This window comes from Streptococcus caledonicus (assembly GCF_042656225.1).
Taxonomy (GTDB): domain Bacteria; phylum Bacillota; class Bacilli; order Lactobacillales; family Streptococcaceae; genus Streptococcus; species Streptococcus caledonicus.
Genome location: NZ_JBHSOJ010000016.1, coordinates 332,366 through 376,065, shown reverse-complemented (window position 1 = coordinate 376,065; position 43,700 = coordinate 332,366). Strand labels below are relative to the sequence as shown.

The 43,700-nt window shown below is 39.5% G+C and carries 41 protein-coding genes and 2 pseudogenes; 33 read left to right on the top strand and 10 right to left on the bottom strand.

Features of this window, described 5'->3' with window-relative positions; all coding sequences use genetic code 11:
• Positions 1 to 299: helix-turn-helix domain-containing protein (locus ACFPQ3_RS05730; protein WP_156806594.1), on the bottom strand; the 299-nt coding region annotated here is incomplete at its 3' end.
• 218 nt (positions 300 to 517) lie between these two features.
• Here ACFPQ3_RS05730 and nmlR point away from each other — a divergent pair.
• The 4 genes from nmlR to ACFPQ3_RS05710 all read left to right on the top strand — a co-directional run bounded on the left by nmlR (position 518) and on the right by ACFPQ3_RS05710 (position 4,004).
• Entirely contained in the window at positions 518 to 898 is a 381-nt protein-coding gene (gene nmlR, locus ACFPQ3_RS05725) for a stress response transcriptional regulator NmlR (RefSeq protein ID WP_156806593.1), read from the top strand.
• 11 nt (positions 899 to 909) lie between these two features.
• Positions 910 to 1,902 (top strand): aldo/keto reductase, encoded by a 993-nt coding sequence (locus ACFPQ3_RS05720; RefSeq protein WP_156806592.1) that lies wholly within the window; start codon positions 910 to 912, stop codon positions 1,900 to 1,902.
• Between the two features lie 67 nt (positions 1,903 to 1,969).
• The gene (locus ACFPQ3_RS05715; RefSeq protein WP_156806591.1) at positions 1,970 to 3,016 is read left to right on the top strand and encodes a zinc-binding dehydrogenase; all 1,047 of its coding nucleotides are present in this window, start codon (positions 1,970 to 1,972) and stop codon (positions 3,014 to 3,016) included.
• 298 nt (positions 3,017 to 3,314) lie between these two features.
• Positions 3,315 to 4,004: a histidine phosphatase family protein gene (locus tag ACFPQ3_RS05710; protein ID WP_156806590.1), complete on the top strand. Its 690-nt coding sequence runs from the start codon at positions 3,315 to 3,317 to the stop codon at positions 4,002 to 4,004.
• Positions 4,005 to 4,301: 297 nt separating this feature from the next.
• On the opposite strand, the gene ACFPQ3_RS05705 is transcribed toward ACFPQ3_RS05710, so the two are convergent.
• Entirely contained in the window at positions 4,302 to 4,529 is a 228-nt protein-coding gene (locus ACFPQ3_RS05705) for a hypothetical protein (protein WP_198039914.1), read from the bottom strand.
• On the opposite strand from ACFPQ3_RS05705, the gene ACFPQ3_RS05700 reads away from it, so the two are divergent.
• The 9 genes from ACFPQ3_RS05700 (at position 4,514) to ACFPQ3_RS05660 (ending at position 14,350) form a co-directional block, all read left to right on the top strand.
• The gene (locus tag ACFPQ3_RS05700) at positions 4,514 to 4,750 is read left to right on the top strand and encodes a hypothetical protein (RefSeq protein ID WP_156806589.1); all 237 of its coding nucleotides are present in this window, start codon (positions 4,514 to 4,516) and stop codon (positions 4,748 to 4,750) included. The two genes, ACFPQ3_RS05705 and ACFPQ3_RS05700, sit on opposite strands and share 16 nt — an antisense overlap.
• Positions 4,751 to 4,959: 209 nt before the next feature.
• Positions 4,960 to 5,994 (top strand): heat-inducible transcriptional repressor HrcA, encoded by a 1,035-nt coding sequence (hrcA, locus tag ACFPQ3_RS05695; protein ID WP_156806588.1) that lies wholly within the window; start codon positions 4,960 to 4,962, stop codon positions 5,992 to 5,994.
• A gap of 37 nt (positions 5,995 to 6,031) precedes the next feature.
• Positions 6,032 to 6,559, top strand: coding sequence for a nucleotide exchange factor GrpE (gene grpE / locus ACFPQ3_RS05690; RefSeq protein ID WP_156806587.1), 528 nt, complete (start codon positions 6,032 to 6,034; stop codon positions 6,557 to 6,559).
• A gap of 516 nt (positions 6,560 to 7,075) precedes the next feature.
• Positions 7,076 to 8,899 (top strand): molecular chaperone DnaK, encoded by a 1,824-nt coding sequence (gene dnaK, locus ACFPQ3_RS05685; RefSeq protein WP_156806586.1) that lies wholly within the window; start codon positions 7,076 to 7,078, stop codon positions 8,897 to 8,899.
• Between the two features lie 73 nt (positions 8,900 to 8,972).
• Positions 8,973 to 9,362 (top strand): VOC family protein, encoded by a 390-nt coding sequence (locus ACFPQ3_RS05680; RefSeq protein WP_156806585.1) that lies wholly within the window; start codon positions 8,973 to 8,975, stop codon positions 9,360 to 9,362.
• Between the two features lie 371 nt (positions 9,363 to 9,733).
• Positions 9,734 to 10,870 carry a molecular chaperone DnaJ gene (gene dnaJ, locus ACFPQ3_RS05675; RefSeq protein ID WP_156806584.1) on the top strand — a complete coding sequence of 379 codons (1,137 nt, stop codon included), beginning with the start codon at positions 9,734 to 9,736 and terminating at the stop codon, positions 10,868 to 10,870.
• A 186-nt stretch (positions 10,871 to 11,056) separates the two neighbouring features.
• On the top strand, positions 11,057 to 12,502 hold the full coding sequence (locus ACFPQ3_RS05670) for an amidase (RefSeq protein ID WP_156806583.1): 1,446 nt from the start codon (positions 11,057 to 11,059) through the stop codon (positions 12,500 to 12,502).
• Between the two features lie 99 nt (positions 12,503 to 12,601).
• Positions 12,602 to 13,462, top strand: a complete 861-nt coding sequence (locus ACFPQ3_RS05665) for a transporter substrate-binding domain-containing protein (RefSeq protein WP_156806582.1) — start codon at positions 12,602 to 12,604, stop codon at positions 13,460 to 13,462.
• Positions 13,463 to 13,678: 216 nt separating this feature from the next.
• Positions 13,679 to 14,350, top strand: coding sequence for an amino acid ABC transporter permease (locus tag ACFPQ3_RS05660; protein WP_156806581.1), 672 nt, complete (start codon positions 13,679 to 13,681; stop codon positions 14,348 to 14,350).
• A gap of 182 nt (positions 14,351 to 14,532) precedes the next feature.
• Here the strand turns inward: ACFPQ3_RS05660 and ACFPQ3_RS05655 are convergent, their stop codons facing one another.
• Positions 14,533 to 14,736, bottom strand: coding sequence for a hypothetical protein (locus tag ACFPQ3_RS05655; RefSeq protein ID WP_156806580.1), 204 nt, complete (start codon positions 14,734 to 14,736; stop codon positions 14,533 to 14,535).
• Positions 14,737 to 15,405: 669 nt separating this feature from the next.
• A complete protein-coding gene (gene pdxR / locus ACFPQ3_RS05650; RefSeq protein WP_156806579.1) occupies positions 15,406 to 16,806 on the bottom strand; it encodes a MocR-like pyridoxine biosynthesis transcription factor PdxR in 1,401 nt (466 codons plus the stop codon).
• Positions 16,807 to 16,973: 167 nt separating this feature from the next.
• Here pdxR and truA point away from each other — a divergent pair, with 167 nt between their 5' ends.
• The 8 genes from truA to ACFPQ3_RS05610 all read left to right on the top strand — a co-directional run bounded on the left by truA (position 16,974) and on the right by ACFPQ3_RS05610 (position 24,822).
• The gene (gene truA / locus ACFPQ3_RS05645) at positions 16,974 to 17,723 is read left to right on the top strand and encodes a tRNA pseudouridine(38-40) synthase TruA (RefSeq protein WP_156806578.1); all 750 of its coding nucleotides are present in this window, start codon (positions 16,974 to 16,976) and stop codon (positions 17,721 to 17,723) included.
• Positions 17,713 to 18,477, top strand: a complete 765-nt coding sequence (locus ACFPQ3_RS05640) for a bifunctional hydroxymethylpyrimidine kinase/phosphomethylpyrimidine kinase (protein ID WP_156806577.1) — start codon at positions 17,713 to 17,715, stop codon at positions 18,475 to 18,477. Before truA ends, ACFPQ3_RS05640 begins: the two co-directional genes overlap by 11 nt.
• Positions 18,464 to 18,934, top strand: coding sequence for an ECF transporter S component (locus tag ACFPQ3_RS05635; protein ID WP_156806576.1), 471 nt, complete (start codon positions 18,464 to 18,466; stop codon positions 18,932 to 18,934). The genes ACFPQ3_RS05640 and ACFPQ3_RS05635 overlap by 14 nt, the downstream gene beginning before the upstream one ends.
• Positions 18,935 to 19,243: 309 nt before the next feature.
• Entirely contained in the window at positions 19,244 to 20,017 is a 774-nt protein-coding gene (locus tag ACFPQ3_RS05630; protein WP_156806575.1) for a MurR/RpiR family transcriptional regulator, read from the top strand.
• Positions 20,001 to 20,711, top strand: coding sequence for a MurR/RpiR family transcriptional regulator (locus ACFPQ3_RS05625; RefSeq protein WP_156806574.1), 711 nt, complete (start codon positions 20,001 to 20,003; stop codon positions 20,709 to 20,711). Before ACFPQ3_RS05630 ends, ACFPQ3_RS05625 begins: the two co-directional genes overlap by 17 nt.
• 127 nt (positions 20,712 to 20,838) lie before the next feature.
• Entirely contained in the window at positions 20,839 to 22,515 is a 1,677-nt protein-coding gene (locus tag ACFPQ3_RS05620; protein WP_156806573.1) for a glycoside hydrolase family 13 protein, read from the top strand.
• Positions 22,502 to 23,911 carry a PTS transporter subunit EIIC gene (locus ACFPQ3_RS05615; RefSeq protein ID WP_156806572.1) on the top strand — a complete coding sequence of 470 codons (1,410 nt, stop codon included), beginning with the start codon at positions 22,502 to 22,504 and terminating at the stop codon, positions 23,909 to 23,911. Before ACFPQ3_RS05620 ends, ACFPQ3_RS05615 begins: the two co-directional genes overlap by 14 nt.
• Before the next feature lie 347 nt (positions 23,912 to 24,258).
• Positions 24,259 to 24,822: a TIGR01440 family protein gene (locus ACFPQ3_RS05610; protein WP_156806571.1), complete on the top strand. Its 564-nt coding sequence runs from the start codon at positions 24,259 to 24,261 to the stop codon at positions 24,820 to 24,822.
• Positions 24,823 to 24,831: 9 nt separating this feature from the next.
• Here ACFPQ3_RS05610 and ACFPQ3_RS05605 read toward each other — a convergent pair whose 3' ends face one another.
• The gene (locus ACFPQ3_RS05605) at positions 24,832 to 25,665 is read right to left on the bottom strand and encodes a mechanosensitive ion channel family protein (protein WP_156806570.1); all 834 of its coding nucleotides are present in this window, start codon (positions 25,663 to 25,665) and stop codon (positions 24,832 to 24,834) included.
• 95 nt (positions 25,666 to 25,760) lie between these two features.
• On the opposite strand from ACFPQ3_RS05605, the gene tig reads away from it, so the two are divergent.
• The 4 genes from tig (at position 25,761) to ACFPQ3_RS05585 (ending at position 31,423) form a co-directional block, all read left to right on the top strand.
• On the top strand, positions 25,761 to 27,044 hold the full coding sequence (tig, locus tag ACFPQ3_RS05600) for a trigger factor (protein ID WP_156806569.1): 1,284 nt from the start codon (positions 25,761 to 25,763) through the stop codon (positions 27,042 to 27,044).
• A 332-nt stretch (positions 27,045 to 27,376) separates the two neighbouring features.
• Positions 27,377 to 28,186 (top strand): J domain-containing protein, encoded by an 810-nt coding sequence (locus ACFPQ3_RS05595; RefSeq protein ID WP_156806568.1) that lies wholly within the window; start codon positions 27,377 to 27,379, stop codon positions 28,184 to 28,186.
• Positions 28,183 to 29,865, top strand: coding sequence for a molecular chaperone HscC (locus tag ACFPQ3_RS05590; RefSeq protein WP_156806567.1), 1,683 nt, complete (start codon positions 28,183 to 28,185; stop codon positions 29,863 to 29,865). Before ACFPQ3_RS05595 ends, ACFPQ3_RS05590 begins: the two co-directional genes overlap by 4 nt.
• Positions 29,855 to 31,423, top strand: coding sequence for a hypothetical protein (locus tag ACFPQ3_RS05585; RefSeq protein WP_156806566.1), 1,569 nt, complete (start codon positions 29,855 to 29,857; stop codon positions 31,421 to 31,423). The genes ACFPQ3_RS05590 and ACFPQ3_RS05585 overlap by 11 nt, the downstream gene beginning before the upstream one ends.
• A gap of 226 nt (positions 31,424 to 31,649) precedes the next feature.
• Here ACFPQ3_RS05585 and ACFPQ3_RS05580 read toward each other — a convergent pair.
• Positions 31,650 to 32,399 (bottom strand): annotated as a pseudogene (locus ACFPQ3_RS05580) (class I SAM-dependent methyltransferase).
• A 74-nt stretch (positions 32,400 to 32,473) separates the two neighbouring features.
• Here ACFPQ3_RS05580 and ACFPQ3_RS05575 point away from each other — a divergent pair.
• The gene (locus ACFPQ3_RS05575) at positions 32,474 to 32,869 is read left to right on the top strand and encodes a single-stranded DNA-binding protein (RefSeq protein ID WP_156806565.1); all 396 of its coding nucleotides are present in this window, start codon (positions 32,474 to 32,476) and stop codon (positions 32,867 to 32,869) included.
• 76 nt (positions 32,870 to 32,945) lie between these two features.
• Here the strand turns inward: ACFPQ3_RS05575 and pflB are convergent, their stop codons facing one another.
• The gene (gene pflB / locus ACFPQ3_RS05570; protein WP_156806564.1) at positions 32,946 to 35,273 is read right to left on the bottom strand and encodes a formate C-acetyltransferase; all 2,328 of its coding nucleotides are present in this window, start codon (positions 35,271 to 35,273) and stop codon (positions 32,946 to 32,948) included.
• A 230-nt stretch (positions 35,274 to 35,503) separates the two neighbouring features.
• On the opposite strand from pflB, the gene dinB reads away from it, so the two are divergent.
• The gene (gene dinB / locus ACFPQ3_RS05565) at positions 35,504 to 36,598 is read left to right on the top strand and encodes a DNA polymerase IV (RefSeq protein WP_156806563.1); all 1,095 of its coding nucleotides are present in this window, start codon (positions 35,504 to 35,506) and stop codon (positions 36,596 to 36,598) included.
• An 82-nt stretch (positions 36,599 to 36,680) separates the two neighbouring features.
• On the opposite strand, the gene ACFPQ3_RS05560 is transcribed toward dinB, so the two are convergent.
• Positions 36,681 to 37,163, bottom strand: a complete 483-nt coding sequence (locus ACFPQ3_RS05560; protein WP_156806562.1) for a hypothetical protein — start codon at positions 37,161 to 37,163, stop codon at positions 36,681 to 36,683.
• Between the two features lie 68 nt (positions 37,164 to 37,231).
• The gene (gene yaaA, locus ACFPQ3_RS05555) at positions 37,232 to 37,945 is read right to left on the bottom strand and encodes a peroxide stress protein YaaA (RefSeq protein WP_156806561.1); all 714 of its coding nucleotides are present in this window, start codon (positions 37,943 to 37,945) and stop codon (positions 37,232 to 37,234) included.
• A gap of 319 nt (positions 37,946 to 38,264) precedes the next feature.
• Here yaaA and ACFPQ3_RS05550 point away from each other — a divergent pair, with 319 nt between their 5' ends.
• From ACFPQ3_RS05550 to nusB, 6 genes are all read left to right on the top strand, one after another.
• Entirely contained in the window at positions 38,265 to 38,444 is a 180-nt protein-coding gene (locus tag ACFPQ3_RS05550; RefSeq protein WP_156806560.1) for a hypothetical protein, read from the top strand.
• An 84-nt stretch (positions 38,445 to 38,528) separates the two neighbouring features.
• Positions 38,529 to 39,602: a M24 family metallopeptidase gene (locus tag ACFPQ3_RS05545; RefSeq protein ID WP_156806559.1), complete on the top strand. Its 1,074-nt coding sequence runs from the start codon at positions 38,529 to 38,531 to the stop codon at positions 39,600 to 39,602.
• A 10-nt stretch (positions 39,603 to 39,612) separates the two neighbouring features.
• Complete coding sequence (locus ACFPQ3_RS05540; protein WP_156806558.1) at positions 39,613 to 40,068, top strand: deoxycytidylate deaminase; 456 nt, start codon at positions 39,613 to 39,615, stop codon at positions 40,066 to 40,068.
• 137 nt (positions 40,069 to 40,205) lie between these two features.
• Positions 40,206 to 40,763, top strand: coding sequence for an elongation factor P (gene efp / locus ACFPQ3_RS05535; RefSeq protein WP_156806557.1), 558 nt, complete (start codon positions 40,206 to 40,208; stop codon positions 40,761 to 40,763).
• 124 nt (positions 40,764 to 40,887) lie between these two features.
• Positions 40,888 to 41,277, top strand: coding sequence for an Asp23/Gls24 family envelope stress response protein (locus ACFPQ3_RS05530; RefSeq protein WP_156806556.1), 390 nt, complete (start codon positions 40,888 to 40,890; stop codon positions 41,275 to 41,277).
• Positions 41,270 to 41,695: a transcription antitermination factor NusB gene (nusB, locus tag ACFPQ3_RS05525; protein ID WP_156806555.1), complete on the top strand. Its 426-nt coding sequence runs from the start codon at positions 41,270 to 41,272 to the stop codon at positions 41,693 to 41,695. The genes ACFPQ3_RS05530 and nusB overlap by 8 nt, the downstream gene beginning before the upstream one ends.
• A gap of 133 nt (positions 41,696 to 41,828) precedes the next feature.
• Here nusB and ACFPQ3_RS05520 read toward each other — a convergent pair.
• Positions 41,829 to 43,287 (bottom strand): annotated as a pseudogene (locus tag ACFPQ3_RS05520) (IS1182 family transposase).
• Between the last annotated feature and the right edge of the window lie 413 nt (positions 43,288 to 43,700).

The window sequence follows — 43,700 nt, the reverse complement described above, 5'->3', positions numbered from 1 at the left end:
GTTTCGAGAACACTTCTAGAGGATATTTGATACCTGTCACAAATAGTATACGTTGACCCTGTTCCATTAAGATAATCTTGTACGGCTTGTTCTTTGATTTTTTTTGAGTACCTCGTCCAAGTTTTACTTTCTCTTAGTCCTGCTATACCTAGATGTTTGTATTTACGAACCCAAGTTCTAATGGCGGTATCACTGACGCCATATTCCCTTATTAAACTTGAAATGGATTTCCCTTTTTCTAGATACAAGTTAACAATCTCTAGTTTTTCTTCTACTGATTTTGGACTTCTTTTTGACATGTGAAAACTCCCCTTTTAGTTTCTAGTGAATTTTTGTTTTTTCACTGTCCACTATAAGGGGAGTATATCATTTGTCCTTACTGAAAATGAGACAGGGACCTCAATAATATCTTAAGGAAGAAAATAAGGCGAGACATTTTTAAGTTCGCCTTTAATTTTTACTTGACTTGGAGTGCACTTCAAGGTTTATAATAAAGGAAAGGTGAAAGGAGGCGGTCATGAATATCAAAAAAGTTAGTGAATTGACAGGAATTTCCGCAGATACCATTCGTTACTACGAGAGGATTGGTTTGATTCCTCCTGTAACGAGAAATGCGTCAGGGATCCGTGATTTTACAGATCGTGAAATTCAATTGTTGGAATTTGTCCGCTGTTATCGTAATGCTGGTGTAGGAGTGGAACCTCTGATTGAGTACATTCAATTATTAAATCAAGGGGACCATACCATACCAGCTCGTATTGCACTATTATCTGAGCAATTAGATGATATTGACCAACGCTTATCGGAGTTAACACAAGCTCGTGATCGTTTGCAGTACAAGATTGAGAATTATAAACAGAATATCCTACCTCACGAGCAAGAGTTATTTGAAGAATAGGGGACCATATGATGGAATACACAAAACTTGGAAATACTGGATTAGAAGTGTCAAAAATTTGCCTTGGTTGTATGAGCTTCGGAGATGCAAGCATGGGCTTTCATTCGGGTTGGCTCTTAGATGAAGAAAAAAGTAGAAGCATTATTAAAAAAGCCTTGGATTTGGGAATCAATTTCTTTGATACAGCAAATACCTATGCAGCTGGTACCAGTGAAGAAATTTTAGGACGAGCTCTTAAGGATTTTGCCAAGCGTGAAGATGTGGTTATTGCTACCAAGTGTTTTTTCAGCGACCTGCCAAATGGTGAACAAAAACCAAATCAATATGGTCTGTCTCGCAAGGCCATTCTCCATCAGGTAGAACGTAGTTTAAAACGTTTGGGAACAGATTACATTGACATTCTCTATATCCACCGTTGGGATTACAGCACACCGATTGAAGAAACCATGTCAGCCCTTAATGACTTGGTAAGAAGTGGTAAAGTGCGTTATTTGGGAGCTTCTGCTATGTATGCTTGGCAATTCCAAAAAGCGCAATATGTGGCAGAAAAAAATGGTTGGACGCCATTTTCTGTCATGCAAAATCACTACAATATGCTCTACCGTGAGGACGAACGTGAAATGATTCCTTTCTGTCAAGATTATGGAGTAGGGTTGGCTCCGTATAGTCCATTAGCTGCTGGAAGAATTGTCAGAGACTGGACGGCCGATACAGCTCGTAGTGCGACAGATACCACGGCAAAAGCCAAATATGACAGCACTGAGGAGCAGGACCGCTTAATCGTAGCACGAGTGGCAGAATTATCAGAAAAATATGGTGTTTCTCGCTCACAAATCGCCCTAGCTTGGCTCTGGACTAAGGGAATGCACTCACCGATTTTAGGAGTGACAAAAGAAGCTTATCTGGACGACTTTATGGGTGCCTTTGATGTCACTTTGACTACAGATGATGTTGCTTACCTAGATGAATTGTATGTTCCTCACCGCATTATGGGGGCTTTGTGATTTTGTTGTTGGACCAATGATAAGATGAGATGGTATAATGTTTAAATGATTTTAGAAAAGGGGAAGAATGAAAACTGCTATTTTTGAAAAAGCTGGTTCTATGATTATTGAAGATGTTGAAAAACCAATGATTCAAGCCAGTGATGATGTGATTTTAAAAATCGTTCGTGCCTGTGTCTGTGGTTCAGATCTTTGGTCTTATTCACACGGAGATGCGCGTGAGAATCACACCAATAATTCAGGTCACGAAGCGCTAGCCATTGTCGAAGAAGTTGGACCAGACATTACGACGGTAAAACCCGGGGATTTTGTGATTGCTCCTTTCACGCATGGTTGTGGTCACTGTGATGCTTGCCGTGCTGGTTTTGATGGGACTTGTGATAATCACCCAGCCCCAACCAACTGGGGTGGTGGTTTCCAAGCTGAGTATCTACGTTTCCACTACGGAAACTGGGCTCTTATCAAGGTTCCTGGGCAACCATCTGATTACTCTGAAGGCATGTTGAAATCACTGTTAACCCTTGCTGACGTCATGCCGACAGGTTACCATGCTGCGCGCGTGGCACATGTTGAAAAAGGTGATAAAGTGGTCGTTATCGGAGATGGTGCCGTAGGTCAGTGTGCTGTTATTGCGGCAAAAATGCGCGGAGCTTCTCAGATTATCATGATGAGTCGCCATGAAGACCGTCAACAATTGGCGCTTGAGTTAGGAGCTACCGCTGTCGTAGCCGAACGTGGTGCAGAAGGGATTGCTAAGGTACGTGAAATCTTAGGCGGTGGTGCTGACGCAGCTTTAGAATGTGTTGGAACAGAAGCCTCTATCGAACAAGCCCTAGGTGTGCTTCATAATGGTGGCCGTGTGGGATACGTTGGAGTTCCTCACTACAATAATCGTGCAATCGGATCAACCTTTGCACAAAATATTTCCTTTGGTGGTGGTTCAGCCTCAGTGACAACTTATGTCAAAGGTGTGCTTCTTAAAGCTGTTTTAGATGGAGACATCAATCCAGGTAAAGTCTTTACAAACACTTATGACCTTGCTGATGTTAATCAAGCCTACCAAGATATGGCAGACCGCAAAGCCATTAAATCAATGCTAGTGATAGCAGAGTAACAATTATTTCTTACGGTATAGATAAACCAAGTTCAATTTCCCACGGGACTTGGTCTTTTTCTTATATGGCGAGGATCAGTCCCAGTTTATGGTCAAAAATGCCTATATGCATTTGATTTATTTTTCCATTATGTCCAAGATATGGTAAACTAGAGTAGTACTATAGAAGGAAGGGTGTTCAGTTTAGATACTGAACAGAATAGTGTTTTAGAATGATGAGGGACCTTGGCGCCTAGTTCACGATTATCCTTGATTTCTAAAAATCAGTTAAGATTTCACTATTCTAATGGATAGAAGGATGGCAACACGATTATTTATTGCACGACATGGGAAGACCATGTTTAATACGGTTGGAAGAGCACAAGGGTGGTCTGATACTCCTTTAACTGAAGAAGGTGAAAGAGGTATCCGTGAACTTGGGCGTGGTCTGCGTGAGGCGGAGATTGAGTTTCAATCAGCTTATACGAGCGACTTAGGGCGTACAATCCTTACCCTAGATATTATCTTGGAGGAGATGAAGCGGCCACGCCTTCCTCACACAAGAGATAAACGCATTCGTGAGTGGTGTTTTGGTAGCATGGATGGTGGTTATGATGTTGATTTATTCCATGGCATCTTGCCCCGTATCTTTAATCGTTCTCATAAGGAATTGAGCTACAAGGAAATGGCTAATGGTATCTATGAAGCTGATACTGCTGGTTGGGCAGAGACTTGGGAGCAACTTAGTGGGCGTATTATCAATGGTTTTACCAGCATTGCTCAACAAATAGAAGCAGGTGGTGGTGGCGATGTTCTCATTGTTAGCCACGGCATGACCATTGGAACGTTTTTGTCATTGATTGATCCAAATTATGAAAAAACGACATATATTGCTAATGGTAGCGTTACCCAAGTGACTTTTGATGATGGTAAGTTTACCGTTGATACAATCGGAGATTTGTCTTATCGTGAAAAAGGGGCAGAGTTGATTGCCCAAGAAACACACTAGATTTGAAGATATATATAACAAAACCGCTAGGCGTAATGAACGTCTAGCGGTTTTGTTTAATAAGAAATCTTAGAATAGTTCTTTACCTGTTTTGTTAAGTCTATAAGTGAATGCTCTGATAGAGTTTGAATAATAGTTGGTATCAATAAACTTTGCGCTTTCAAGGAATTGAAAAAGATTTTTAGCCAAAAGGGATGGCCTCAGGCTTATTCCAGCGAAATTGATCATAGATGTGTTCTACCTCTAGAAACATAAGAGCTGTTGATAAGTAACCTCTTTCAAATGTTTGTAAATCCTTTACTTTTTAATAATTTCATCAGCCTTGGCATAATAACCAAGCTCAGAAAAATATTTAGCAGTTATAGTTAAGTTGTTTAAAATACGAATATGAGTGTCTGCATTGGTACTTTGTTCATACATAAAGCGCGGTTGCTTAGGCATATGTTTCACCGATTCAAGTGGGCAATGGTTGATGATACGGCCATAAATCTCAAGTTCAGTATTAGTAAATGTTTCAACTACCATTTGAAGTATCACCGTTTTCTAAAAATACAGAATTACCATTATTGACCTTAAAGACAGGAGAGTTTAATCTTTATGGAGACCCCGCTTATATTTTTATTCCAGCAGGAAATCCAGCGTACTCAGATAATGGAACGTCTGACGCTGCTAGAGATAGAATCATAGAAGCTTCTACTGTGGCTCAATCAGCAGCTATTTCACCAGATGTATTCTTTCATAGATGATGTGTAGCGGTGGAAAATGGAACAAATCTTTATATTGTTAGGTCTAGAAATCCTTAACCAAGAAGTTACTAGGTCCTCAGACCGATTTTTAGCACTCTTGTAAAAAGAGTGCTAATTTTGTTGACAAGAGGATAAAAAAGAGTATAATAGAATCATAAGCTAGCACTCGGATATATAGAGTGCTAAGATAAAGGAAGGTGACGGCTCTTATGATAACGGAACGTCAGAATGACATTTTGAATTTGATTGTTCAGATGTTCACCCAAACGCATGAACCAGTTGGTTCAAAGGCTTTACAGGAATTGATTTCTTCAAGCTCTGCTACCATTCGAAATGATATGGCAAAGCTTGAAAAGTTAGGTTTTCTTGAAAAAGCGCACACGTCAAGCGGTCGTTTACCAAGTCGAGCAGGTTTTCAATATTTTGTGACCCATTCGCTGAACCTTGATAGTATTGATGAACAGGACGTTTATCAAGTGATTAAGACTTTTGATTTTGAGGCTTTCAAACTGGATGACATTCTAGGTGTGGCGAGTAAGCTGTTGTCTGATATGACAGGTTACACAGCCATCGTTCAGGATGTGGAGCCAACGCGTCAGAAGCTGACGGGGTTTGATATCGTTCAATTGTCCAGCCATGATGCCCTAGCGGTGTTGACCTTAGATGAATCAAAACCAGTAACGGTACAGTTTGCGATTCCTAAGAACTTCTTGATTAACGATTTGGTAATCCTTAAGGCTCTTATAGATGAGCGCTTTGTGGGAAAAGCGGTGCTGGATATTCATTATAAATTGAGGACTGAGATTCCTCAAGTGGTTCAAAAGTATTTTAAGACTACTGATAATGTCTTGTCGTTATTTGATTACATCTTTAGCCATCTTTTCCAAGAGACTGTCTTTATTGAAGGAAAAATAGCTGCGCTAGCTTATTCTAATCTATCAACGTATCAGTTTTTGGATAACGAACAAAGGGTCGCTCTTGAATTACGCTCTGCTATTGCTCAAGACAAAACAACGACAGTTCAAGTGGCAGAAAGTCAAGAACCTGCTCTGTCAGAGTTGACGGTGATTAGCCACCAGTTTCTTATCCCTTATCGAGGAATGGCGCTGATGAGCTTAATTGGTCCTGTTGAGATGGATTACCGCAGAAATGTTAGTCTGATCAATATTATCAGTCGTGTAATGGTCGCAAAATTGACAGACTATTACCGCTATCTCAATAGTAATCACTATGAAGTGCATTGAACATGAAGAGATTTATTAAGAAAGAAGGAGGCACAAGGTGTCAGAAGAAGTGAAAAATGAAGAACTAAAGGAAGAGGCAGTTGAGGCGACTGAAGAAGTTGTCGAAGAAATGCCTGAGGTTCCTGAAAAATCTGAACTTGAGTTAGCCAATGAGCGAGCTGATGAGTTTGAAAATAAGTTCTTGCGCGCACATGCTGAAATGCAAAATATTCAGCGCCGCGCTAACGAAGAACGCCAAACCTTACAACGTTATCGCTCACAAGATTTAGCTAAAAAAATCTTGCCAAGTTTAGATAACCTAGAGCGTGCGTTAGCTGTTGAAGGCTTGACAGACGATGTGAAAAAAGGTCTTGAGATGACGCGTGATAGCTTGATTCAAGCCCTTAAAGAAGAAGGGGTTGAGGAAGTCACTATTGAAACCTTTGACCCCAACTTCCACATGGCAGTCCAAACTCTACCAGCAGATGATGACCACCCAGCAGATACTATCGCAGAAGTCTTCCAAAAAGGCTACAAATTGCATGAGCGCTTGCTGAGACCTGCTATGGTAGTGGTGTATAACTAATCAATAATGATGAGCATTAAAACGCCTCATCATTATACGGCAATCATGGGGCACTTATTAGGCTCTCGCTAGCAAAATGGTATCAATTTTGCTATCTCATGTCGTAATCAACCAGTGATGGTAGCTAATCAATAAAATGAATCATGTCCGAAATGACGATAAACTATGAAAATAAGGAATAAGATTGCTATTTCAGGCGTGTCAGCAATGAAGCGAACGAAGTAAGCAACACGATATTTTTTGCCATGGTGCTAGTCAGATAACAAGGATTGTTATCTGGCAAGGAAATTTTGAAACCTTGGGTTCAAGATTTAGGCATGGAACTCCGTAGGAGGTCGCTGCCGTCCCCATCACCTAAGAAAAATGTCAAAAAAAAATAAAATAGTTTATAAATTTGAAAGGAATTGAACCCGAACGGAAAGCTCGGAATTTAGATAAATCACCTTGTGTGCAAGCCCACATCGTTGATTTCCTAAAATTCTTGTCGCTTTCTCGGCGTTCTTGGTATCTTATATTATGTCTAAAATTATCGGTATTGACTTAGGTACAACAAACTCAGCAGTTGCGGTTCTTGAAGGAACTGAATCAAAAATCATCGCAAACCCAGAAGGTAACCGTACAACACCTTCAGTAGTATCATTCAAAAATGGTGAAATCATCGTTGGTGATGCTGCTAAACGCCAAGCAGTAACAAACCCAGATACAGTAATCTCAATCAAATCAAAAATGGGAACGTCTGAAAAAGTTTCTGCTAATGGGAAAGAATACACACCACAAGAAATCTCAGCAATGATTCTTCAATACCTTAAAGGTTATGCTGAAGACTACCTTGGTGAAAAAGTGACTAAGGCCGTTATCACTGTTCCTGCTTACTTCAACGATGCGCAACGTCAAGCAACTAAAGATGCTGGTAAAATTGCAGGTCTTGAAGTAGAACGTATTGTCAACGAACCAACTGCGGCAGCTCTTGCTTACGGTATGGACAAAACTGATAAAGACGAAAAAATCTTGGTATTTGACCTTGGTGGTGGTACATTTGACGTTTCAATCCTTGAATTAGGTGACGGTGTTTTCGATGTATTGGCAACTGCGGGTGATAACAAACTTGGTGGTGATGACTTCGACCAAAAAATTATTGATTTCTTAGTAGAAGAATTCAAGAAAGAAAATGGCATTGACTTGTCAGCAGACAAGATGGCACTTCAACGTTTGAAAGATGCGGCTGAAAAAGCGAAAAAAGACCTTTCAGGTGTGACTCAAACACAAATCAGCTTGCCATTCATCACTGCTGGCGCTGCTGGTCCTCTTCACTTGGAAATGAGCTTGTCTCGTGCAAAATTTGATGACCTTACCCGTGATCTTGTAGAACGTACAAAAGTTCCTGTTCGTCAAGCTCTTTCAGATGCAGGTTTGAGCTTGTCAGAAATCGACGAAGTTATCCTTGTTGGTGGTTCAACTCGTATCCCAGCTGTTGTCGAAGCTGTTAAAGCTGAAACTGGTAAAGAACCAAATAAATCAGTTAACCCTGACGAAGTTGTTGCTATGGGTGCTGCTATTCAAGGTGGTGTGATTACTGGTGATGTTAAAGACGTTGTTCTTCTTGACGTAACACCATTGTCACTTGGTATCGAAACTATGGGTGGTGTCTTTACAAAACTTATCGACCGTAACACAACAATCCCAACTTCTAAATCACAAGTCTTCTCAACTGCAGCAGACAATCAACCAGCTGTTGATATTCACGTTCTACAAGGTGAGCGACCAATGGCAGCAGACAACAAGACTCTTGGACGTTTCCAATTGACAGACATCCCTGCAGCGCCTCGTGGTATCCCGCAAATCGAAGTAACCTTCGATATTGATAAGAATGGTATCGTATCTGTTAAGGCAAAAGATCTTGGCACACAAAAAGAACAACATATCGTTATCAAATCTAACGACGGTCTTTCTGAGGAAGAAATCGAACGCATGATGAAAGATGCGGAAGCTAACGCAGAAGCAGATGCAAAACGCAAAGAAGAAGTTGATCTTCGTAACGAAGTTGACCAAGCTATCTTTGCAACTGAGAAAACGATTAAAGAAACTGAAGGCAAAGGCCTCGACGCAGAACGTGATGCCGCTCAAGCAGCTCTTGACGAATTGAAAGTAGCGCAAGAAGCTAACAATCTTGATGACATGAAAGCGAAACTTGAAGCGCTTAACGAAAAAGCACAAGCTCTTGCAGTGAAAATGTATGAACAAGCTGCCGCAGCACAACAAGCAGCAGGTGGCGAAGAAGGTGCTCAATCAACTGACAACGCAGGTGATGATGTCGTTGATGGAGAGTTTACAGAAAAATAACTCTCATAACTGAAAATAAAAAATTGAAAACTCAGAGGTTGAATCCCAGCCTCTGTTTTTAGGTAAAAGAGACATGTTACATCATGTTGAAATCTACGTTGATGACCTGGTTAAGTCTCGTCAATTTTACGATTTGTTGTTACCGAAATTAGGATACGTTCTTTATCAAGAGTGGCGTGAGGGATTTTCTTATAAGGATGACCAACATTACCTCGTTTTTGTTCAAGTTGAAGACAAATTTGCTAGTTTTTCCTACCATCGAAAGCAAGTTGGTCTAAATCACATGGCTTTTTCTGGTGGGGCTCCACAGGATATTGAACGATTGAGAATGACCTTAGCTGATAAGGGAGTCACATTTTTGTATGAGGATGCCTACCCTTACGCTGGTGGAGAAAATTATTTTGCCTTATTTTTAGAAGACCCTAATCAGATAAAAATTGAAATCGTGGCTAATCAAGAATGATATCTACTTCTAGCGGATGGCAGTAATCGTAAAAAGTTTCCTAATAGCATAACGTGCTAGGGAAAAGATACAATCTCTTAGGTGTTTCGTCACCTGCGTCGATTTTCCTAAATTTCTGTGAGTCGTTTAATGGCTTAATATCATGATGAAAGGAATTGAACCCGCCCTAAAAGCTGTGTGAAAAAGATAAATCGTCTAGAAAATCAGGATTTTCTGTTTTCTCATAGTAAATCAATAGAAAGGAATACAAGTTCGTTTATTCGAACACAGGCTAAAAACCTAGTGAAAAGATAAACTTCCTGGTGTGTTTGACACACTACGTCAGTTTCCTATTTTCATACGGTTTTCTTAACGCCTTTGTATCATAAATTATGAACAATACAGAGTATTACGATCGTCTGGGCGTTTCTAAAAACGCTTCGCAAGACGAAATTAAAAAAGCTTATCGTAAGATGTCAAAGAAATACCATCCAGACATCAATAAGGAGGCTGGCGCTGAGCAAAAGTACAAGGATGTACAGGAAGCTTATGAAACATTGAGTGATGAACAAAAACGTGCGGCTTATGACCAATATGGTCCTGCTGGGGCTAATGGAGGCTTCGGTAGCGGTGGTTTTGAAGGTTTCGGAGGTGCTGGTGGTTTCGGTGGTTTTGAAGATATCTTCTCTTCATTCTTTGGAGGGGGCGGAGGGATGCGCAATCCTAATGCCCCTCGTCAAGGTGATGACCTTCAATACCGTATTGATTTAACGTTTGAAGAAGCTATTTTTGGAACGGAAAAAGAAGTGAGCTATCAACGTGAATCAGAGTGTAACACCTGTGGTGGTAATGGCTGCAAACCAGGAACAAGTCCTGTAACTTGTAGTCGTTGTCATGGTCAAGGAGTGATCAATGTGGATACGCAAACACCACTTGGTATGATGCGTCGTCAAGTGACTTGTGATGTCTGCCATGGTCGTGGAAAAGAAATCAAAGATCCGTGCCAAATTTGTCATGGTTCTGGTCATGAAAAACGCGCTCACAAGGTTTCTGTTAAGATTCCAGCAGGTGTTGAAACAGGGCAACAAATTCGTTTGTCAGGCCAAGGTGAGGCTGGTTTCAATGGTGGTCCTTACGGAGATCTCTTTGTTATGATTAGTGTTCGTAAGAGTGACAAATTTGAGCGTGAAGGCACAACGATTTACTACGAGTTGAATATTAATTTTGTTCAAGCAGCGCTAGGAGATACCGTTGAAGTTCCAACGGTTCATGGTAATGTGGAAATGACTATCCCAGCGGGTACTCAGACAGGTAAAACTTTCCGTCTTCGTGGTAAGGGAGCTCCGCAATTACGTGGAAATGGTCAAGGTGACCAACACGTTACGGTTAATATTGTTACCCCAACAAAATTAAACGATGCCCAAAAAGAGGCTCTTAAAGCTTTTGCGGCAGCAAGTGGCATGGATGATGTTCATCCTAAGAAAAAAGGCTTCTTTGACAAGGTAAAAGACGCTTTTGAAGAATTGTAAGACTAGAAGGAATCTGAAACAATAGTTCCTTGACTACAAAAAACAGTTAAGGATAGAAAACTTAAGCTTACGCTATTATAAAGGCAGTTGGCATTACGCTAGCTGCTTTTAGTCTATTAAAACCGCTTTACTTGCTGATTTTAGGCATTCATGGTAGGCTACAAGGGTATAGAAAAGGAGATGCTTATGTGGAAAGATGCAACTGCAATGGCTCAAGCCATAAAAGATAGGACAGTTTCTGTTAAAGAGGTTGTTGAAACTAGTATTGAGACGATTCGGACCCTTAATCCCAAACTCAACGCCGTCGTGTCAGAACAGTTTGAAGAAGCGTTAGCAAAGGCTGAACGTCTTTTGGTGATAGATGCTCCCTTTGCAGGTGTACCTATCTTACTTAAGGATTTAGGGCAAAACCAAGTGGGGCAACTAGCAACATCAGGTTCAAAATTATTTGCAAATTATCGTTCTTATCAGACCGATAACTACACTAAAAGAATGGAAGAGCTAGGTTTTATCGTCCTAGGTCGAACAAACACCCCTGAATTTGGCTTTAAAAACATTTCAGATAGCCAGTTACATGGTTCGGTGAGTCTTCCTAAAGACCTTACTCGTAATGCGGGTGGATCGTCAGGAGGTGCAGCCGCCGCGGTTGCTTCTGGTATGGTACCAATTGCGGGAGCATCTGATGGCGGTGGTTCCATTCGTATTCCAGCAAGTTTTAATGGGCTTATTGGACTTAAACCAAGCCGAGGGCGTTTGCCAGTTGGCCCGTCTTCTTATCGAGGCTGGCAAGGAGCCTCTAGTCATTTTGCCCTCACTAAGTCTGTCCGTGATACCAGAGCTCTTCTCTATGGTATGCAGGTCTGTCAGCTAGAGAGTCCTTTTCCTTTGCCGACCTTATCTGCTGAGGCACTTTTTGGAAACATAGCAGAGCCTCTAACCATTGCTTACCGTCTTGACTCACCAATCGGTAGTCCAGTTTCTAAGGAAGCTCAGGAAGCGGTGCTTCAAACTGTTGAGGCCTTAAAAGCATTAGGGCATCAACTTGTCGCTATCGACCAAGATCCACTTGATGGCATCGAAGTTATGAAATCTTATTACGTCATGAACAGTGTTGAAACAGCTCAAATGTTTGATGAGATTGAGCATCATTTGAATCGCAAAATGACTTTGGATGATATGGAATTGATGACTTGGGCCATTTACCAAAGCGGTCAAATGATTCCGGCTAAAAGGTATTCGAAAGTGCTGCAAGACTGGGATCGTTATAGTGCGGTGATGGCTGAGTTCCACCAACGTTATGACCTTTTGTTGACACCAACAGTAGCTCATATAGCCCCGAAACACGGTCAATTCGATCTTTCAGAAGGTTTGAAGCAGGATTTAAGGCAGATGAGTGACTTTTCTCTCTCAGATCAGCAAGATTTGATTTGGAAAATGTTTGAGCATAGTCTGGCTTGGACACCTTTTACGCAATTGGCTAATTTGACAGGACAGCCTTCCATCAGTTTACCAACTTATGAAACAGCAGAAGGATATCCAATTGGCGTACAATTCACAGCAGCTAAAGGACGAGAAGATCTTTTGCTAGCTTTAGCAGAACAGATTGAGTCCAATCATTTTCTGAAAATGTAAACACCTCATTTTCAGGTTCAATTAGTTGTCTAGCCAAAGTGATTGTGATAAAGTTAGGAAGTTGGTCGCCGAAGATCAGCTATGAATAGGAGAAAACACATGTTTAAAAAGTTATTGACGTCAGCCGCCCTGCTTTCTGCCTTAGTATTGACAGCTTGTTCAACAAGTGGTGAAAAAGCAAGTCAAACACAATGGGAGCAAATCAAAGAAGATGGTGTTTTAAAAGTAGCAACCCCAGGAACGCTTTTTCCAACATCATATCGTGATGATAATGGGAATCTTGTTGGTTATGAAGTTGACATGATGAATGAAATTGGGAAACGTTTGGATCTCAAAATTGAATACCAAGAAATTGGTGTTGCGGAAGCTTTGACATCAGTTGATTCAGGGAAGGTGGACATCTCGGTCAATAACCTTAATCCGACAGCAGAACGTCGTGAAAAATACAATCTTTCTGAAGCTTACAAATACTCAGTGAGTGGGATGATTGTCCGTGAAGATGGCTCATCAAACATTACTGCTGAAGACCTTTCAGATTGGAAAGGGAAAAGAGCAGGTGGTGGTGCTGGAACGACGTTCATGAAAATTGCTGAAAAACAAGGTGCAGATCCAGTTATTTATGATAACGTAACCAACGATGTGTATCTTCGTGATGTGTCAACAGGTCGTACAGATTTTATTCCAAATGATTATTACACTCAAGTCATCGCAGTAAAAGTGATTACGGAAAAATTCCCAGATATCAAAGTTAAAATGGGAAATGTGAAGTACAATCCTAATGAATCTGTTATCGTAATGAGTAAAAAAGACGACAGTCTTAAAAAAGAACTTGACAAGGTTATCAAAGAAATGAAAGAAGATGGCACGCTTAAATCAATCTCTGAGACTCACTATGCTGGTCAAGATTTAACAAAACCAGCAGAAGGAGCCGATAAACTACCTGTTGTTGATATTGACTAATATTGTCTATCATTTAACTAATTAATGTTAAAACTTATTACCAAGGGGTCGATCATCTAAGATTGGTCGCAATATTAGCATGAGGGGGTTTGAGTGCCTAGTTAAAACATTTCTTCTTACTGAGTAGGTGGGAATTTCGTAAAAGACGAAAGATAATGATAGTTTTTTAGAGGCCAGGGAAATGTATCCCAACCTCTTTGAATAGAAAGGGTTACAATGTTTATCAATTGGCAAGCTATTTTTGATCCTAAATTAGCTCTTGAAGCGATTCCTAAGATTTTAGAAGGCCTTCCTTTTACGCTAGCCTTGTCCTTGATTGGTTTTGGTCTAGGGACGATATGTGGCTTTTTCGTAGCATTGATGCGTATGTCGGATCTCGCCCCTTTACGTTGGTTGGCTGCACTTCATGTGTCGCTGATGCGCGGCATTCCCCTCATGGTACTGCTTTTCTTTATCTATTTCGGTCTACCGTTTATGGGGATTCAATTGGACGCTATCACTTCTACCATCATTGCCTTTACATCAATGTCGAGTGCTTATATTTCAGAAATTATCCGATCATCTTTGAAAGCTGTTGATAATGGCCAGTGGGAGGCGGCGAGGTCCCTTGGTTTGAAAACGCCAGTTATTTACAGAAAAATCATCATTCCCCAGGCCTTTCGTATCGCCTTACCACCGCTTAGTAATGTCTTGTTAGATATGGTGAAAAGTACTTCGTTAGCAGCTATGATTACGGTTGATGAGATGTTCAATATGGCTAAGCATGTTGGTGGAGCTAAATCGGATTACATGACAGTTTATATTTGTGTCGCCTTGCTTTACTGGATTATTTGTACCCTTTATGCTTTTGGACAAGGGATTTGGGAAAAGAGACTGCAGACTTATTAACTGTTGAAATAAACTTTCTAAGCGAGTGGTATTTGACTCTGAACACATTTCGTTTAGAAGTGAGAAGTTTTTCATGGCACAAATAAAAACAGCTTTTCAATTATCGAAAAGTTGTTTTTATCATGTCTCAAATCCTTGCCTTAGTCATTTGGTTGAGAAAATGAGAACTGTTTTTATGCTATTTAGCGACTAGAACTTCTAGATATCAGTAAAGCTCCATTAGGATAAATGTCTTTGAAGACTTGATAGTATTCTGTTTTGGTTAGAATAAAGTTCAAGTTTAAATCATTCTTCAAATTATCATTGATTTTCTGATAAAAAGCGACTTTATCTAGTTTATTACCAGAAGGTTTAGAAAGGTCATATTCATTTTTTAATACACCCATAAACCATTGTGAACTTCAGCTAAAATTTTTACCATTGTCAATATATCTAAAGCTAAGGTCTTGCAGGGGGAATAGAGTTTTGTTTTGCTTCATTAACGGAGTGAGAAGAGATCGTACAGTATTTCCTTTGCTTCAGTAATAAGCTAGAGCTCTTCCAACGAAGCATGTCAAGGCAGTTTTCTAGTAATACGATTGCCTTTTTAGTGAAATGGTTCTGGTACGCTTTTGTGCTTATGATAGTGTTTTTCTTAGAGGAAGGGCAAAAACTATTGAAAATTGGACAAAATAAAATAGCTTAGAATCAATGTTTTTGACGATGTTACTCTAAGCTATTTACTATTTTTAGACTTTTGCCGAGTCTCATAACGAATAGTGTCTATTGCGTAAATACTACTCTAGCAACTTTGGTGTAATCTTTACCTTATCTTTATGTCGTTAATATTCGTTAAGAAACTTTTGAGAATATCGTGTTAATCAAGTTGTATTTGAGGTGAAAAAGAAGGCTAATTGTACGATCATTTGACAGAAGAGTGTGAGCTGCCTTATAAGCTGGGAGTAAATTTAGTGGAAGGCTCACTGTGGATGGTGTCACCATTATTTTGAAAGGTTTATTAAATCTTTTGAGTGCTTGAATGATTTGATTTTGGGAATACAAGACAACATGATTGGTTACAAAACTTTTTCCAAAATAGTCACTAACCGCCCAAACTCTTCCGAAGTCATATTGGCGTACTGAATAACGAAGTGATTTTCAGGAACAGAGGTTTTGTTGTGAGCAAATTCACTCAATGGGCTCAAGAGAATACCATAGTGATGACAGTTGTCAATTAGCACATTTTCGTCTAGTTCTGTTGCTATAGCCAAAATAAAGTGTAAACCCGAGTGGTCCTCTTTGATGACAATCTTGTCTTTAAGAGGACTTTTTTTGATGGTTTGGTGACAACAATCAAGTTTTTTCTGATATTTCAAGCGCATGCGATTTAGGTGTCTTTCAAAATAACCTTGTGAGATAAAGCGTGCCAAGGTATACTGTTCCAAATTGGAGACGGTTGGGGAGTAAAATCCTAGTTTATCGTGAAAGTCTGTTAATAATTTTGGCGGTAAAATCATGTAGGCAATGCGGAGTGTAGTCAATAGGCTTCGGCTAAAGGTGTTCATGTAGATAACCTTGTTAGATTGGTCAATTTCTTTGAGGCTGGGAATGGGGCGGTGCTTAAATCGAAACTCACTGTCATAGTCATCTTCGATGATGTAACGATTGTCAGCTTGGCTAGCCCACCCCAATAATTGATACCGTTTATTCACAGGTAAAACCTGACCTGTGGGAAACTGATGAGAAGGTGAGAGGTGTAAAATATCAGCTCTGCTATGTTCCAAATCTGCCAGATCGATGCCACTGGGAATAATGGGGAGATGAGAGAGGGGAATCTGATGGGAATTGTAAACTTTAGCAATACGGCTGTATGATGGGTCTTCAACGGCGATGTGATGCTTAGAGCCAAAAAGTTGACTGATGAGGGAGTATAGGTATTCGGTACCTGCTCCAATGATAATCTGTTCAGGAGAGACGAGCATGCCACGAAAGTCATATAAGTGCTGAGCAATAGCTTCTTTCAGCTCTAGAACCCCTCCGCTTGGTGCGGGCTCCAGTAGTTTATGGGACTCTTGATTGAGTACCTGTTTAAGCAATTTACTCCAGACGCTAAAGGGGAAATCCTGCTGGTGCTGGTAGGGTTTAGCAGGGACAAGTAAGGTGTTATCCATAACTGGACTGGTAGTTTTGTGGAAAACTGGTCTAATTGGAGTATCAGTTGATGTTAGAAGGTGCTGAATATCAGAGATAAAGAAACCGCTATTAGGTTTACTGTAAAGGTACCCCTCGGCAATTAATTGTTGATAGGCAGTATCAACGGTTGTGACGGATACCCCTAGATGTTTAGCCAATTTACGCTTGGAAGGTAACTTTTCATGCCCCAGGAGCTTGACTGAAGTAATATCATTTTTTAGTGCAAGATAGAGTTGTTGATAGAGTGGTTCAGAGTGATGTGGGGTGAGGTTGTAGGTCAGCATAGGTACTCCTTTTGATATTTAAAAAAAAGACTAAAATGATTATTTATATCATATCAATTTTTGTTAGAATAAGTCTATTAATTTTTATTAAAACTGTTATGTTGTGCTACTTTTAGAAATACTTATCTTATTTGCATGAGGCTTATTTTCTTGCTATAATGCTAGTCATGACAAGATATAAAGCAATTATTTCATACGATGGTAGCGATTTTTCAGGTTTTCAGCGTCAGCCTCATGCGCGGAGCGTCCAAGAGGAAATTGAAAAGACTCTACAAAGACTTAATAGTGGTGTCCCAGTGACCATTCACGGTGCGGGGCGGACAGATGCAGGTGTTCATGCCTATGGTCAGGTTATTCATTTTGATTTGCCTCATGCGCGTGATGTGGAAAAGCTGCGCTTTGGCTTAGATACCCAGTGTCCAGATGATATTGATATTGTTGAGATTTCAATGGTTTCAGATGATTTTCATGCTCGCTACAATAAACATAGCAAGACCTACGAATTTCTTGTAGATACTGGTCGTCCCAAAAATCCTATGATGAGACGCTATGCCACTCATTATCCCTATCCAGTGGATTTGGCTCTGATGCAAGAAGCTATCAAAGACTTGGTAGGAAGGCATGATTTTACAGGATTTACTGCCTCTGGCACCAGCGTGCAAAACAAGGTTCGTACCATTACGGAAGCTAAAGTAGAAAGGGATATCCATACAGGCTTTCTTATCTTTACTTTCTCAGGCAATGGGTTTCTGTACAAGCAAGTTCGGAATATGGTGGGCACCCTTCTTAAAATCGGAAATGGACGCATGCCAATAAGTCAGATAAAAACAGTTTTAGAATCACAAGACCGCAAGCTAGCAGGGCCAACAGCTGCAGGTAATGGTCTTTATCTAAAGGAGATTAGTTATGAAGAGTAAGTACATTTTAGCTATTTCTGGTAATGATATTTTTAGCGGTGGCGGGCTTCACGCTGACTTGACTACTTATACCGTTAATGGTCTACATGGCTTTGTTGCCTTGACATGTCTGACTGCTATAACTGAGAATGGTTTTGAAGTTTTTGGTACAGACCCAAATATCTTTGCACATCAATTGGCTTCCCTCAAGGATATTCCTTTTGCAGGGATTAAACTAGGATTGTTACCTAATGTGGAAATAGCAGAGCAGGCATTGGATTTTGTAAAGGCTCATGCAGATATTCCGGTAGTTTTAGATCCGGTCTTGGTCTGCAAGGAAAGTCACGATGTTGAGGTCTCAGCTTTGCGTGACGAACTTCTCAAATTTTTCCCTTATGTGACCATTATCACACCAAATTTGGTAGAAGCTGAGCTATTGACCCAAAGCAAAATCGAAACGCTTAACGATATGAAGACAGCGGCTAAGAAATTGTATGAACTTGGTACTAAATATGTGGTGATTAAAGGTGGAAGTCGTTTAGATAGAGTTGTTGCGATGGATGTCTTCTATGATGGTAACGAGCTTATTGTTTTTGAAAGCCCTGTTCTTAATAGTAATAATATTGGTGCAGGTTGTACCTTTGCTTCCTCTATTGCCAGCTATTTAGTTGCTGATAAGTCAGCTCAGGAAGCTGTTCGTGATGCTAAAGCATTTGTGCATGCGGCGATTCAAAAATCTGACGATTATGGAGTGATTCAGTATGAAACAAACTAAGACAAGCGAGTTAACACTTCTGGCTGTGTTGACGGCGCTTAGCGTGGTACTAGCCTATATTCACATACCAACTCCGACAGGTTTTTTGACCTTGCTCGATGTGGGGATTTATTTTACTGCTTTTTACTTGGGTGATAAAGCTGGCATTGTAGTCGGCGGTCTGTCAGGCTTTTTGATTGATTTGTTGTTGGGATATCCGCAGTATATGATTCACAGTCTGATTGCCCATGGTGCGCAAGGTTTCTTTGCAGGTTGGACTGGGAAAAAACGCCTGCCTGGCATGGTTTTAGCAAGCGTGGCTATGATTGGTTGGTATGTAGTAGCAGCCCTACTTTTAGGTTATGGCTGGGGAGCTGCTGTGGCAGGTATTTTAGGTAATGTGCTACAGAATTTCTTTGGTATGGGGGCTGGTTATTTACTCTATCTAGCGTTTCAGCGCGTGGAAAGAAGAAAATAAACTAGATTTACAAGTATTAGAAAGATAGATGTGAGACTTTGTCTGTGACACCATTGACCGGTTGACGATTAAATCTAGCCAGTATTGATTCTGTGGATGGGGGACTGGTTTGATTAGGGAAATAGCAGTGCAGAAATGTTAGCCATTATTGACTAAAACCATGCAAAATAGTGCAGAGATTATAGTTGTTAAGAGACAAAATAACTAGATGAGAGTTAACTAAAGTAGAGAGGAATTCTCTGCTTTTTTGCTAGAAAAAGTGAGGCATCTTGAGTATAATGAAAAGTAAGACTAGGTGGAGGTGTTGCTGTGGATTTTATTAGTTTGGTGAATCGTTATTTTCAAACGCTAACAGCTCAAGAAAGAGAGATTATTGGCTATCTGCAGCAGGTGCAGGATTATTCTGGCTTAACAGCTCAGAGCTTGGCTGATGCTTGCTTTGTTTCTCGGGCTACCATTTCACGCTTGATTAAGAAGTTGGAATTAGATGGTTTTGCAGAGTTGAAGTTTTTGCTCAAAAATTTTCGACAGGAATCTAATACAACCTTAGAGAAAACATCTGTATTTGAAGAGGTTGTTCAATCCTATCACATGTATATTGACCAAATTTTTGAAAAACTAGATTTAAAAAACATTGTCAATCTTTTGTTGGAAACTGATGTGCTTTACCTCTATGGAACAGGAAATGAACAAAAGTTGGAAGTCGAAACCATGCGACACGTTTTTACGGCTTTAGGAAAACGCGTGGTAGTCTTTTTTGATAAAGGGGAATACGATTATGCCAAAGAATGTTTTAAAGAAAACGACTTACTGGTTCTCTTTTCTTATAAGGGAGAATCTCCAGAAGGGATTGCCATCTTAAAAGATAGTCAATTGTATCAATTGAAACGATTGGTATTTACTCAAACTTCGCAAAATACGATGGCTCAGTTGGCAGATTACCGATTATATGTTCCAACAGAATCCGTTCAGACACCGACCCGCTTGACCTATGAAGTGAGTACGACGTTTTATTTTATTATCGATCAACTCTTCTTTGATTATAAACAAGCGATTGGAGGATCTTATGACACTTCAAGATAGAATGCAGACCTGCCAATCTTCATTAACGGAAACCGATTGGCAAATCTACAATACTGTAATAGCAAGTGATGTCAGAACATTAACCTTAGCAGTCCTAGCTTCATCAGTTCATGTTTCAACTACAACTATTTTTCGATTTTGCCAAAAGCTAGGCCTATCTGGTTTTGGTGAATTGAAGGCTCTGTTGAAAAATCAAGAGAAAGCAGTGAAGGTGAGTCGGAAAGCTGTTCAAAATTCTTATCACGATATCGTCACCTACGTTCAAACATTAGATATTTCAGATTTACGACAAAAGCTCTTAACGACAGACTATATTTACCTATTTGCTGAGAGTGAGTTGGAGTTGCGCCTAGCCAAAGTTTTTCAACGTATCTTCTTTCCTTTTAAAAAGCCTGTGTTTATTTTACCCAACCGTCAGGCTTTGGAAAATTCATTGGTGCATATGGTAAACAATGTTCTAGTTATTTTTGCTTTGGACAAGGCAGAGCAGTTACCACTTTGTTTAAGGGATCATCATCGGATGTCCTCCATTTATACTTTGGTGTTGAGTGAAGTTCGTCAGGTTTCTTCCTTGTCTGATGTTCGTCTCTTAATTCCGTCCATTGTACCTGATGAAGCTTACCCGCCGGTTATGACACCTTATGTGCTTGCTTTGGAGATGCTTTATTTAAAATTGCAACTTGATAACAAATGATACTGTTTTACATTTTGCGTAAAAACGATTAAAAAAATAACCTGTTTTCAAAACTGCGGGGAAGTATTGCCTAGCGGTTTTTTTCTGTTTATAATACCTTTTGTAAGCGAAAACAAAGGAGAACAGTATGGAGAAAAAATGGTGGCAGTCAGAAATTGTCTATCAAATATATCCCAAGAGTTTTCAAGATAGTAATGGAGATGGTATCGGTGATTTGAATGGGATTACCAGTCGTCTTGATTACTTAGCAGATCTAGGGATTACCTGTATTTGGATTAGTCCGATTTTCAAGTCTCCCATGGCTGATAATGGCTATGATATTTCAGATTATTTTGACATCGCAAAAGAATTTGGAACGATGGAAGATTTTAAGGTTTTGATGGCCGAAGCCAAAGCCAGAGGCATTAAAGTTTTATTGGACCTCGTTGTCAATCACTCTTCAGATGAACACCCATGGTTTCAAGCAGCTCTTGCTGATCCTCAGTCTAAATATAGAGGGTATTACATTTTCAAGGAATCGGCTGAACGACCAAACAATTGGCGGTCCATCTTTGGTGGTAGTGTTTGGGAAAAACTACCGAACGAAGATGTTTATTATTATCACACCTTTCACAAGAAGCAGCCTGATTTGAATTGGGAAAACGCTGAGCTTAGAGAAGAGGTTTACCAGATGATTACCCAATGGCTTGAACTAGGTATTGCAGGTTTCCGAATTGACGCGATTACCTTCATCAAAAAGGATTTGAGTTTTCAGAGTATTGAACCAGATGGGGTGGATGGCTTAGCGAAATGCACCAAGGTTAGTCGTAATCAACCAGGTATTGAAGTCTTTTTGAAAGAATTGAATGAGCGTTGTTTCAAACCTTATGACGCTGTCACGGTTGCGGAAGCCCCAGGTGTTGAGTATGATCAGCTAGATGAGTTTATTGGTGAAGATGGCTTTTTCTCAATGATTTTTGACTTTAAAGCTGCCGACCTAGATGTGGTAAGTGGTAGTGAATGGTTTAAACCTGTTCAGTGGAAGCCAAAGGATTTGTTTGATAAATTTAAGGATTCTCAATTAGCAATTCAAAAAGTGGGTTGGGGTGCTCCTTTTATTGAAAACCACGATCAGAATCGTGCAACGACCAAGTATTTAAAAGAAGCTGAAAAAAATCCTAAGGCAGCTAAAGCTCTAGCCCTCATGTATTTCAATCTCTATGGAACACCCTTTATTTACCAAGGGCAAGAGATTGGCATGATTAATTTTAATCGAGAGGGACTTGAATCCTTTGATGATATTTCATCTATCGACCAATACCATCGTGGAATGGCAGAGGGATTATCAAGTGGCGAAGCGCTAGCTGTTATCAATTATCGCAGTCGAGATAACGCTAGAACCCCGATGCAGTGGGATGATAGCCAATATGTAGGATTTTCGACAGTAGCTCCTTGGCTTGCTATCACAGAACAATCTTTAGAACGTTCTGTTGCTGACCAAATCCATGATGAACAGAGCCTCTGGTATTTTTACAAAAAATTGATTGCCCTAAAAAAAATGCCGAGCTGTGAAACTTTGGTGTATGGGCAAATAGCATTTGTAGACTTAGAAAATCCAGAAGTTTTTGCCTATCGTCGCTTTGATGAGAAAAGTTCTTATCTGACTCTGGTTAATTTATCAAATCAAGAAGTAGAATTTCCGCTTGAAAACCCGATTGTAGACATTTTAATTGAAAATGGAGGCATGAGCCTCTCGCATCGTCATGTAACATTACCGCCTTATGGCGCAACTTTATTAAAGGAGACTACAAATGGAAACTATTAATTACCGTCAAATTGCAAGTGATATTCTTGCAATCGTTGGAAAAGAAAATATTGTTTCAGCAACGCATTGTGCAACACGTTTACGCTTGGTTGTAAAAAATCATGAAAGTATTGATACCAAAGCTATTGAAAAAGTTGATCAGGTCAAAGGAACCTTCTTTAACAGTGGTCAATATCAAGTCATTCTCGGAGCTGGTATTGTCAATAAAGTGTTTGAAGAATTGGAAACAATGAGTATCACAACACAATCAAAAGCTGATCAGGATGCTTACGTGAAGTCCCAAGAAAAGGGTGTAAAAGCTGTGATGAGAACTTTGGGAGATATCTTTGTTCCAATCGTTCCAGTCATTGCGGCTACAGGTCTTTTCCTAGGGGTGAAAGGTGTTGTGTTCAATGATAATATTCTCGGACTTATCGGCCTATCAACCGAAATTTTTCCACCGTATTTGAATCAATTAGTTAGCGTCTTGACCGATACTGCCTTTGGTTTCCTTCCAGCTCTTATCACCATGTCAGCCTTCCGTGTGTTTGGTGGAACACCAATGATTGGTTTAGTGTTAGGATTGATGCTAGTTGCTCCGCAATTGCCAAATGCTTACGCAGTAGCCTCTGGTGATACTGATGCTATTATGGTTGGAGGAATTCTTCCAGTGATGGGGGCACAAGGTTCGGTTGTGACGGCGATTTTAACTGGATTCTTGGGAGCTAAGTTAGAGCGTCAATTGCGTAAAGTGATGCCAAATTCTCTTGATCTTATTTTGACACCGTTTATCACCATGTTAGTGATGAGTGCTGTTGCTTTAATTGGATTTGCACCAGTTGTTCACTGGTTAGAAATGGGATTGATTGCCTTGACAAAAGGATTGATGAATCTCCCATTTGGTATTGGTGGTTTTTTCGTTGGAGCGACTTATCCGTTGGCTGTTATCACAGGGCTTCATCACATGTATGTTGTGATTGAAACATCATTATTAGCGAACACAGGTTTCAACCAATTGATTACCCTTTGTGCGATGTATGGTTTCTCTAACCTTGGTGCTTGTCTTGCTTTCTACACTTCCGCTAAGAATGATAAGGTTAAACAAACCGTTATGGGAGCGTTTATGTCACAACTTTTTGGTGTTAGTGAGCCAGTTTTATTTGGTCTTCATTTACGTTACAACTTAAAACCTCTTTATGTGATGCTTTTCTCATCAGGTATGGGCGCAGCGCTTCTGTCTATTTTCCATATCCAATCAAACTCATACGGTCTAGCTGTTTTACCGTCTTACCTCATGTACATTTATGACAACTATCAACTCATCGTTTACGTCCTTATTTCTATCGTTAGCATGGTGCTTTGTTTTATATTAACAAAAGCATTCGCTATTCCAGAAGAAATTCTCGTTGAAGATTAATACTCTATAAAAATCAAAATTATACATAAACAAAAACATTTTCTTTTTGATTTCCTCATGTGGTTGGTACGCCAGCAAACCTATGTTTTCATGGTCTTAACCACTACGGAGATTGGAGGATTGTCACATTCTGATTAGTGACGATAGTATCTAAAACGACAAAATCGCTATAATTGGGAATTTTCCACGCTATGGTGAAAGAAACGTTTTAAACTTCTTACGTTTGTTAGTCTATCAAAAATATTAGAGGTTCTAAAAATCTAATTTTAATTTTTAATGAGTATAAAAAGCGCTCTTAGGGGTGCTTTTTGCTATAATGATACTAATATGATAGAGGAGAATGACAAATGAATCTAGAGGAATTAGGTCTACAAACAAAAGCGATTGTGACAGACATTCTTGACCGCTCAGCTATTAAGAAAGGCCAAGTCTTTGTCCTTGGTCTATCATCTAGTGAAGTAGCTGGTGGTGTGATTGGGAAAAATTCCAGCTTAGAAATTGGTGAAGTGATTGTAAAGGCAATTTTAGAGGCCTGTACAGAGCATGGCGTTTACCTAGCCGTTCAAGGCTGTGAACACTTAAATCGTGCTTTGGTTGTGGAAGAAGATGTGGCTCTATCTAAAGGCTTAGAGATTGTTAACGTGTTACCGAGCTTGCATGCTGGAGGCTCAGGGCAATTAGCAGCTTTTAAATTCATGACACATCCTGTGGAAGTGGAAGAAGTCGTAGCGCATGCAGGGATTGATATTGGAGATACAGCGATTGGTATGCATATCAAACGAGTTCAAGTGCCTCTGCGTCCCATTCAACGTGAACTGGGAGGTGCTCATGTGACAGCTTTGGCAAGCCGTCCGAAATTGATTGGTGGTGCGCGTGCCCTCTATCAAGAAGATGAGATACGAAAAAACTAGGCTAGAGGCCTAGTTTTTAGTTGCTGTCGGTATAGTATTGGCAGTTGGAAGAGCTATTCCGGCTGCTACGAGAGCTTCTTGATAAAGTTTAAAGAAAACAGAATAGATGCGCTGTTGGTGTCCATTTTCCACAAACAGATCCACACGGAAGATAAATTGTCCAGTGGGGAGCGTGCGAGGGCCAATAAGATTGACTGGTCCTACGACTTCAGGGTGCTTTGCTAAATGAGTCTGATTGATCTCGGTGATGATAGATGAAATCATTTCCAAATCACTATGAGCAAAGACTGGCAAATCAATTTGTACCCGCATATTGCCTCGTGATTTATTGCTAACGATGGTAATATTGCGGTTGGGAATAAAATGCAAGGTGCCATCAAAGCCACGAATTTGAGTCGTGCGGATACCAACGCTTGACACATAGCCAGTAATGGAGCCAATTTCAATGGATTCACCGACGTCGAATTGATTTTCCAAAAGGATAAAGAAACCATTTAGAACATCAGATAAGAAGCCTTGTGCACCAAGGCCGATAGCAACCCCGGCGATTCCTGCTCCTGCAAGAAGGCTAGAGACAGGTACTCCGATAATGGTTAACGCCCAGTAAACCAAAATAAAGTACAAGGCATAATTTAACGCGCTATGTATAAGCTTAACCAATGTTTTTTGACGAGCAGGGGTACTTTGAGAAAATGCCAGTGATTTTTTAATAGTATGCTTAAAAGCAAAATGGCAGAGTCGTTTAGTTAGTGTGAAAAGAAGGAGCAAAAGAAGAAGTGAGACGAGTTTTGTCCCAAGTTCTTCTAAGTGCCAAGAGATAAGGTAATTTTCAATGATTTTCATAGTTCTAGTTTACCAAAAAGTAACGTAAAAAACTTTAAAAAACTCATAAAATATGATAAACTAAGCTGTATAACATTTTTTAAGGAGAATGACTAATGTCAGTATCATTTGAAAACACAGCGACTAATCGCGGTGTCATTACATTTACAATCAGCCAAGGGCAAATCAAACCAGCTCTTGATAAAGCATTTAACCGTATTAAAAAAGATTTGAACGTTCCAGGTTTCCGTAAAGGGCAAGTCCCACGTCCAATCTTTAACCAAAAATTTGGTGAAGAAGCACTTTATGAAGATGCTTTGAACAGCATCCTTCCAGCAGTTTATGAAGCAGCAGTTGCTGAACTTGAGCTTGATGTTGTTGCTCAGCCCAAAATTGATGTGACCTCAATGGAAAAAGGTCAAGACTGGACAATCACAGCTGAAGTTGTGACAAAACCTGAAGTTAAACTTGGGGACTACAAAAACCTTGCGGTTGAAGTGGAACTTTCAAAAGAAGTATCTGATGAAGAAGTTGACGCAAAAGTTGAGCGTGAGCGCAATAACTTAGCAGAATTAGCAGTTAAAGACGGTGCAGCAGAAAACGGCGACACTGTTGTGATTGACTTTGTTGGTTCAGTTGATGGTGTTGAATTTGACGGTGGTAAAGGTGAAAACCATTCCCTTGAGCTTGGTTCAGGCCAATTTATCCCAGGCTTTGAAGAACAACTTGTAGGGGCTACAGCAGGTGACGAAGTAGAAGTTAAAGTAACTTTCCCAACTGAGTACCATGCAGAAGATCTTGCTGGTAAAGATGCTGTATTTGCAACTAAAGTTAACGAAGTTAAGGCTAAAGAAGTTCCAGCTCTTGACGATGAACTTGCAAAAGATATCGATGAAGAAGTTGAAACACTTGATGAATTGAAAGCGAAATACCGTAAAGAACTTGAAGCATCTAAAGAAATTGCCTTTGATGACGCTGTTGAAGCAGCAGCTATCGAACTTGCTGTTGAAAATGCTGAAATCGTTGAACTGCCAGAAGAAATGGTACATGACGAAGTTCACCGTGCAATGAACGAATTCATGGGTAATATGCAGCGTCAAGGTATCTCACCAGAAATGTATTTCCAAATTACAGGTACCACTCAAGATGACCTTCATAAACAATACGAAGCAGACGCTGACAAACGTGTGAAAACTAACCTTGTTATCGAAGCAATCGCTAAAGCAGAAGGTTTTGAAGTATCTGACGAAGATATCGAAAAAGAAGTCACTGATCTTGCAACTGAGTACAACATGGAAGTTGAACAAGTTCGTTCACTTCTTTCAGCAGATATGCTCCGTCATGACATTACAATGAAAAAAGCAGTTGAAGTCATCACATCAACTGCAACAGTAAAATAAAATGATTTAGAGAGTGATACAGAAGTCAGGATTTTAAAATCCTGACTTCCTTTCGCTCTCTGTTTTTTTATGTTTAGACTAAAACTGTCCAGTTGCAGGACAGGCTTCCAATCAACAACTGCGTCAAGCTGTCTTTACTTTAAGAGGTCGGAATACTTTTTCAGTCTCTTTTTAGGGTCTATTTTTCAGAAATTTTAGATTTTTAAGTTATTTTTCGTTATAATGAAGAGGAGTTATTGGCGGAATTGGCTGATGATTTGTAGGCGGCTAGAAAAAATAGCAATTTTGCACTGTTCGAGTTTGTACTAGGGACAAGGGATGAGGAATGATGTATGGGTAATATTTGGGATGTGTTAGGTATTGGACAAACAACTAATCAAGAACAGATTAAGGTAGCTTTTGCAGAAAAGCTCAAACAATACCATCCAGAGGATGATCCAGAAGGATTTAAAGCACTGCAACAAGCCTATAAGAAGGCGATGGCTGAGGCGAAAGGTAGTCGTAATCGCTCCACGAGGCAGCAGAGGCAATCGGAGCAGTTTGAAGAACAGAGGACGGTGTGGGAAACCTATGAGGAAACGAAACCAGAGACTGCTTATGATTTTTCTGGTCTTGATGGAGATGATACAGAACTGTCGCACGACGAAGAGTTATCGTCACAGGAAACAGTTTATGATTTTTCAGACATAGAACCTGATAACCAGCAGCGAGAAGAAACAACCGGTTCTTCTTTTGATGAGACCTTTCAAGATTGGAAAGTCGATTTTGATGACGACGATGATGTCTCGGAGTTTTGGGATGACATGGCAGAGCAGTTTAGGGAGGCTGAAGCAGTTGAAACCTTGTTAGATGAACTCTGTGCTAGACTAGGGGTGCTATTTACATTTGAGCAGTTTAATCAACTGTTAGCTGTTTATCATGACCATCCTCTCTTTCAGAAAGAATCGGTTAAACGAGGGCTAGAAGCTCATTGCTTAAATGCTTTTGTCGTTGGAACATGGAAGGCTAGAAGTCTTGTGGTAGAGAGATGTGAAAAGCTCGGGATGTCAACGTTAGCTTCTTATTTACAGCGTATTGGCTTATCAGAGCAAGCTTTGAAATTGAAAAAGGATACAACACTTGAAGGGTGGGAAAAAGGATGATTTTAGGTATTGATTTAGGAACGACAAATTCACTAGCTGCGGTGTGGCGTAATGGTAAAGTTGAGCTAATTCCCAATCATTTTGGAGAGTATTTGACTCCATCTGCCGTAGGGCTTTCAGATGAAGGTGAATTGATTGTTGGTAAGCTAGCCAAAGAGAGACTCATTACCCATCCGCAGTCAACCCAATCACGATTCAAGCGTTTTATGGGAACTCAGAAAAAATTACGGCTAGGTGATAAGGAATATTTAGCTGAGGAATTAAGTAGTTTTGTATTACGCAAATTAATTGAAGATGCAGAAAGCTATCTAGGTGAAACGGTAGAGGAAATCGTGGTTAGTGTACCGGCATACTTTAATGACGAACAGAGAGCAGCAACTAAGGTAGCTGGGCAGTTGGCAGGAGTGAAGATTGATCGTATTATCAATGAACCTTCGGCAGCAGCGCTTGCCTTGCATCGTAAACGTCAAGAAGATGCCACCTATCTTATTATTGATTTTGGTGGTGGTACGCTGGATATTTCAATTGTTGATGCCTTTTTAAATGTTATTGAAATTGTAACTGTGGCAGGAGACAATCATCTTGGAGGAGAAGACTTTACACAAGCTATTGTCGATGATTTTTATAGCGCGTGGCCAACCGTGAGAGCCGACATCTCAGCTGAGGAATCTGCGCAGCTTTATCAAGAAGCTGAAAAAGTGAAACAAACTTTAGACAAAGAGGAAACGGCAAGTTTTCGTTTAATGGTTGGCAAAGAATGGTTTAGTTATCATTTGACTCAGGAACGTTTTTTAGCCATTTCAAAACCCTTGTTGAATCGCATTCAAAAACCGATTCGTCGTGCCTTACGTGATGCGGAATTAACGGTAGAAGATGTTGATGATGTTATTCTCGTTGGTGGTAACACCAAGATGCCTCTGATTCAAAATTATTTATCTTATCTTCTTAAGCGTTCAGTGCGTATTGAGGTTAATCAGGATCAGGCCATCGCTCTTGGATGTGGTGTTTTGACCGGTATTAAAGCACGTAATGAAGACATCAAAGATATGGTCTTAACGGATATTTGTCCGTTTACACTTGGTATTGAAATCGTTGGCGATGTGATGTCTCCCATCCTAGAACGGAATGCTGTGTTACCAAGTTCGAAGGTTGGAACCTATTACACCACACAATTAGGGCAAACCGAGATTAAACTAACCATCTTACAGGGAGAAGAATACCGTGCCAGTAATAATATCAGATTAGGTACACTTGATGTCCAAGTGCCGCTTAACCATAAGGAGTACGAAAGTGTAGATGTTCGCTTTTCCTACGATATTAATGGTATTTTAGAAGTAGATGTTATCGTAAATTCGACAGGAGCAACTTATCAAAAAGTCTTTTTAAGAGATAATAAGCAGTTATCGCAAGAAGAAATAGCAGAGCGCAGAGAACATTTAGCTAGTTTAAAAAGCCACCCCAAAGATCAAGAGGTTGTTCAGCTCTTATTATCACGGGGGCAGCGTTTATTCTCAGATAGCACAGGAAATGATCGTGATTTTCTTACAGGATGCATTCGCCACTATGAGGAAATTTTGGAAACTCAAGACCTGCGTAAAATCAAAAAGGGAACAGAATTGTTTAAACGCCAACTAGATGCGGTTGAAGAAAGAATTTGGGGAGGTGGCAATGGTTTCTAAGAGTCTATTTACAGGACTTGGGGAATTTGCTTATAAAGCTCATGATAACCAAAAGCGATTCCTTAATTTAGCGACACGAACGCAACAGCAACAAATTTTAGCGAGACTAACACTAGAGGATATTGAGAATATCTCGGATGAATCCTTGATTTATCTTATGTTGAAACTACTAAATACTCATCGTAAGACCTATTATGATGCTGCTATTGTTCAAGCGCTACGTCAACGTTTAAAGGCATTGGCAGGAGAGCAAAAAAAGTGGGTAGATAGAGATCGTTACCTGACTATTCTCTTTAAATTGGGCCAGTTCGTTTTGTTGGTTTGGGGCATGATATTATTTTTAATGTTATGTCACGCTGGTTTTGATAGGGAAAGTGTCAAAGAGGTAACCCTATTAACGTTACTGTTATTGTTGGCCTCTTTGACCGGTTTTTCAGTGCTAAATCGCTTAAGACAACGGGTAAGCTCCACGAACCATCCTTTTTACTTCAAGGAAGCTTCAGGAAGACGCTTAGTGATTTTAGGGGCGACTGCTGTCTTTTTTCTAGGACCAATCTCTCTTTTGTTGTTTCTAATAGCAGACTTGGCTGGTGTTTTTCCTTATGTCATTAGTCTCATCTTACTTCAATTAGTCCGTTTTGGCATGGCCAAAGAGGTGAATCGTAGTTTTTTTACTTATCATACAAAAGGCCGTGGTTTTGTATTACTGCTGATTGGATTAGCACTGATCATGATTATTAGGCTACTAACAGGGCTGTTTGCTGGTGATTTTCTAACGGTTCTGCCTGTTCTGCTAGCAACTTTGATAGGCGCTTTTTTCTTTTTTGGTGGCCATAGATATCATTGGATCCATTCGGTCTATAAGAAGGATATCAGAATGGATTTGCCCAAGATATTATTATTTTTTCTTAAAGAATGGCTGTATTACAGTATTTTTGTCTCTCTAGCTACCTTTTTCAGTGTTAGCATTTATTATGATACTTATCACCTCACATTAATTGGTTTTCTTTGGAGTTTGGTGACAATAATGGTGAATCTATTCGTGACTTATAACCGCCGTGTAAGAGTCAAAGAAAAGATGGAACACTCCGAAGACTATAAGCAGGTGGTGGATTATTTTCGAACACTTCAAGCTATTTCTGGTAAAGAACGAAAATTGTCTAAGGAACTTACCGTTCCCGATAAGTTTTGCCTACTCAGTCGATTTTATGATGATCTGACCGCAGGTGGTCTGGTTGCTGTTTTGACAGATCGGGTGTTGGTCCCTCGGATGGCTGATCTTGAAAAGGTATTAGAAGAGAACCATTGTCAGTATGCCCTAGAACGTCTGTTGTGGGCCAAGTCACTTTACAAAGGGGATTGGTATGCCTTGGAAACATTATCTGAGAAGCAATTGTCTCCTGTTATTCAAGATTTAAGAAACTTACTTCAGAGTGAAGAGCATTATACCGCAGTCGGCCATCAGTCAGCTCTTTTAAATGATATGGTGCCAATGTTGGTGTGGAAAACTTATCTACTATACCTTAACCATAAAGAGGCGTTTTCAAGTGTTTTTTAAGAAGTAGGACATCTCTTTGTCCAACAGATTTAGTGGTCCCCTTATCTAATCAGTAAAAGACATCGCATGACGTTCTAAAAAAACGCTGATGTGATGCCTTTTTTAGTGTATTCATTTTTTGACAAAAGGGACGGCAATGTGATTTTATGGTAAATTGAAAATAGATTAGGATAAAGAATAGAATAACTAATAGTATTAGATTGGATCAAAATGATTCATCTATGTCCTATTCTTGATTCAAATAACTATAAAAATTTCTTTGTTGGTTCTTTACAAGCGTGACATGTTGCCAAAATGAAACATCTTTATAAGGGTTTAAATCAGCAACGGCTAATTCTGCTTTTACCAAGTTATCAAGCCATCCCTCTTCTGATTTGACGGAGTTTGGTTGTAAGGCGTAGAAAGTGCGCAGCCCACAGTAATTTTGGATTCTGAGAGAGGTGTATTCTTTTAAATCATTAAAATCATACGTCGCTCCATTAGCAAAAGAGAGACTTTCGTAGTCCTTGCCATCTAACAAATCTAAAGCAAGGTTGACATTGTTGGTGAAAATCACAGCCTGCATGACCTTACCAGCTTGATTATGTTTAATCAGAGAAAGTTGCCCACCAGATGTCAATAAACGTTCAAATTCACTGAAATAGCTTGGTCGCTCATCTTCTGGGATATATTCCATGACATTGTGACAGATGATGACATCAAATTGCTCGCTTGCTAACTGTTTCAATGCCTTCAAAGAGCCATGAATTTTAGTAAAGGTCTGAGCTTTGTTGGCAAATAACATATCGGCATTAGGTTCGATAGCCGTGACGGTATTTTCTTGGGATAAATGCTGGGCAGTCAAGCCGAAACCAGCTCCAAAATCAAGTATTCTTTTTCCTTTGATATTTTTTCATTGAGCAAAAATTAATTCATACATAATTTTGCCCCAAGGTTGAGCGAGCATCTCTTTATAAGTTTCTAAATTAACAGACATCTGAGCCTCCTTTTTTGTCATTATGTCACATTTTTAATTTCTCTTACGAATAGTAAGATAAGGAGGTACAAAATATGTACAATAAAGTGATTATGATTGGGCGTTTAACGTCTAATCCTGAGATGGTTAAGACAGCCACAGATAAAGCTGTTTCTCGAGTAACGGTGGCAGTTAATCGCCGTTATAAGTCTAGTTCTGGTGAACGTGAAGCAGACTTTGTCCAAGTTGTTTTCTGGGGGCGTCTAGCAGAAACTCTTGCAAGCTATGCGTCAAAAGGTAGCCTTGTTTCAATTGATGGTGAGTTGCGGACTCGTCAGTATGAAAAAGCAGGGCAGAAACATTATGTGACAGAAGTGTTAGGTCATGGTTTCCAGTTGCTAGAAAGTCGTGCCCAACGTGCTATGCGAGAAAATAACGTTGTGGATGAATTGGCTGATTTGGTCTTAGAAGAAGAGGAATTGCCATTTTAAAAACTAAGAAAAAATCTAGGATGGATTTCCTAGATTTTTCTATTTAGTCACTGAACATGACTTTTCTGAAATAGGATTAGTTACCTGAAACTTCAGAAGCGTAATCATCCATTGAAAGAACTTCGTGGAAGACACGTTGAGTCAATTCAGTTTTTTGTTCTTTAGTGAGGTATTTAGTGTTTACGCAGTATCCAGAGATACGAACGATAACATCTTCACCATCCATGATTTTCTTGTAAACGTCATTCAAGTCCATAACGTTCAAGTTAACATGTTGACCACCGTTTTCAAAGTAACCATCAAGGATTGTTACCAAGTTATCAACTTGTTCATCATGAGTTTTACCAAGAGCACGTGGTGATACTTGAGTTGTCAACGAGATACCATCAGCAGCATATGAGAAGTCAAGGCTTGACAATGCGTTCAAGTTTTGCAACCAACCACCTTTAGCTTTGTTTGATGGGTTAGCACCTGGTGAGAAGAACTCAAGTTGTGACAAGTTAGTTGTACCGTCTTCGTTGAGGAAGACACCACGGTGAACTGGAGAGTTACCAGTTTGTTTAGAGTAAGCAACGTTTGAAGTGATTGTAAGAAGTGACACAGTTGCTTCAGCGTTCTTATAAAGTTTGTGGCTGCGAAGACGAGTTGTGTAAGCTTCAATCAACCATTCAGCCAATTCATTTGAACGAGGATCGTCTTCACCCCAACGTGGGTATTCACCAATTGTTTCGTAGTCGTAGATGTAACCATCTTCGTCACGGATTGGTTTAACAGTAGCGTATTTAATAGCTGACAAAGTATCAACAGTATTTGCAAAACCACAGATACCGAATCCCATGTTAGCACGTTGGTGACTTGGCAAGAATGCCATTTGAACGGCTTCGTAGTTGTATTTATCAGTCATGTAGTGAATGATGTTAAGAGCGTCTACGTAAGTGTCAGTCAACCAGTCAAGTGATTTTTCAAAGTTAGCTTTAACAGTATCGAAGTCAAGAACGTCATCAGTAACTGGCTCGATGTCAAATACTTTATAGTCTTTGTGAACATCGTCATAACCACCGTTAAGACCAGTAAGAAGAGCTTTAAGGACGTTTACACGAGCACCGAAGTACTGAATGTTGTGACGTTGTTCTTCATTTTCTGGGTCAAGTGGAGATACACAACATGAGATACATGACATTTCACCGTAACCATCTTTAGCCATTGTTGTTACACCTTCGTATTGGATAGAAGAGTGTTTGTGGCTCATGTGCATACAGTAACGACGGAATGCGTATGGCAATTTATCAGTCCAAAGAACTGTCAAGTTTGGCTCTGGAGAGTTACCGATGTTATCAAGAGTGTTCAAGAAACGGTAGTCCATTTTAGTAACACGATGACGACCGTCGTTACCCATACCAGCCATAGATGTTGTGATGAATGTTGGGTCACCTGAATAAAGTGCGTCGTATTCTTTAGTACGAGCAAATTTAACTGTACGAAGTTTCATAACGAAATCATCAACGAACTCTTGGATTTCACTTTCAGTGTAAGTACCACGAGCAAGGTCACGTTCTGCATAAACATCAAGAACGATTGGCACACGTCCAAGAGAAGTAGCAGCACCGTTGATGACACGACATACAGCCATGAATGCGATGTTAGTCCATTGGATAGCTTCTTTAGTATCGTAAGCAGGACGACGAACATCAACACCGTAAAGGTCACCAAGGCGAACAACCTGTTGCAATGCTTGGTATTGCATGTTGATTTCTTCACGAAGACGAATGGTTTCTTCGTCGATTTCAGTGATTGCATTCCAGTCGTTAACTTTTTCTTGCATCAAGTAGTCAGCACCGTACAAAGCAAGACGTGCGTAAACCCCGATGATACGTCCACGTGAGTAAGCGTCTGGAAGACCAGTAACTGTGTGAGCGTGACGAGCACGACGGATATTTGAAGTGTAAGCGCGGAAGATACCGTCATTTACAGTTGTAACGTGTTTTGTGTAAATTTCGTGAACGGCTGGGTCTGGCTCATAACCATGTTCTTTAAGAGCTGTTTCAGCCATACGGATACCACCTTTTGGCATGAAGTTCAATTTGAACAATTGGTCATTTTGAATACCGAAGATCAATTCATCTTCTTTAGAGATGTAACCAGCGTCAATGTCGGCGATTGAAGTTGGGCGTGTATCCATTGGGAAACGTCCTTCAGCTTCATAACCAGCTTTTGTTTCATCTACGATTTTTTTGATTTTGAGTGAGCGTTCAGTTGGACCAGCCAAGAATGACTCATCGCCATCATAAGGTGTGTAGTTTGCTTGAACGAAACGAGAAATGCTAGCTTTTTCTTTCCAGTCAGTTCCTTTAAATCCGTCCCAAGCTTTTTCAAAAACATCAGTGTTTGTTTTGACAGTTGCCATAATAGGTCTCCTTAAAATTCTAGTAACAAAATCATCTGTTACAATTTACGAATTCATTGTATCACACAGTAAACGGTTTCAGCAAGCATAAAACTTGACAAAAAGACTTTTCTTTTGTAATACAGTTCTTTGATTTTTTATAATCTGTACTATAAATTTGAAAATATATGAAAGAAATGTAAAAGTGTTATAATAATGTTGTAGTATTTACAGAAAGAAGGCGATTGCTGGTGTTGATTTTTCCTCTCATCAATGACATATCACGGAAAATTATTCATATTGACATGGATGCTTTTTTTGCTGCGATTGAAGAAAGGGATAACCCTGATTTGAGAGGGAAGCCAGTTGTGATTGCTAAAAATCCTCTGGAAACCGGCGGACGAGGTGTAGTCTCAACCTGTAATTATGAGGCAAGAAAATACGGTATTCGCTCTGCTATGTCTAGTAAAGAAGCCTACGAACGTTGCCCACGAGCGATTTTTATTTCTGGAAATTATAGTAAGTACCGTGAAGTTGGGATGCAGATTCGTGAGATTTTTAAGCGCTATACAGACCTTGTTGAACCACTTTCTATTGACGAAGCATACCTTGATGTGACAGATAATAAGTTAGGGATTAAATCTGCTATCAAAGTGGCAAAACTCATTCAACATGATATTTGGCAAGAGGTCCACCTAACCTGTTCGGCAGGCATTTCCTATAATAAATTTCTGGCAAAGTTGGCATCAGATTTTGAGAAACCAAAAGGTTTAACCTTGATTTTACCAGAGGAAGCGGAGGCTTTCCTAGATAAATTGCCTATTGAAAAATTTTATGGTGTGGGTAAAAAATCAGTAGGACGCCTTCATGAAATGGGTGTTTTTACAGGCAAAGATTTAAGACAAATTCCAGAAATGACCTTAATTGACACCTTTGGTCGATTTGGCTATGACCTTTATCGCAAAGCTAGAGGGATTTCAAATAGCCCTGTTAAACCCAATCGTATCCGCAAATCCATCGGAAGCGAGAGAACCTATGGTAAATTGCTTTATGATGTCGAAGATGTCAAGTTAGAGCTTTCTAAAAATGCACGCCGTGTGGCAGATGTTTTAGAAAAAAATGGCAGGGCAGGAAAAATTGTGGTTATTAAAGTTCGCTATTCTGATTTTTCAACCCTGACAAAGCGTACAACACTCCCTGTTGTTACCAAGGATTTTGAAATTATCGAACGAGTAGCACATGAAATATATGATAGCTTAGATGATAGCATTTTAGGAATTCGTCTTTTGGGGGTGACGGTGACGGGGCTAGAAGATAAAGAGGAAGAAGTACTCTTAGATGTTTAAAAACAAAAAAGTGAGTGCCTCTCGACTTCTGATTAACAGAAATAGAGGACACTCACTTTAGCTTATTCGAAGATGATTTCTATTAGTGCTCAGCATTTTTTTCTTTAAGTGTTTGAGCCTTTCTGAGCGTAAAGACATGGAAGAATCCAAAAAGGAGAAGCCAAACTGGAGCTAATAAGGATATTGTACCTAGCAACAAAAACTCTAAAACAACAGAGATAATTGCCCAACCAATACCGATATAGTAAACAGTATAACTAATCTTGTCGTCCAACTCTTTGTTAGCTTTGCTTCTGTTAATAAGAGCCAAGGTAGCGATAACAATAGTAATGACAATTCCTAAACCAAAGGTAAAAAAGGCAAACGGAGTTGTACTTTGGCGTAATGCTTCTAAGGTAATTTCATCAAGGCTAGCATAAATCTCAGGTTGCTTTTCCATAGCAAGTTTACTCATTAGGCCACCGAGTAATGAAAAAAGAAAGAGGACGGCATTTAGAATATAGAGTATTCCAATTACTGTATTCCAAGTTGTAAAAGATTGGCGAACTTTTTCGTATGAAATCATTAAAAAATCTCCCTGACTTATTTTGATGATACAAGTATATCAAAAATGAAAGGGTTTGTAACGGTTTGTCAGGCTTTTTTCACAAAAATTAATTGATTTTCCGAAGAAAGGTCTTTTCGGTAATGAAAATCAGCGAATGTGAGTTTTGTCAAATCAGCGATAGTCCGAGCTTTTTGAGTAAGTGCCTGACTGAGAAAAGCTCCTCGAGCTTTTTTAGAAATGGTCGAGTGTGTTTTGAGTTGACCGTTTTTATCTTCCATAAAAGTCACCGTTATCAATTGCTTTTTGATAGAGGTGGAAAAAATATCTAAAAACTCGCTAGATAATAAGGATACGATGGTCTCTTGTTGTGTGGCAAAGGCGTCGTAATCAGGCCTCCAAAATTCTTTTAGTGACATGTTGTTAACCTTAATTTTGGTATGAAAATCATGGCGGTGCTCTGCTATTGGCTCCAGCGCATGAATTATCCCGTAAAACGAAGAGGTGATATAAACAGGGCTTTGCTTTGAAATGACATTTTTATCTAGATGTCGGTACATTAAACCATTAAAAAGTGATATGGCAGGATAAGCAGGTGCAGAATTCTCCTTGATAGCCTGCCAGCGCGTGGCTTCTTTTGGGGCTGCTGCTTCTGAGATTTTGTAAGCTTTCGCAAGTTCTTCTAAAGATAGTGCGGACATTTCTTGGGCAATAGCAGAGCTTTTTTCAGAAAGCTGGTGTGGCAAAGTTTCTTTAGGGATTTTCATCTCTTTTGCCGTTGGGATAAGATAGGTTAATGGCATAGTGTTCTCCATAGATGTGATATAATAAGTTTAGCAAAACTTTATGAAGAATGCTATTTAGGAGATGTTTATGAGGAAAACAGTAACTGCAGAGACGAACAAATGAGTTGGTTGTCTTAGGGGAGTTGCCTAGCAATTTTAGGGATGTTCTTCCTTTTAGTTCTATTTATTTTTTTCTGGATATTAGATGGAAAGCGAAAAGATTGTGCTAACAGAGAAATTTTAGTCCGTCAATCATCTCTATACTTCATACTTCTATAACTACTATGAAAATGTTGAAACCATCCAATACGATAACTTTCATGTAGGCTCATATGGTTTGGGAAATCATACCTATGATTTTGATATTACGGTCAATGGCAGAGCGGAATTTGAGTTAGGCATGCTTTGGGATTATCAGATTAGTGAAGGAGAAAAAGTTACTGTCTGGGAGAGCAACACTAGCCTGATGAGAGAGAAAACCATTCCCACAGAAGAAAAAACATACCAGATGAGGTAAAAATTATTGACAATACAGATTGAGTGCTCTAAAGCAGCAAAAATCTGTTACAATAAAAACAATTAAATTTCTGAGGAGGAAAACATGCAAACCTATCTTCAAGCTCGTGTTACCAATTTTCAAACTAAACTTGTTCAAACCGATGTTGACGCTATTTTGGTAACGAATTTAACAAATATCTACTATTTAACTGGTTTTTTTGGAACAGCTGGAACAGTGTATATTTCTGAGAAAAGACGCCTCTTTTTAACGGACGCGCGCTACAGTTTAATGGCTAAAAAAATAGTCCAAGGTTTTGATATTATTGAAACAAGGGCTCCGCTGACTGAGATTGCCAAGATAGCAGTAGAAGACGGTCTATCTCGTCTGGGTTTTGATAGCCAAATCAGCTATGCTTACTATCAGCAGTTGCAGGAAACGTTTTCGGGTGTTGTCTTGGTTCCTCAAACCAATTTTACAGAAGAATTACGGATGATTAAGGATGCTATCGAAGTAGAGACCATTTCCAAGGCTTGCTCGATTTCTGATAAAGCATTTTTAGATGTACTAGACTTTATTAAACCTGGACAGACAACAGAACTTGATGTGGCCAATTTCCTAGATTTCCGTATGCGAGAATACGGTGCTTCTGGTATTTCTTTTGAAACCATTGTAGCATCAGGTTATCGTTCGTCTATGCCTCACGGCCGTGCTGGTGATAAAGTGATTGAAAACGGTGAAACACTGACTCTAGATTTTGGATGTTATTACAACCATTATGTTAGTGATATGACTCGGACGATTCATATTGGACAGGTAACAGACCAAGAACGCGAAATTTATGATATTGTCTTACGGGCAAATAAAGCTCTCATTGAAAAAGCGCAGGCTGGCTTGAGTTATCGTGATTTTGATGCTATTCCTCGTCAAGTAATCAATAATGCAGGCTACGGTGACTACTTTACACATGGGATCGGACACGGTATCGGGTTAGACATTCACGAAGAGCCATATTTTGGTAAATCTGATGAAACCATTAAGGCTGGTATGGTCTTGACGGATGAGCCAGGTATTTATCTTGAAGGCCAGTGTGGTGTTCGTATTGAAGATGACCTGCTCATTACTGAAACAGGCTGTGAAATCTTAACTCTCGCACCAAAAGAATTGATTGTCATTTAGGAGGTAAGTTATGGAAGAAAGACTTTCATGGCAAGATTATTTTATGGCAAATGCAGAGCTGATTTCGAAGCGTTCAACATGTGACCGTGCCTTTGTCGGTGCCGTTTTAGTAAAAAATAATCGAATCATTGCCACAGGTTATAATGGTGGTGTCTCTGCCACTGATAATTGCAATGAAGCAGGGCATTATATGGAGGATGGTCACTGTATTCGTACCGTTCATGCTGAAATGAATGCACTCATCCAATGTGCCAAAGAAGGCATTTCGACAGATAACACAGAGGTTTACGTTACTCATTTTCCATGTATCAACTGTACCAAGGCGCTGCTTCAAGCAGGAATAACTAAAATCACCTACAAATCAAGTTACCGACCGCATCCCTTTGCCATTGAGTTGATGGAGAAAAAAGGCGTTGCTTATGTGCAACATGATGTACCGAGTATCCACTTAGGAGAAGGACTTTAGGAAAAGGAATCAGTAATAAGGCTATTTTTATTTAAATAAGTCCTGTTATTTCTTCGTGTCTATAAAAATCTTGAGTAATACTAGCTTTTATGCTAAAATGAAGTGATAAAAATTGAAAATAAAGAGGTAATCTACTAATGATCGAAGCAAGTAAATTGCGTGCAGGTATGACTTTTGAAACAGAAGGTAAATTAATTAAAGTTCTTGAGGCAAGCCATCACAAACCTGGTAAAGGTAATACAATCATGCGGATGAAACTTCGTGATGTACGTACAGGTTCAACATTTGATACGACATACCGTCCAGATGAAAAATTTGAGCAAGCTATTATTGAAACAGTCCCAGCTCAATACCTTTACAAAATGGATGGGACAGCGTTCTTCATGAACACAGAAACCTATGACCAATACGAAATCCCAGAAGTAAATGTTGAAAATGAACTGCTTTACATCTTGGAAAACGCTGATGTTAAAATCCAATTCTACGGAACCGAAGTGATTGGAGTTACTGTACCAACAACAGTTGAATTGACAGTTACTGAAACACAGCCTTCAATCAAAGGTGCTACTGTAACAGGATCTGGCAAACCAGCAACCATGGAAACAGGACTTGTAGTAAACGTCCCAGACTTTATTGAAGCAGGTCAAAAATTAGTTATTAATACAGCAGAAGGTACTTACGTATCACGTGCTTAATATTTTGATGGTATTTGACGCTATTAGGCAACAAGGGAATGCTTGAGAGTTAATGGTGGCAAGGTAATCTATCATTCCAAAACAACAATCAAAAGTATAAAAACTCTAGAAAGGAAAGAAAGATATGTCAACAGCAACAATTGGTGAAATCGTTATTTCTCCGCGTGTGCTTGAAGTGATTACTGGCATTGCAGCAACAACTGTTGAAGGAGTTCATTCGCTTCATAATAAAGCAGTCGCAGATACTTTGAGTAAAACCTCTTTAGGGCGCGGTGTTTATCTAAACACTTCAGAGGATGGGACAGTATCAGCAGATATCTATGTACAATTGCAATATGGCATTAATGTTCCTGCGGTCTCTATGGCAATTCAACAAGCCGTGAAAACAGCGGTCTATGACATGGCAGAAGTAACAATTGATGCCGTTAATGTCCATGTTGTTAAAATAGTTCCTGCTAAAACACCAAAACCAGATGTTAAAGCACTTTTTGATGAGGATTTCCTTGATGACTGATAATTTTAAACATTCTCGTCGAGATATCCGTGAGCGTGCTTTCCAAGCTCTATTTAGTCTAGAGTTTGGAGGAAATCCCATACAGGCTGGTGAGAATGCTTATCGCTATGACAAACATGAAGGATTTGATCAAGACGTACCGGTTTTTCTCCTTAGTTTGATTAAAGGAGTTCAGGATCATCAAACAGATTTGGATAAAAAAATAGCAGAGTATCTCAAAAAAGGATGGAGTTTGGATAGGTTGACGCTTAATGACAAAATTTTGTTGCGTTTAGCTCTCTATGAAATGCAATATGAAGATACGCCAGATCGTGTTGTTATTAATGAAATCATTGATATTGCTAAAAAATATTCAGATCATATATCCGCAAAATTTATTAATGGCATTTTAACAAACTTTATTGTTGAAACTGATTGAGTTGTGTTCATAACAATAACAATGAGATTGTAGTTTTACGAGCTCACTGAAAAAGTAAAAGCTGTACGATCTGCCTGAACCAAAAAAAGAGGAATCTATTGCATAATTGGGGTAGATTCCTTTTTGCTTTTCCTTATTTTTGATTTATTAGAGTGATAATCCTCTTCATATTAACAACAATGAGGTTGTTGCGGCTTGTAACTCCATGTTGAAAAGACCTGATGCCCTAGCCACATCAAGACCGTGCCTGTTTTTAAGTTCCGCATTTTTGGCTTTCTATCTTGTAGCGATGCTTGAAATTTTCTTTGAAATAAGGTTTTTCTTGAAACCTCTTCTGAAAAAAGATGTTCAGCGCTTTTAAGGGTTATCGAGTAGGGGTTATCCTTAGCACCTTCTCTATAACATCCCATTTTGAAGGGCAGGTTTGACAGTGGTTAATATCAAAATAGTGGGTTTCCTGAGGGTTATATGTTCCCGCCTTTCACCCTGTTTTTGCCTTCCTTATGGCCATATGTCCCTCAAGACAAACAAAGAAACCTGCATCCTTGTTATAGAAAAGCGCATCTTCCTTCTTACGGAAGCCTTTTGAAACAGCTGGATGTAGTTTAGCGACTAAATGCACTTTTTCTTTTTTGGTAAATTCAATATTATTCTTCCCAGAGTAGGCCTTATCCCCAACAATTGCTTCAATGGTGACACCATTATTCTTAGATTTTTGATATAACTCTTCTAAAACAGGGCCATCACTTTTTTCACCAGACGTCACCACACAGGCGGTGATAATGTGCTCATCTGTCATGGCTAGATGCTCTTTATATCCGTAAAAGGAAGTATCCGCACTTTTATAACCAATTCTTGCCTCTTCCTTAACAGAGGACTCCAAGCGCTCTAAGTCATCCTCTACAGTTTCTTTTAGGTCATTGAATTTCTGTGAGATAGCAGGCAAGGCTAGGAGTTCATCGTGTTTTTCAATCATAGCCATTAGTTTCTCAGTATAAACCAACTCTGTTTCAAGGGAATCTTCTTGCGTTTTATTGGGAAAATCAGATGCGATATCCTCCGAATACCGATAAATCGTTTTGCTCAAGGATTTCGAGCGTTCTCGGAGGATTTCTTGCGGCTTCTTGTATTTGTAGTGAGCTTTGGTATGGGTCGCATCCACAATGAGGAATATGACTTTTAATCAAGCCAAGTTCTAGCGCAATTTGGACGGATTTAGCGATGAGTAAATCAAGTAAGCCTTGGTCTTTTATTCGCAGTTTTCGAAATTTAGTCAATGAAGACGATTCAATGACAGGGTCTTCAGGAGCTAGACCAAAGAAGTATTTGAAGGCCATATCGGAAAAGGAGCGTTCCACCACATCTATATCGGACAACTGATAGATGTCGTTTAATAGGAGATGCTTGAACATCATGATGGGAGAGTAGGCACGACGTCCAAAGTCTGGACGATAATTCTTTTCAAGCTCGTCATAAACAAAGCTAAAATTACAGAGTTCCGTTAACTGACGTAAAAAATGAGTTTTAGGAACAATAATATCATATATATTAGAATAGGGACTAACCTCTAAAGTCAACTGATTATCAAGCATACTATCACCTTAACTTTAGTACAGCAAAAAAACATCAAACGATGACTTTCTCAGTGGGCTCGAGTTTTACCAATCTCTCTTTTAATTTCTTATTATAAAGTTGACTGAAAGAGACAAAATTTTAGAATACGGAAAAATAAATAACAATGTAACACTATTATTTTGTGCTTTTTAGAATCAAAAGAAGAACAAAGGTTTGAGTTTTTGCCCATTTTGTAGAAATCTGGCAAAGTTGTTATTCAATTCACTGATATGTAAAGCCCTTTGTCAAGTAAAAACAATCAAGCTTAGAAAAAATTGAACGCATCTGGAAAGAGTCTAAATCTTAGCTCCGGGCATTGGCCATTCTGATATTCGTGGATTGGTTACCTACAGGTCAATGGTTCTGCCGCGAGTCCTACTCTCTATAAGCG

Bases quoted from the DNA above. Each gene is read 5' to 3' on its own strand.
- nmlR (WP_156806593.1), top strand. From the start codon at position 518: ATGAATATCAAAAAAGTTAGTGAATTGACAGGAATTTCCGCAGATACC.
- ACFPQ3_RS05720 (WP_156806592.1), top strand. From the start codon at position 910: ATGGAATACACAAAACTTGGAAATACTGGATTAGAAGTGTCAAAAATT.
- ACFPQ3_RS05715 (WP_156806591.1), top strand. From the start codon at position 1,970: ATGAAAACTGCTATTTTTGAAAAAGCTGGTTCTATGATTATTGAAGAT.
- ACFPQ3_RS05710 (WP_156806590.1), top strand. From the start codon at position 3,315: ATGGCAACACGATTATTTATTGCACGACATGGGAAGACCATGTTTAAT.
- ACFPQ3_RS05700 (WP_156806589.1), top strand. From the start codon at position 4,514: ATGTTTCAACTACCATTTGAAGTATCACCGTTTTCTAAAAATACAGAA.
- ACFPQ3_RS05705 (WP_198039914.1), bottom strand. From the start codon at position 4,529: ATGGTAGTTGAAACATTTACTAATACTGAACTTGAGATTTATGGCCGT.
- hrcA (WP_156806588.1), top strand. From the start codon at position 4,960: ATGATAACGGAACGTCAGAATGACATTTTGAATTTGATTGTTCAGATG.
- dnaK (WP_156806586.1), top strand. From the start codon at position 7,076: ATGTCTAAAATTATCGGTATTGACTTAGGTACAACAAACTCAGCAGTT.
- ACFPQ3_RS05680 (WP_156806585.1), top strand. From the start codon at position 8,973: ATGTTACATCATGTTGAAATCTACGTTGATGACCTGGTTAAGTCTCGT.
- dnaJ (WP_156806584.1), top strand. From the start codon at position 9,734: ATGAACAATACAGAGTATTACGATCGTCTGGGCGTTTCTAAAAACGCT.
- ACFPQ3_RS05670 (WP_156806583.1), top strand. From the start codon at position 11,057: ATGTGGAAAGATGCAACTGCAATGGCTCAAGCCATAAAAGATAGGACA.
- ACFPQ3_RS05665 (WP_156806582.1), top strand. From the start codon at position 12,602: ATGTTTAAAAAGTTATTGACGTCAGCCGCCCTGCTTTCTGCCTTAGTA.
- ACFPQ3_RS05660 (WP_156806581.1), top strand. From the start codon at position 13,679: ATGTTTATCAATTGGCAAGCTATTTTTGATCCTAAATTAGCTCTTGAA.
- ACFPQ3_RS05655 (WP_156806580.1), bottom strand. From the start codon at position 14,736: ATGGGTGTATTAAAAAATGAATATGACCTTTCTAAACCTTCTGGTAAT.
- pdxR (WP_156806579.1), bottom strand. From the start codon at position 16,806: ATGCTGACCTACAACCTCACCCCACATCACTCTGAACCACTCTATCAA.
- truA (WP_156806578.1), top strand. From the start codon at position 16,974: ATGACAAGATATAAAGCAATTATTTCATACGATGGTAGCGATTTTTCA.
- ACFPQ3_RS05640 (WP_156806577.1), top strand. From the start codon at position 17,713: ATGAAGAGTAAGTACATTTTAGCTATTTCTGGTAATGATATTTTTAGC.
- ACFPQ3_RS05635 (WP_156806576.1), top strand. From the start codon at position 18,464: ATGAAACAAACTAAGACAAGCGAGTTAACACTTCTGGCTGTGTTGACG.
- ACFPQ3_RS05625 (WP_156806574.1), top strand. From the start codon at position 20,001: ATGACACTTCAAGATAGAATGCAGACCTGCCAATCTTCATTAACGGAA.
- ACFPQ3_RS05620 (WP_156806573.1), top strand. From the start codon at position 20,839: ATGGAGAAAAAATGGTGGCAGTCAGAAATTGTCTATCAAATATATCCC.
- ACFPQ3_RS05615 (WP_156806572.1), top strand. From the start codon at position 22,502: ATGGAAACTATTAATTACCGTCAAATTGCAAGTGATATTCTTGCAATC.
- ACFPQ3_RS05610 (WP_156806571.1), top strand. From the start codon at position 24,259: ATGAATCTAGAGGAATTAGGTCTACAAACAAAAGCGATTGTGACAGAC.
- ACFPQ3_RS05605 (WP_156806570.1), bottom strand. From the start codon at position 25,665: ATGAAAATCATTGAAAATTACCTTATCTCTTGGCACTTAGAAGAACTT.
- tig (WP_156806569.1), top strand. From the start codon at position 25,761: ATGTCAGTATCATTTGAAAACACAGCGACTAATCGCGGTGTCATTACA.
- ACFPQ3_RS05595 (WP_156806568.1), top strand. From the start codon at position 27,377: ATGGGTAATATTTGGGATGTGTTAGGTATTGGACAAACAACTAATCAA.
- ACFPQ3_RS05590 (WP_156806567.1), top strand. From the start codon at position 28,183: ATGATTTTAGGTATTGATTTAGGAACGACAAATTCACTAGCTGCGGTG.
- ACFPQ3_RS05585 (WP_156806566.1), top strand. From the start codon at position 29,855: ATGGTTTCTAAGAGTCTATTTACAGGACTTGGGGAATTTGCTTATAAA.
- ACFPQ3_RS05575 (WP_156806565.1), top strand. From the start codon at position 32,474: ATGTACAATAAAGTGATTATGATTGGGCGTTTAACGTCTAATCCTGAG.
- pflB (WP_156806564.1), bottom strand. From the start codon at position 35,273: ATGGCAACTGTCAAAACAAACACTGATGTTTTTGAAAAAGCTTGGGAC.
- ACFPQ3_RS05560 (WP_156806562.1), bottom strand. From the start codon at position 37,163: ATGATTTCATACGAAAAAGTTCGCCAATCTTTTACAACTTGGAATACA.
- yaaA (WP_156806561.1), bottom strand. From the start codon at position 37,945: ATGCCATTAACCTATCTTATCCCAACGGCAAAAGAGATGAAAATCCCT.
- ACFPQ3_RS05545 (WP_156806559.1), top strand. From the start codon at position 38,529: ATGCAAACCTATCTTCAAGCTCGTGTTACCAATTTTCAAACTAAACTT.
- ACFPQ3_RS05540 (WP_156806558.1), top strand. From the start codon at position 39,613: ATGGAAGAAAGACTTTCATGGCAAGATTATTTTATGGCAAATGCAGAG.
- efp (WP_156806557.1), top strand. From the start codon at position 40,206: ATGATCGAAGCAAGTAAATTGCGTGCAGGTATGACTTTTGAAACAGAA.
- ACFPQ3_RS05530 (WP_156806556.1), top strand. From the start codon at position 40,888: ATGTCAACAGCAACAATTGGTGAAATCGTTATTTCTCCGCGTGTGCTT.
- nusB (WP_156806555.1), top strand. From the start codon at position 41,270: ATGACTGATAATTTTAAACATTCTCGTCGAGATATCCGTGAGCGTGCT.